Origin of the sequence: Chitinophaga pendula, from assembly GCF_020386615.1 — a bacterium.
Lineage (GTDB): Bacteria > Bacteroidota > Bacteroidia > Chitinophagales > Chitinophagaceae > Chitinophaga > Chitinophaga pendula.
Genome location: NZ_CP077769.1, coordinates 6,778,600 through 6,836,270, shown reverse-complemented (window position 1 = coordinate 6,836,270; position 57,671 = coordinate 6,778,600). Strand labels below are relative to the sequence as shown.

Annotated in this window: 50 protein-coding genes (2 of these 50 only partly in view); 20 read left to right on the top strand and 30 right to left on the bottom strand. The window is 47.3% G+C overall.

Going from position 1 to position 57,671, the window contains the following annotated elements; all coding sequences use genetic code 11:
• From creD to KTO58_RS25725, 3 genes are all read right to left on the bottom strand, one after another.
• Nucleotides 1-878, bottom strand: the 5' portion of a protein-coding gene (creD, locus tag KTO58_RS25735; protein ID WP_095836654.1) for a cell envelope integrity protein CreD. The gene continues 466 nt to the left of window position 1, outside the view; only the first 878 of its 1,344 coding nucleotides appear in the window; it begins with the start codon at nt 876-878; the stop codon falls past the left edge of the window.
• A 58-nt stretch (nt 879-936) separates the two neighbouring features.
• Nucleotides 937-1,233, bottom strand: coding sequence for a winged helix-turn-helix domain-containing protein (locus KTO58_RS25730; protein WP_095836655.1), 297 nt, complete (start codon nt 1,231-1,233; stop codon nt 937-939).
• 105 nt (nt 1,234-1,338) lie between these two features.
• Nucleotides 1,339-1,986: a hypothetical protein gene (locus tag KTO58_RS25725; protein ID WP_095836656.1), complete on the bottom strand. Its 648-nt coding sequence runs from the start codon at nt 1,984-1,986 to the stop codon at nt 1,339-1,341.
• Between the two features lie 549 nt (nt 1,987-2,535).
• On the opposite strand from KTO58_RS25725, the gene KTO58_RS25720 reads away from it, so the two are divergent.
• Complete coding sequence (locus tag KTO58_RS25720) at nt 2,536-5,025, top strand: DUF5686 family protein (protein ID WP_198315112.1); 2,490 nt, start codon at nt 2,536-2,538, stop codon at nt 5,023-5,025.
• A gap of 1 nt (nt 5,026) precedes the next feature.
• Here KTO58_RS25720 and KTO58_RS25715 read toward each other — a convergent pair whose 3' ends face one another.
• Complete coding sequence (locus KTO58_RS25715; protein WP_095836658.1) at nt 5,027-6,223, bottom strand: aspartate aminotransferase family protein; 1,197 nt, start codon at nt 6,221-6,223, stop codon at nt 5,027-5,029.
• Nucleotides 6,224-6,330: 107 nt separating this feature from the next.
• On the opposite strand from KTO58_RS25715, the gene KTO58_RS25710 reads away from it, so the two are divergent.
• From KTO58_RS25710 to KTO58_RS25700, 3 genes are all read left to right on the top strand, one after another.
• Nucleotides 6,331-6,843 carry a gamma carbonic anhydrase family protein gene (locus tag KTO58_RS25710; RefSeq protein ID WP_095836659.1) on the top strand — a complete coding sequence of 171 codons (513 nt, stop codon included), beginning with the start codon at nt 6,331-6,333 and terminating at the stop codon, nt 6,841-6,843.
• A gap of 104 nt (nt 6,844-6,947) precedes the next feature.
• Nucleotides 6,948-7,103 (top strand): hypothetical protein, encoded by a 156-nt coding sequence (locus KTO58_RS25705; protein WP_157752740.1) that lies wholly within the window; start codon nt 6,948-6,950, stop codon nt 7,101-7,103.
• Nucleotides 7,104-7,196: 93 nt separating this feature from the next.
• The gene (locus KTO58_RS25700; RefSeq protein ID WP_157752741.1) at nt 7,197-7,364 is read left to right on the top strand and encodes a hypothetical protein; all 168 of its coding nucleotides are present in this window, start codon (nt 7,197-7,199) and stop codon (nt 7,362-7,364) included.
• A gap of 20 nt (nt 7,365-7,384) precedes the next feature.
• Here the strand turns inward: KTO58_RS25700 and rsgA are convergent, their stop codons facing one another.
• From rsgA to KTO58_RS25675, 5 genes are all read right to left on the bottom strand, one after another.
• Nucleotides 7,385-8,314, bottom strand: a complete 930-nt coding sequence (gene rsgA / locus KTO58_RS25695; protein ID WP_095836660.1) for a ribosome small subunit-dependent GTPase A — start codon at nt 8,312-8,314, stop codon at nt 7,385-7,387.
• A 117-nt stretch (nt 8,315-8,431) separates the two neighbouring features.
• A complete protein-coding gene (locus KTO58_RS25690) occupies nt 8,432-9,442 on the bottom strand; it encodes a vWA domain-containing protein (RefSeq protein ID WP_095836661.1) in 1,011 nt (336 codons plus the stop codon).
• A gap of 37 nt (nt 9,443-9,479) precedes the next feature.
• Nucleotides 9,480-10,505 carry a cytochrome c-type biogenesis protein gene (locus KTO58_RS25685; protein WP_157752742.1) on the bottom strand — a complete coding sequence of 342 codons (1,026 nt, stop codon included), beginning with the start codon at nt 10,503-10,505 and terminating at the stop codon, nt 9,480-9,482.
• 23 nt (nt 10,506-10,528) lie between these two features.
• Nucleotides 10,529-11,395 (bottom strand): DUF58 domain-containing protein, encoded by an 867-nt coding sequence (locus tag KTO58_RS25680; RefSeq protein WP_095836663.1) that lies wholly within the window; start codon nt 11,393-11,395, stop codon nt 10,529-10,531.
• Nucleotides 11,396-11,452: 57 nt separating this feature from the next.
• Entirely contained in the window at nt 11,453-12,454 is a 1,002-nt protein-coding gene (locus tag KTO58_RS25675; RefSeq protein WP_095836664.1) for an AAA family ATPase, read from the bottom strand.
• A 277-nt stretch (nt 12,455-12,731) separates the two neighbouring features.
• On the opposite strand from KTO58_RS25675, the gene KTO58_RS25670 reads away from it, so the two are divergent.
• The 5 genes from KTO58_RS25670 (at nt 12,732) to KTO58_RS25650 (ending at nt 15,382) form a co-directional block, all read left to right on the top strand.
• Nucleotides 12,732-13,073 (top strand): hypothetical protein, encoded by a 342-nt coding sequence (locus KTO58_RS25670; protein WP_095836665.1) that lies wholly within the window; start codon nt 12,732-12,734, stop codon nt 13,071-13,073.
• Nucleotides 13,074-13,107: 34 nt separating this feature from the next.
• The gene (locus tag KTO58_RS25665; RefSeq protein ID WP_095836666.1) at nt 13,108-13,635 is read left to right on the top strand and encodes a GNAT family N-acetyltransferase; all 528 of its coding nucleotides are present in this window, start codon (nt 13,108-13,110) and stop codon (nt 13,633-13,635) included.
• Between the two features lie 48 nt (nt 13,636-13,683).
• The gene (locus KTO58_RS25660) at nt 13,684-14,340 is read left to right on the top strand and encodes a peptidylprolyl isomerase (RefSeq protein ID WP_095836667.1); all 657 of its coding nucleotides are present in this window, start codon (nt 13,684-13,686) and stop codon (nt 14,338-14,340) included.
• Nucleotides 14,341-14,465: 125 nt separating this feature from the next.
• Complete coding sequence (gcvH, locus tag KTO58_RS25655; protein WP_095836668.1) at nt 14,466-14,843, top strand: glycine cleavage system protein GcvH; 378 nt, start codon at nt 14,466-14,468, stop codon at nt 14,841-14,843.
• Between the two features lie 155 nt (nt 14,844-14,998).
• Nucleotides 14,999-15,382 carry a VanZ family protein gene (locus KTO58_RS25650; RefSeq protein WP_095836669.1) on the top strand — a complete coding sequence of 128 codons (384 nt, stop codon included), beginning with the start codon at nt 14,999-15,001 and terminating at the stop codon, nt 15,380-15,382.
• A 255-nt stretch (nt 15,383-15,637) separates the two neighbouring features.
• Here the strand turns inward: KTO58_RS25650 and KTO58_RS25645 are convergent, their stop codons facing one another.
• From KTO58_RS25645 to prfA, 3 genes are all read right to left on the bottom strand, one after another.
• The gene (locus KTO58_RS25645) at nt 15,638-16,315 is read right to left on the bottom strand and encodes a YiaD family glycine zipper/OmpA-like lipoprotein (protein WP_095841392.1); all 678 of its coding nucleotides are present in this window, start codon (nt 16,313-16,315) and stop codon (nt 15,638-15,640) included.
• A 222-nt stretch (nt 16,316-16,537) separates the two neighbouring features.
• Nucleotides 16,538-17,143 carry a hypothetical protein gene (locus KTO58_RS25640; RefSeq protein ID WP_095836670.1) on the bottom strand — a complete coding sequence of 202 codons (606 nt, stop codon included), beginning with the start codon at nt 17,141-17,143 and terminating at the stop codon, nt 16,538-16,540.
• A 212-nt stretch (nt 17,144-17,355) separates the two neighbouring features.
• Nucleotides 17,356-18,420, bottom strand: a complete 1,065-nt coding sequence (gene prfA / locus KTO58_RS25635) for a peptide chain release factor 1 (protein ID WP_095836671.1) — start codon at nt 18,418-18,420, stop codon at nt 17,356-17,358.
• A gap of 127 nt (nt 18,421-18,547) precedes the next feature.
• On the opposite strand from prfA, the gene KTO58_RS25630 reads away from it, so the two are divergent.
• Entirely contained in the window at nt 18,548-19,708 is a 1,161-nt protein-coding gene (locus KTO58_RS25630; protein WP_095836672.1) for an amidohydrolase family protein, read from the top strand.
• Nucleotides 19,705-20,814: a mechanosensitive ion channel family protein gene (locus tag KTO58_RS25625; protein WP_095836673.1), complete on the top strand. Its 1,110-nt coding sequence runs from the start codon at nt 19,705-19,707 to the stop codon at nt 20,812-20,814. Before KTO58_RS25630 ends, KTO58_RS25625 begins: the two co-directional genes overlap by 4 nt.
• 206 nt (nt 20,815-21,020) lie before the next feature.
• Here KTO58_RS25625 and KTO58_RS25620 read toward each other — a convergent pair whose 3' ends face one another.
• From KTO58_RS25620 to KTO58_RS25610, 3 genes are all read right to left on the bottom strand, one after another.
• Nucleotides 21,021-21,518, bottom strand: coding sequence for a thioredoxin family protein (locus KTO58_RS25620; protein WP_095836674.1), 498 nt, complete (start codon nt 21,516-21,518; stop codon nt 21,021-21,023).
• A 10-nt stretch (nt 21,519-21,528) separates the two neighbouring features.
• Entirely contained in the window at nt 21,529-22,104 is a 576-nt protein-coding gene (locus KTO58_RS25615) for a MerR family transcriptional regulator (protein WP_225859918.1), read from the bottom strand.
• A gap of 231 nt (nt 22,105-22,335) precedes the next feature.
• Nucleotides 22,336-23,307, bottom strand: coding sequence for a peptidoglycan DD-metalloendopeptidase family protein (locus KTO58_RS25610; RefSeq protein WP_095836675.1), 972 nt, complete (start codon nt 23,305-23,307; stop codon nt 22,336-22,338).
• A 373-nt stretch (nt 23,308-23,680) separates the two neighbouring features.
• Between KTO58_RS25610 and alaS the strand changes: the two genes are divergently transcribed.
• Together alaS and KTO58_RS25600 are read left to right on the top strand one after the other, a co-directional pair.
• Nucleotides 23,681-26,302: an alanine--tRNA ligase gene (gene alaS / locus KTO58_RS25605; protein ID WP_225859917.1), complete on the top strand. Its 2,622-nt coding sequence runs from the start codon at nt 23,681-23,683 to the stop codon at nt 26,300-26,302.
• A 190-nt stretch (nt 26,303-26,492) separates the two neighbouring features.
• Nucleotides 26,493-27,482: a PDZ domain-containing protein gene (locus KTO58_RS25600; RefSeq protein ID WP_095836677.1), complete on the top strand. Its 990-nt coding sequence runs from the start codon at nt 26,493-26,495 to the stop codon at nt 27,480-27,482.
• A gap of 68 nt (nt 27,483-27,550) precedes the next feature.
• Here KTO58_RS25600 and KTO58_RS25595 read toward each other — a convergent pair whose 3' ends face one another.
• Complete coding sequence (locus tag KTO58_RS25595; protein ID WP_095841394.1) at nt 27,551-28,921, bottom strand: aldehyde dehydrogenase; 1,371 nt, start codon at nt 28,919-28,921, stop codon at nt 27,551-27,553.
• 160 nt (nt 28,922-29,081) lie between these two features.
• Between KTO58_RS25595 and gatB the strand changes: the two genes are divergently transcribed.
• The 3 genes from gatB (at nt 29,082) to KTO58_RS25580 (ending at nt 32,237) form a co-directional block, all read left to right on the top strand.
• Nucleotides 29,082-30,539, top strand: coding sequence for an Asp-tRNA(Asn)/Glu-tRNA(Gln) amidotransferase subunit GatB (gene gatB, locus KTO58_RS25590; protein ID WP_095836678.1), 1,458 nt, complete (start codon nt 29,082-29,084; stop codon nt 30,537-30,539).
• Between the two features lie 144 nt (nt 30,540-30,683).
• Complete coding sequence (locus tag KTO58_RS25585; protein ID WP_095836679.1) at nt 30,684-31,853, top strand: TlpA disulfide reductase family protein; 1,170 nt, start codon at nt 30,684-30,686, stop codon at nt 31,851-31,853.
• Between the two features lie 237 nt (nt 31,854-32,090).
• Nucleotides 32,091-32,237, top strand: a complete 147-nt coding sequence (locus KTO58_RS25580; RefSeq protein WP_198315113.1) for an alpha/beta hydrolase family protein — start codon at nt 32,091-32,093, stop codon at nt 32,235-32,237.
• 146 nt (nt 32,238-32,383) lie between these two features.
• Here the strand turns inward: KTO58_RS25580 and KTO58_RS25575 are convergent, their stop codons facing one another.
• From KTO58_RS25575 to KTO58_RS25550, 6 genes are all read right to left on the bottom strand, one after another.
• Nucleotides 32,384-33,853 carry a RagB/SusD family nutrient uptake outer membrane protein gene (locus tag KTO58_RS25575; protein ID WP_198315114.1) on the bottom strand — a complete coding sequence of 490 codons (1,470 nt, stop codon included), beginning with the start codon at nt 33,851-33,853 and terminating at the stop codon, nt 32,384-32,386.
• Nucleotides 33,854-33,872: 19 nt separating this feature from the next.
• Nucleotides 33,873-36,923, bottom strand: coding sequence for a SusC/RagA family TonB-linked outer membrane protein (locus tag KTO58_RS25570; protein WP_095836681.1), 3,051 nt, complete (start codon nt 36,921-36,923; stop codon nt 33,873-33,875).
• A gap of 411 nt (nt 36,924-37,334) precedes the next feature.
• Nucleotides 37,335-38,789, bottom strand: coding sequence for a SusD/RagB family nutrient-binding outer membrane lipoprotein (locus KTO58_RS25565; RefSeq protein WP_095836682.1), 1,455 nt, complete (start codon nt 38,787-38,789; stop codon nt 37,335-37,337).
• 26 nt (nt 38,790-38,815) lie between these two features.
• Entirely contained in the window at nt 38,816-42,031 is a 3,216-nt protein-coding gene (locus KTO58_RS25560) for a SusC/RagA family TonB-linked outer membrane protein (protein ID WP_225859916.1), read from the bottom strand.
• A gap of 645 nt (nt 42,032-42,676) precedes the next feature.
• Nucleotides 42,677-43,375, bottom strand: coding sequence for a hypothetical protein (locus tag KTO58_RS25555; protein ID WP_095836684.1), 699 nt, complete (start codon nt 43,373-43,375; stop codon nt 42,677-42,679).
• A 352-nt stretch (nt 43,376-43,727) separates the two neighbouring features.
• Entirely contained in the window at nt 43,728-46,136 is a 2,409-nt protein-coding gene (locus KTO58_RS25550; protein ID WP_095836685.1) for an efflux RND transporter permease subunit, read from the bottom strand.
• 153 nt (nt 46,137-46,289) lie between these two features.
• Between KTO58_RS25550 and porZ the strand changes: the two genes are divergently transcribed.
• Both porZ and recO read left to right on the top strand, forming a co-directional pair.
• Nucleotides 46,290-48,566: a type IX secretion system anionic LPS delivery protein PorZ gene (gene porZ / locus KTO58_RS25545; RefSeq protein ID WP_095836686.1), complete on the top strand. Its 2,277-nt coding sequence runs from the start codon at nt 46,290-46,292 to the stop codon at nt 48,564-48,566.
• Between the two features lie 52 nt (nt 48,567-48,618).
• Nucleotides 48,619-49,356, top strand: coding sequence for a DNA repair protein RecO (gene recO, locus KTO58_RS25540; protein WP_095836687.1), 738 nt, complete (start codon nt 48,619-48,621; stop codon nt 49,354-49,356).
• 7 nt (nt 49,357-49,363) lie between these two features.
• Here the strand turns inward: recO and KTO58_RS25535 are convergent, their stop codons facing one another.
• The 5 genes from KTO58_RS25535 to rsfS all read right to left on the bottom strand — a co-directional run bounded on the left by KTO58_RS25535 (nt 49,364) and on the right by rsfS (nt 53,881).
• Nucleotides 49,364-50,158, bottom strand: coding sequence for a UDP-2,3-diacylglucosamine diphosphatase (locus tag KTO58_RS25535; protein WP_198315115.1), 795 nt, complete (start codon nt 50,156-50,158; stop codon nt 49,364-49,366).
• Between the two features lie 16 nt (nt 50,159-50,174).
• Nucleotides 50,175-50,633, bottom strand: coding sequence for a hypothetical protein (locus KTO58_RS25530; RefSeq protein WP_157752743.1), 459 nt, complete (start codon nt 50,631-50,633; stop codon nt 50,175-50,177).
• Between the two features lie 96 nt (nt 50,634-50,729).
• Entirely contained in the window at nt 50,730-51,365 is a 636-nt protein-coding gene (locus tag KTO58_RS25525; protein ID WP_095836689.1) for a LutC/YkgG family protein, read from the bottom strand.
• A gap of 6 nt (nt 51,366-51,371) precedes the next feature.
• Nucleotides 51,372-53,393 carry an ATP-dependent zinc metalloprotease FtsH gene (gene ftsH, locus KTO58_RS25520; protein WP_095836690.1) on the bottom strand — a complete coding sequence of 674 codons (2,022 nt, stop codon included), beginning with the start codon at nt 53,391-53,393 and terminating at the stop codon, nt 51,372-51,374.
• Between the two features lie 86 nt (nt 53,394-53,479).
• A complete protein-coding gene (rsfS, locus tag KTO58_RS25515; protein ID WP_095836691.1) occupies nt 53,480-53,881 on the bottom strand; it encodes a ribosome silencing factor in 402 nt (133 codons plus the stop codon).
• A gap of 162 nt (nt 53,882-54,043) precedes the next feature.
• Between rsfS and KTO58_RS25510 the strand changes: the two genes are divergently transcribed.
• Nucleotides 54,044-54,787: a biotin--[acetyl-CoA-carboxylase] ligase gene (locus tag KTO58_RS25510; RefSeq protein ID WP_095836692.1), complete on the top strand. Its 744-nt coding sequence runs from the start codon at nt 54,044-54,046 to the stop codon at nt 54,785-54,787.
• Between the two features lie 492 nt (nt 54,788-55,279).
• Nucleotides 55,280-56,272, top strand: a complete 993-nt coding sequence (locus KTO58_RS25505) for an aldo/keto reductase (RefSeq protein ID WP_095836693.1) — start codon at nt 55,280-55,282, stop codon at nt 56,270-56,272.
• A 95-nt stretch (nt 56,273-56,367) separates the two neighbouring features.
• Here KTO58_RS25505 and KTO58_RS25500 read toward each other — a convergent pair whose 3' ends face one another.
• The 3 genes in view from KTO58_RS25500 to nadC are tightly spaced (at most 51 nt apart) and all read right to left on the bottom strand, a layout consistent with a single transcriptional unit that may run on beyond the window.
• Nucleotides 56,368-56,703, bottom strand: coding sequence for a translation initiation factor (locus KTO58_RS25500; protein ID WP_095836694.1), 336 nt, complete (start codon nt 56,701-56,703; stop codon nt 56,368-56,370).
• 1 nt (nt 56,704) lies between these two features.
• Nucleotides 56,705-57,589, bottom strand: coding sequence for a diacylglycerol/lipid kinase family protein (locus KTO58_RS25495; protein WP_157752744.1), 885 nt, complete (start codon nt 57,587-57,589; stop codon nt 56,705-56,707).
• A 51-nt stretch (nt 57,590-57,640) separates the two neighbouring features.
• Nucleotides 57,641-57,671 carry the 3' end of a carboxylating nicotinate-nucleotide diphosphorylase gene (gene nadC / locus KTO58_RS25490; RefSeq protein ID WP_095836696.1) on the bottom strand. 818 nt of this gene lie beyond the right edge of the window, so 31 of the gene's 849 nt are visible here — the last part of the coding sequence; its start codon lies off the right edge, out of view; it ends in the stop codon at nt 57,641-57,643.

Sequence of the window (57,671 nt, the reverse complement as noted above, 5' to 3'; positions counted from 1 at the left end):
CCGAAGTCGGCGGAGTGGATATCGTATTTATCATTCAGTTGCCAGGATTGCGGGAAGCTGCGGTTCATGTTGGTGACGAGCCAGGAGGCGTTGAATCCTTTATCGTCGATCTGGTGTTTTTCCGGCAGGAAGGCGCCTGCGAAGCTGGGGCTGTTCCAGGAGGAGGCCATTTGCAGGCGGGTGGTTTTGCCGACGGGGGAGAAGGATATTTGTCCGGAGCCTTTGAGGGCGATATTCACGGAGAAGTGGACATTGCCGCTGTCGGTGACGGTTACGGGTACTTTGGCCTGTATGCCATTGGTGAAGAGGTTACCGCCGGCGGTGCCGGGGTTGAAGGCGAGAGGTTGTCCATTCCATTGCAGTTGTACCTGGTTACCGATACCTCTCATATCGGATACGCCGATGACGAGGTAGGCATCTTTGGTAATGAGGACTTCTGTCGGTATGGTTTGATCGGCGGAGGAGAGGGGTTTGAAGGAACCGGAGAGGCGGATGTTGGAGTTATAGACGGGCACCTGATAGATGCCCCGTTTTCTGATTTCGGGGAGGATGTTGCCGTTGATGTCCAGCGTTTCGGGCAGGAAATAGGCATAGCTGAGCCTATTTTCCTGCCGTACCGTGCTGTCAGCTACAGATACAGGTTTGATAATATAGGGAATGATCAGTACAGGACCGGTTATGGTTTGTTCTTTGGCCCAGCGGTCGCTTATTTCTGCGGCTGCTTCGTTGTGGCGGGATTCCCGTTCGTTGATGATTGCCATGATCATGACGGTGGGGATGAGTAGCATGAGGACGAGGACGCCTATGAGTACTGCTTTGACGGCGTAGCCGTATTTTTGGAAGAAGTTGTTTTTGCCTGGGAGTTGAGTGGTATCCATGTTTATGAATTTTATTTAAAAGCACTTTGTATTTCAAAGTATAGGGACAAAAAAAAATTTACTGCATGAATTTGAGCATTTCTTCGAGTGCGGCGAGGTGGCTTTTGAAGGCTTTTTCGCCGGCTTTGGTGATGGAGTAGGTGGTATTGGTCTTGCGTCCTATGAAACCTTTGTGCACTTTGAGGAAGCCATTTTCTTCCAGGGTGTTGAGGTGGGAGGCGAGATTGCCGTCGGTGACTTCCAGCATTTGTTTGAGGTCGTTGAAGTTGATCTCTTCATTGACCATGAGGATACTCATTACACCGAGGCGTATACGACTTTCGAATATTTTATTCAGATTACCTATCGGGTTCATGCCATATCAGTTACCGTCAAAAAAGCCCTAAGATAAGGGATGTATAAAACGCCGGCAAGTTAAAGCATCCTGCGGAAGGCCGGATGCATTTGCGGGATTGTTGTTTTAGTCTTTGGTGCCTGTCCGTTCATATTTCCACCACATGATGATCCCGTAGAGGATGTGGAGGACACCGAAGCCCAGTGTCCAGAAGTAGATACCTTTTCTCAGGAGGAACATGTTGAGGAGTCCCAGTATGATTTCGGCGATGCCGAGGTATTTAACATCGGAGAGGGTGTATTTGCTGGTATTGACCAGTGCGAGCCCATAGAACACCAGGCAGGTGGGCGCTACGAGGGGTTCGAGGTGATTATCGTTGTACAGGAGTGCGGCGATGAATGCGCCGCCGGTGGCGAGAGGGATGGCCATGTTGACCACTACTTTGCGGGCGGTGGCGTCCCAGATGGACAAGCCATTTTTACGGGCTCTGCGCCAGGTGAAGTACATGCCGCCGGCGAGTGCGATGACTAAGACGATACCAGCCAGGGAGATCAGGCGGAGGCGGAGGGAGTTGAAGGCCTGGAGGCTGAAGGCGCCGTTGGCATCCCATTGTGCGTAATAGTCGTGCATCCAGCTGTAGGCGATCACGGCACCTATAATGGCGGTAATTCCGGCGGATACGCCACTGAGGCCACTCAGGGAGATGAATCGGCTACTGCGTTCCATCATTTTCTTTATGTCGCTAAGTGTCTGCAGGTGTTCCCTTTGATCCATATTAAAAGCACTTTGTATTACAAAGCTATTTTATTTTGTGTAATCACCAAATAATTTTTTGACTTATTCGTCTTCATTGTAACACAAGGGGTAGTTGTGCGTTTTTACAATGCGAGGGACCCAGCGGGCATGGCCAACTGTAGTTATATGGTATTCAGCACATTATAAGATTGTTGTATAAGCATTGTATAGCCGTTGTATAAGCGTTGTATAAGCGACCTATAAGCGGGGTATACCCGTTGTATAGTGTTTGTATAAGCTTGTATATCGCCTGCTTATACAAACACTATACGAATGCTACAGGAGAAACGAAGGAATACTATAGGGGAAGAGGGGGAGAGCGGAGTAGAGGAGAGGGAGTGTAAGGGAGAAGGCGACGGGAAAGGGGAAGAGCAGGACGAGTAGGCGTGATGGAGCGCGCAACGGGGAAGGAATACTTTGCTGAAAAGATCAAATGTGTTATAACAGCGTCAGGTTTCGCATATGTCGGTCAACATTTACGTTAAATGGCATAATATTGTTCTCTGTATGGTAGGTTGGATAAGATTAATGATAACTGTCACAAGTATAATTGTTTGGTTTTCAAGTGAATTAAAAGCACAACAGTATAAGATCAGTGGACTCATCAGAGATGCGCATTCCCAGGAGGTGATCCCCTTTGCCACTTTACGTTTTGCGGGTACCAACACAGGTATGGTGAGTGATGCCGAAGGCAAATTCCTTTTTGAACTAAACAGTATACCATCGGATTCGTTGCAGGTAAGGGTCATGGGTTACCGGCTGACGAGCTTACCTGTGCGACGAAGTGAACGTGAGCAGGTGATCAATTTTGACATCAGCAGATCGGATGTGTCGTTAAAAGAGTATGAGATAAAGGCCAACGTGAATTTTGCTTTGCTGCTGTTAAAAAAGATCGTTGCTCATAAGCCAAAGAACGACTATAAGCAGTATGACAATTACAAGTACGAGGTGTACAACAAGCTGGAGTTGGATCTGCAACATCTCGACAAGGAAAAGTTGTCCAAGAATGTTTTCACCAAACCTTTTTCCTTTATCCTTAACAATATAGACAGCACTTCTGAGGACAAGCCGTTCCTGCCGGTGTTCCTGACGGAGTCGTTGTCGGATTATTATTATCAGCGTAGCCCTGAGAAGACGAAAGAGATCATTAAAGGCAGTCGTACTTCTGGTATTGACAATGCCAGTGTAAGCCGGTATCTGGGTGGGATGTATCAGAACATTAACATCTATGACAATTTCATACCGGTATTTAACAAACAGTTTGTGAGCCCGATACATTCCAATGGTGGTCTTTATTACCGGTATAAGATTGCGGATACACAGTATATCAGCGGGCAGCGGTATATTAAGCTGAACTTTGTGCCGAAACGTTCGGGGGAGAATGCGTTCATTGGTGATCTGTGGGTGGAAGATTCTACCTATGCGATACAGAAGACCACGTTGTCGGTACCGAGTGAGGCCAATGTGAACTTCGTACGTAGAGTCAGCCTGGTGCAGGAATTCCAGCGAATGCCTGACAGCAGCTGGTTCCTGTATAAAGATAAATTTGTAGCAGACTTCTGGGCTCCCAGTCCACGCCCCGGAAAGACCATTAATTTTGTTGGCCGCAAGACTACTTCCTACGATCATATCCTCATCAACGATACTACCGTTACCGATATATTCAGCAACAAATTATACTCTCAGCACATTGTGTTGCTGGATGGCGCTAACAAACAGCAAGACTCATTCTGGGCGCACGCGCGGCATGAGGGGTTGAGTAAAAATGAGCAAAGTATTTACAAGATGGTAGATACTTTGCAGAAGATACCCTTGTTCAGGAAGTACAGTAATACGCTGAAGTTTCTTGGTACGGGTTATAAACAATTCGGAGCGATAGAGTGGGGGCCTTATTATTATCTGTTGAGCCGTAACCGGCTGGAGGGTTTCCGTTTGCGACTGGACCTGGGGACGACGCCGCAGTTCAGCAAAGATGTATACCTGTATGGTTATCTCGCGTATGGCTTTGATGATAAGGTATTCAAGGGTAAGATGAGTGCTTTGTGGTTATTGAGCCGTCATCCGCGGTCTTATATCTATGCTGCCTATACGAGAGATCTTGATAATGGGGCGACCTATTACGATGAGGTGGGTACGGACAATATCTTTTCGTTGGCGATACGTAAAAATGATGTGCCGCAGAAGTTCATGATGATACGGGAGACGCGGCTGGAGCATTTCAAGGAGTATTACAGTGGGTTCTCCCATCATGTATCGCTGGTGCATAAGCAGTTCCGTCCGTTTGCGCCTTTGCCGCTGGAGACGATGTATCCACGTAAGGATAGTGATCATGATCCTTTTACGAACACGGAAGTGGCATTAAAGCTGCGGTATGCTTACCATGAGGAATTCCTGGAGGGCAACTATTACCGCTATAGCCTGGGGAGCCGTTATCCTATTGTGGAGTTGAAACTGGCGGCGGGTTTATCAGGAGTCATGCAAGGTGGTAATTCGTATCAGAAGCTATCGCTGAGTGTATCCGACAAGGTGAAGTTGCCTCCATTTGGTAGTTTTTATTATAATGTATTTGGCGGTAAGATATACGGTACGTTGCCTTATATGTTGCTGGAAGTGCATCCGGGTAACGAGATCTATTATTACAATAAGTATGCGTTTAATATGATGAACCGTTTTGAGTTCATCAGCGACCAGTATGCTGGTTTCAATGTAGAGCATACGATAGGGAATGGATTGTTCGGATACATTCCGCTTATCAAGAAGCTGAAGTGGCGTCAGTTCTGGACGGCCAAGGGTATTATCGGCAGCTTGTCGCCGGAGAATCAGCAATTGAACCTAAATCACGGTTATCCTTTCCGTACGCTGGCTGGCAATCCGTACCTCGAGGTGGGTACTGGTATAGAGAACATCTTTAAGTTCCTGCGGGTGGATTTTGTATGGCGGCTCGCGCCGGCTCCTTTACCGGAGGAGGGTGCCAACAGGCGTTTTGGTGTATTTGGCAGCTTCAAGTTGCAGTTCTAATCTATCTTTTTTTCCCAGCGAATTTATCTAAACCGGCGAGGATGGTGTCGCAGGCGACACGTATCTGTTCTTGCGTGATGATGAGCGGAGGCGCTATGCGTATGCATTCGGGCGCGAAGAGGAACCAGTCTGTGAGTACGCCATTTTCTATGCAATAGTCGATCACTTGTTTATTGAGAGTGAAATTTTCCAACTCTACGGCGAGGAGGAGGCCCATTCCCCGGACGCTTTTGATGGCGGGATGTTGGAGGTATTCGCGGAACCACTGTGATTTCTGGTGGACGGTATCGAGCAGGTTTTCGGCGAGGAGCGCCTGCATGCCGGCCATGCCTGCGGCGCAGTTGACCGGGTGGCCACCGAAGGTGGTGATATGGCCCAGTACGGGGTCTGAGGTGAGGCTCCACATGATGTTGCGATCGGCGATGAAAGCGCCGAGGGGCATGCCGCCACCCAATGCTTTACCCAGGATGAGTATATCGGGGATGATACCGAATTGTTCGAATGCCCATAATGAGCCATTGCGCCCCATGCCGCACTGTACTTCATCGAGTACGAGCAGTGCGCCTACTTCGGTACATTTTGCGCGCAGGGCTTGCAGCCATTCCTGTTGGGGGACTTTACCTCCCGCTTCTCCCTGCACGGTTTCTGCGATCACGCAGGCGGTGCGGGTGGTGATATGATCTATGGCCTCGAACTGATTATAATCGAGGTGTTGTATATCCGGGAGGAGGGGTCGGTAGGCATTGCGCCAGTATTCGTCGCCCAGGATGCTGAGGGCACCTTGTGTGGAGCCATGATAGCTATTTTTGAAAGCGATGATCTCTGTTCTGCCGGTGTAGCGTTTGGAGAGTTTCATGGCACCTTCTATTGCTTCAGCGCCGGAGTTGGTGAAATATACGCTGTTGAGCGATCCGGGGAGGTGATTGACTAACAGTTGTGCGTAGGCTACCTGCGGGGATTGTACCAGTTCGCCATATACCAGGAGGTGCATGTATTGGGCGGCCTGTGTCTGGATGGCATTCACTACAGCGGGGTGGCAATGGCCGACGTTACACACGCTTATGCCGGCGATGAGGTCCAGTATTTTTTTGCCATTTGCGTCCCACATGTACATTCCTTCTGCTTTGACGATTTCCAATGCGAGCGGGGCATCGGAGGTCTGCGCTACATTCCGCAGGAATATTTGCCTGTTGTTCATAAGGGTTCAAAGTTACGCAAGAAAAGGCTAATATGTTATTAGCTGAGGGCTTAGTAGTATTACGTACATTTGGGTAGCTATTGTGCTACCTGTAAAACTTAGATGACATGCCTGTTATATTACCAGTTAAGGGAGTTCTTCCGCAATTAGGCGAGAATTGTTTTGTAGCGCCGAATGCTACTATTGTCGGAGATGTTATCACGGGGAGTGATTGCAGTATCTGGTTCAACGCGGTGGTGCGTGGAGATGTGAATAGTATCCGCATGGGTGATAAGGTGAATGTACAGGATGGTGCGGTGATCCATTGCACGTATGAGAAGACGCAGACGGTGATCGGTAACAATGTATCTATTGGGCACAATGCGATCGTGCATGGTTGTACGGTGGAGGACAATGTGCTGATCGGTATGGGTGCGATCGTGATGGACAATGCTTATATCGAGCGCAATACGATCATAGCGGCGGGAGCGGTGATACTGGAAGGTACCCGGGTGGAGTCGGGGACGATATGGGCGGGTGTACCCGCCAAGAAGGTGAAAGAGATCAATAAGGAGGCGACGCATGGTGAGATAGACCGTATTGCGAATAACTACCTGATGTACAGTGAATGGTTTAAATAACCGGATGTCGGGGTGTGGGAGCGGGTTGGCGACTGGGCCCTGGCATTAATAAAAAAGACTATATTGCATTTCTAAAGCTATTTACAACTGTCAATATACCTCCTATGAAAAAGCTAGTGGCCCTATTACTGCTATGCACGATCCTTGGTACGGCCTGTGCCACCCAGGAAAAAGGCTGTTCCGCCAATAATTTTTACACAAAAGATATTAAGAAACAGAACCGTAAGTCGAGTCGTCAGATGAACGGCCGGGTATTCTGATGTTTGTTATCAGAAATCCTGTTGGAGGTGCGTTACATCAAGCGTACGGGTGCCGGGTGTAGCTATCTGGTATCCTTTTAACTGATCATATTTATGCGTACAATCATCATTTTACTGATCGCAGGTATTGTGGCCTTATCGTCGTGCCGGGTAGGCAAGGTGAAGACGGGGTGTCCGACGCCGCGTAAGAACTGGGGTGCTGAGAAGGTGCTGGATGATATGAGCAAGCCCAAGAAAAAGAAGTTCCTGGGCCTGTTTTAAGTCATTTATGGCGTTGCCGGTCAATATAATTCTTCCTGTATAGTATCGAGCATGGTAGCATAGCTAACATAGCGTTCTGCATCTATTTCGCCTTCTTGAACGGCTTTCTTTACAGCGCATCCCGGTTCATTAATATGCAGGCAGTTATTAAACTGGCATTGGGTGATGTAGGGTTGCATTTCGAGGAAGTAGTGGGATAGTTCTGTTTTGGGGATATCTACGATCCCGAACTCTCTTACGCCGGGGGTATCGATGAGGCGGCCACCACCTGGGAGGTCGAACATTTCGGCGAAGGTGGTGGTGTGGAGGCCTTTGCCGCTCCATCCGCTTACTTCTTTTGTTTTCAGTTGTAATTCGGGCAGGAGCCTGTTGATAATAGAGGATTTCCCGACGCCGGAGTGGCCGGACATGAGGGTGGTCCTGTTATGTAATTGTTCTTCGACAGCGGCCATGGAGGCGTCTTTTGCGGCGGATATGAGCAGTACTTTGTAGCCGATGTTGGTATACACTTCTTCCAGTTCTGCGTATTTTTCTATCTCTTTCTGTTTGAACAAGTCTTTTTTATTGAATACCAGGATGACTGGTATATGGTATGCGGCGGCGGTGACGAGGAACCGGTCGATGAATCCCTGTGAGGTACGGGGTTCTTTGACGGTGCAGATGAGCATGGCCTGGTCGAGGTTGGCGGCTACGATATGTTTTTTATGGCGGCCCTGTGGGGAGCTGCGCACGATATAGTTGCGACGGTCGCCGATGGCGGTGATCATAGCGGTACCTGCGTCTTTATCTTCCTCTACGATCTCTACCCTGTCGCCTACGGCGATAGGGTTGGTAGAGGTGATATCCTCATCTTTTTTGAACAGCCCTTTCATGCGGGCCTGGTAGCTAACGCCTTCGTCTGTTTTGGTGAGGTACCAGCTGCCGGTAGATTTGTATATAGTTGCCTGCAATAGATAATTGTTAATGGATCAGGTGTAAAGGTAGGTAATTTGGGATTTGGGCGTAAGGTGCCCGTCAAAAGGAGTATTTCTGACGGGCGGGTGCAATATGATGTTATGTATGTTTTGTTACGGTAAGCTTCTGAATACGGTATATCGCAGCAGTACTTCGAGCAGGAGGCAGGCAAGTGCCAGTATGGCGAAGGGGAAAAAGTGTTCTGCGAACCGTTTGTAGGAGGTGATCTCTACTTTGGTCTTTTCGAGTTTATCGATCTCGCTATAGATATTCTGTAATTCTCGGTTGCTGGTAGCGCGGAAGTATTTACCCCCGGTTTCGGTGGAGATCTTTTTCATGAGTGGCTCATCGATCTGTACGTCCTGCATTTGCATTTGGATGCTGCCATCGGGCATGGTCATGGGGAATGGCGCTTTGCCATAGGTGCCGACACCGATGGTATATACGCGTATCTTAAATGCTTTGCTGATTTCGAGGGCGGTGAGCGGATCGACGAGGCCGGTATTGTTGACACCATCGGTGAGGAGGATGATGACCTTACTTTTGGCTTTGCTGCTACGGAGCCGATCTACTGCGGTGGCGAGGCCCATCCCGATGGCGGTACCATCCTGGAGCATGCCGCTTTTGATCTGCATGACCTGGTTTTTGAGTACGGCGTGATCGGTGGTGATGGGGCATTGGGTGAAGCTTTCGCCGGAGAAGATGACGAGGCCGATACGGTCGCTGATGCGGCGGTCGACGAAGTCGAAGGCTACTTTTTTAGCTGCTTCCATCCTGTTGGGTTGGAGGTCTTCGGCGAGCATACTACCGGAGATGTCGATGCTGAGTACGATATCGATGCCTTCGCTATCGATATTTTCGGAGGTATTGGATGTTTGCGGGCGAGCCAGTGCCACTACCAGTGCTGTGAAGGCCAGGAGGCGCAGTACGAGCAGGAGGGGGCGGAACCGTACTTTCCAGGATACCGGCAATGCTTTCAATGCGTCGAGGGAGGAGATGCGCATGGCACCTTTTTTCTTTGCGCTGCGTTTGAGCTGCCAGTATACCATGAAGGGTATCAGCAGCAGGAGTGCGAAGAAGAAGGGGTGAGCGAACGCTATATTTTTCCAGATCGATAAATCCATCAGTCAGTTACAATTTACGCTTTACCATGTTCCCGTTTTATTGTGCTTCACCAGTGTTGCCGGTTGGGTTTGCCGGTGTGTTAGCATCTGTTGCGGGTGTGATCGTTTCAGCTTTGGGTTTGGTCCATTCTACTATTTCCAGTGATTTGTTCAGGCAGTCCTCATGTTCATCCGGGGAGGGTTGTAGTTTGGCGAATTTGGCCAGGTCGGCGATGGTGAGGATGGTCCTTAACTTATCGCGTTGCTGGCTGAGTATGGTAATTGGTTTTATGTTTTGCAGCAGTTCGGCGCTGGTTTGTTCGAGGGCAGCGATATTGAATTGCTGTTCGAAGTAGTTGCGCAGGATGTCTGTCATACGAGTATAGTATCCTTTGACATCGCCTTGCTGCCATAGTTTTTCTGACGCGAGCTGGTGGAGTTCCCTCAGGGCCAGTTCGTGCGGTGCTACTTTAGGTGCAGGCGGTGGTGGTGGTTTTACTTTATTCCGTTTGCGGAGGTAAAGCCATAATCCGATTGCGGCGATGATGAGAACTAGTCCGGCGGCGAACCATATCCAGTAATCCCAGAAGTTCCACGGTACGGAGCGTACGCTTTTGATCGGTTTAAAAGCTTTGGTGGTATCTACGGAGACGGTATTGACATCGATGGGGACCGGTTGTGTGAATACGGAGTCGTAGGAACCATCGGTGGTGGAGTATACTTCGAATTTGAGTGCGGGTATTTCCCAATGACCGGAGTCGAAGCTGGTGAGGGTAAAGGTCTGTTTAAAGAACTTTTCGCTTTCGTCGCCGGAGGTATCGAGGGGGCTTCGTTCTACCAGTTCGAAGTGACCGAATGAGTCGGGGATATTAGGGAATACGATCTTATAGGCGGCACCTTTCAGGACCTGCAATTGTACTTTGGCGGACAGTTGCAGCCGCACCTGTTCGCCGAGGCGTATTTTGTCTGTATCCGTTTTGGCCTGTATGTCGATATAGTGTTGTGCAACGGACCTGGCAGGACATAATACATAGCCTAACAGCATGCATATGATAAGGCTTCTGACTATGATGTGTTTGTTCATTATACTTTTGCTCCGCTTTAAACTTATGCTCTCTTGAGGAAAAAACCCTGTAATGCCTTGACGTAGTCTTCATCGGTTCTTACGCTGATGAGTTCTGCGCCACTTTTCATGAAGGCGTTGCGGCAGTACTGTACGTGTTGCTGGAATTGCTGTGTGTAGTACTGTCTTACTCTTTTATCTGCTGTATCTATCCATTGCTGTGTTCCTGTTTCGGCATCTGCCATCTGGATAAGGCCTACGGACGGCAGTTCTTTATCGCGCTGGTCGTAGACGTGGATGCCGACCATATCATGTCTTTTGGAGGCGATATTGAGGGCATCCTGATAGTTGCCGGAGAGGAAGTCGCTGAGTAGGAATACGATACTACGTTTTTTCGCTGCATTATTGAAGAACCGTAGTGTTTCGTTGATGTTGGTGCCTTTACGTTTTGGGGTAAAGGACAGTAGTTCACGAACGATGAAGAGGATATGCGATTTTCCTTTTTTGGGTGGGATATATTTTTCCACGCCATCGGAGAAAAATATCACGCCTACTTTGTCATTGTTTTTAATTGCGGAGAAGGCGAGTACTGCGCATAGTTCGGTGAGCAGGTTCCGTTTATTTTGTTTTACTGTACCGAAGACGGAGCTTTCGCTGACGTCGACGAGCAGCATTACGGTGAGTTCGCGTTCTTCTTCGAATATTTTTATGAAGGGGTGATTGAATCGGGCGGTCACATTCCAGTCGATGGCGCGTACGTCGTCGCCGAACTGGTATTCTCTTACTTCGCTGAATGACATACCTCTTCCTTTGAAGGCGCTGTGATATTCGCCTGCAAAAATATGGTTGGTAAGTCCTTTACTTTTTATTTCGATCTGTCTTACCTTTTTGAGTATTTCTGCTGTATCCACGTGTGGGCGATTTGGTGATCAAATGAGAGCGACGGTATGGGTGTAGGAGGAGTGAGATCAAGGCACTTCTACTACGTTAAGGATTTCGCTCAGGATGTTTTCGCTGGTCACGTTTTCAGCTTCGGCTTCGTAGGTGAGGCCGACGCGGTGTCTCATTACATCGAAGCAGATGCTGCGTACATCTTCGGGGATGACGTATCCACGGCGTTTGGTGAAGGCATATGCTTTGGCGGCCAGTGCGAGGTTGATGCTGGCTCTGGGGGATCCGCCGTACGCGATGAGCGGTTTTAGTTTCTGCAGTTTATATTCTTCCGGGTTACGGGTAGCGAATACGATATCGATGATATAGCGTTCGATCTTTTCGTCCATGTATACTTCGCGAACGAGTTTACGGGCGTTGAGAATATCGGCAGGCTGGATGACTGGTTGAATAGCGGTGGCGCCTTCCGGATTGAGGTTCTGGCGGATGATATGTCTTTCTTCTTCTTTGGTCGGGTATCCTATTACCACTTTAAGCATGAAGCGGTCTACCTGAGCTTCGGGCAGGGTGTAGGTACCTTCCTGTTCTATCGGGTTCTGGGTGGCCAGTACGAGGAAGGGTTCTTCGAGTTTGAAGGTGGTATCACCGATGGTGATCTGTTTTTCCTGCATGGCTTCCAGGAGGGCGCTTTGCACTTTTGCCGGGGCGCGGTTGATCTCATCTGCCAGGATGAAGTTGGCGAAGATGGGGCCGCGGCGTACGACGAATTCGTTGCGTTGCTGGTTGTATATCATGGTACCTACCACGTCAGCAGGGAGTAGATCGGGTGTGAACTGGATACGGCTGAATTTGGCATTGATAGCGGATGACAGGGACTTGATGGAAAGTGTTTTAGCCAATCCGGGTACCCCTTCCAGGAGGACGTGCCCCTGGGCGAGGAGGCCGATGAGCAGTCTTTCAACCATATAACGCTGGCCGACGATGACTTTGCCCAGTTCGAGGTTGAGCAGGTCTACGAAAGCGCTGGCCTGGTGGATCTTTTCATTCAGTTGACGGATATCGTACGAAGTATTTTCCATGCAAATAATTTTTCAAGTTCGCTAAAATAAACATTCTGCCCTAGAAACGCGGCCACCAATAGGGATCTCGCCGTTAAAATGCTGTTAAACTTGCTACGGTGGCTGATTTAGATCTTTTTGGCCGACCTGAACAAGAAGGCGACAAGTTAATAAAGCTGCTGCATATTTATATCATCTTTTTTTATCACGTACATTTGTAGGTGTATCCGGGGGCAGTAGCATTCCGGGGAAGGAATAAGTAAAAAATTAACTAACAAATCATTTAATCGGATAAATCATGCAGGAAGACTTTGCGCGGCGCTGGAATAAGGTAGAGGCGATGTTGACGGAGCGATTCGGGAAGAAGCCCAATATGGAAGCTATACTTTTCCTGATCGGCATACAGGAATTGGGAAATGTGAAGAAGAAGTTCACCAAGGAGCAGAAGCAGGATCTGATGCACGTGGCTACGTGTACGCTTTTGAGCCAGAGTGGATATTTTGAGCGGCAGGGTGTTGACAAGGAGGGATGGCCTCATTTCAGGGAGGTATCTCCGGTGCCTAAGATGGACATGCCTACACAGGAGCATTTCCTGAAAGAACATATCATTGCTTATTTTGACCTGGAGGACGAGACTTGAGGGCCGGTGTCGGCCACATCATTTTATAATTCAGATGACGGATATCAGGATCATACCTTTTCAGCTTTCTTTACTGGATACGCTTGTAACATTGGAGCGTACTACTTTCCAGGAGACATTTCCCGGCCTTTATACGGAGCAGGACCTACATGCTTTTCTGGAGGAGAAAAAGAGTGCGGCGGCATTACAACGGGAGGCGGCCCATCCGGATACGCGATATTACCTGTTGTATTACGGGGAAGAGGTAGCCGGCTATCTGAAGCTGAACCTTTACCAGCAGCCATATGACGGGACGAAACTGTCCGGGCCGGTGATGCAACTGGAAAAGATATACGTATTGCATGCTTTTCACGGGCACAAACTGGGAAAGGCGTTGATGCAAAAGGCATATGAGGTGGCGGCAGCGTATGGCATACAATCTATATGGCTGAGTGTGTGGGAGAACAATTTGAAGGCGCAGGGGTTCTATACGAAGGAAGGCTTCAGCAAGTTCGGGGATTACAATTTTCCCGTGGGCCAGCATATAGATCATGACTGGCTGTTGCAGAAAAGCATGGCTTAATAGTTTATCATTTCAACAGTTTATCATTTCAACACGCTATCATTCAATATGAAAAAATTGTTACTCTTTTCAGCCCTGTTGGTATTGACGGTGACGGCTATGGCTACACGTAAGGTGAAGGTGATCACCCCTTATGGTACGATGGTGATCCGGTTGTATGACCAGACGCCTTTGCACCGGGATAATTTCATTAAGTTGGTGAAGGCGCATTTTTATGACAGCCTGTTGTTTCACCGGGTGATCGATTCTTTTATGATACAGGGAGGTGATCCGGATTCCAAGCATGCGAAAGCGGGGCAGGAGTTGGGCAATGGCGATGTGGGGTATACGATCCCTGCGGAGTTCCAGCTGGACCTCTTTCACCGGAAGGGGGTGCTGGCAGCGGCACGGGAGGACAATCCGGCGAAGGCCTCCTCGGGAGCGCAGTTTTATATTGTGATGGGAAAGCGATATACAGATGCGCAGTTGGACAAGATAGAGCAGACGCGCTTGGGTGGGCGTAAGATCCCGCTGGATCAGCGGGAGATATATAAAACGGAGGGAGGTACTCCTTTCCTGGATCAGAACTATACGGTATTCGGGCAGGTGATCAAGGGGTTGGATGTGATCGATAAGATTGCGGCGGTGAAGCGGGATAAGAACAATCGTCCGTTGGTGGATGTGCCCATGAAAATCCGGTTGAAGCGTAGATTTTTGTTTTTTTAGCGGACCACTGTGGGAGCGATATTTATGTCTAAAAGGTTCATCTAAAATTGTTTATACCTAAAGGGGCGTTTTATTTTTTAGAATATCTTATTTGTGTACATTTACGGCACTAAACCAAAATAACTATGAATTTTCCAGATAATCTGCGATACACTAAAGACCACGAATGGGTTTTATTAGAAGGCAATACTGCCACAATTGGTATTACGGAGTTTGCACAACGCGAACTGGGTGATATCGTATTCGTAGATATTCCTACTGTAGGTAAGAAATTAGAAGCTGAAGATGTATTCGGTACCGTTGAAGCTGTTAAGACAGTGTCTGACCTGTTTCTGCCAGTAGCGGCCACTATCACTGCGGTGAATGAGGAACTGAATGACGAGCCTGAACTGGTAAACACGGATCCTTATGGTGACGGATGGATGGTGAAAGTAACGGTTGTTAATCCTAAGGATGTAGATGCGTTATTGAGTGCTGCAGATTATGCGAAACTGATTTCGTAGTCAATTGTTTTGAAATTTCCGGCAAGCTTCTTGCCTAATGATATTGCCAATGTAAGACAGGCCTGTATTATCCATGCGATGATACCGGCCTGTTGTTTTTAACTAATGTGGAGTGCCGGCATCTGTCCGGGTATTACATTTACTAATAGCGCGTCATGAGGATTCTTAGATATTATATGCCAGCGATCATTTGGGTTATCATTGTTCTGGTATTGTGTATATTGCCTGGGAAGGATATTCCTCATTCTCCTTTGTTTGAGAAGGTGCATATGGATAAGATCGTACACTTCACTTTATTTGCGGGAAGTGTACTGTTTATCAGCCTGGGATATTACTGGCATAAGAAGCGCATATCTGAGTTAACCTTTCTGACTATTGTATTGGTTGCTTCTTTTTATGGGTTAGCGATCGAGTTTATCCAGAAGTATTTTACCTCCAGCCGTAGTTTTGATATGAATGATGTTGCGGCAGATGTGCTGGGAGCTGTAGCTGGTATCTGGCTATTTAAGCTGGTTAAACGCTGGTTTATAGATAAGTAATAATCTCTCTTCTATTCCTGTTATTCGTTCTTGTTGTTGCTTGTCTGTGGGGCAGGCATTTTCTATTTATGTTTATTGCTATTCTTTTTTGTCTTTTACCACGATGTGGTGGTAAGGAGTGGATATACTATTAGAGAAACCGGGGATGTGAGTTAGCGGGTAGATATGAATAAGAAAATCCCTCCGGAAAACCGGAGGGAATGTATATCTGCTTATGAGAAATAAGTATATGTAATTATGAATTTTGCTTGTTGATTACTGGCCGGATTCTTTTTTCGCGTCGCTCTTCATCTTTTCGTTAGCGAAGATGGAGAATTCTACACGACGGTTTTGTGCGCGACCTTCTTCTGTATCGTTAGACGCTTTAGGTTGTCTTTTACCATACCAGAAAGCCTGTATACGATTAGCGGCTACGCCCTGATTGCGGAGGTAGTTAGCTACTGCGTTGGCGCGTCTTTCGGATAGGCCATAGTTGTATTCATCTGTACCTCTGCCATCGGTGTGACCTTCTACCCGTACGTAAGTATCAGGGTATTTGTTGAGGATCTGTGCCAGCTGCTGGATGTTTGACTGCGCTGCGGAGGTGAGGTCAGATTTATCGAATCCGAACAGTACGCCGGAGTCGAAGGTTACGTTAATACCTTCTCCCACGCGTTCTACTGTCGCGTTAGGGACTTCCTGTTTGATCTCCTGGGCTTGTTTGTCCATTTTCTTGCCGATGAGGACACCAGCGCCGCCGCCTACTACTGCGCCTATGATAGCACCGAGGGCGGTATTACCGGCAGCTTTACCAATTACTGCACCTACTGCTGCGCCACCACCTGTACCTATTGCGGCACCTTTTTTAGTATTATCCAGTCCTTGCCAGGTTTTACAACCGAATAACATGGTCATTGAGAGGACTATAGCTACTATCGCGTTCAAATTTTTCATTTTCGTCATTGTTTTGAGTTGCTTTTTTGGAGGAGTCAAAGTTAGTTAAAAGAAGGTATTCAAATACTTTGCCAATTTTACTTTTTGGGCACAACAGCCTGTTTCATAGGAAATAACAGGCATAAAAAAAATCGCAGATATGGTTTTTATCTAAATATTAACAATACGAATGGACAGTCCGGTGTTGGGTATTGGACACCGGACTGTGGACATTTTTCTTTATTAGTTGAAGAGGCCTTTGAGGAGGCCGCCCAGGCCGCCATCATTTTGTTGTTGCCCCTGTTGTTGTTGTTGCTGTTGTTGTGCGCCATTAGTGAGAGCGCTCATGATATCTTTGAGATCGACGTCGCCATCGCCATCTTTATCGAGGCCACCATTGGTGAGGCGTCCGAGTATGCCGGAGAGGTTGACGCCTTGTGCGCTACCACCGGTGAGGGAGTTGAGTATTCCTTCGAGGCTGAAGCTGCTGTTGCCGGGGTCATTGGTCTTTTTGACCAGGGAGCCCAGGACGGTGGGGATGAGGGTGGCGGCTAATTTGGTAGCTGTGCCCTTGTCGAGATTGAACTTTTGCAGTAGTGTTTCGACGAAGTTGCCCGATATCCTGTTTACCAATGGGTTTTGTTCGTTGACGGTGTTATTGTCTCTGCTTCCGAAGAGGCTGAGGAGTTGCGCGCCATTGCCGTTGGCCAGTTCCTGTTGGAGGCTGGTGGCAATAGACTGGGTAGCTGCGCCGATTACCGCTTCGTTTTGCTCATTGGGCACAGCGGGATTGTTCACTACAGGCTCTTGTGCCTGTTCGCGGACAAGTTGTAATAATTGATCCAGCATAATTATACATTTTAAGGTTGTGGTTCAAGAGAGACGATGGTGCTAAGCTTATCTGATCCAATGAGCGTGGATCAGCCCCATATGCTCATCATTGTTCAATGATATTTTCGACATGACTAAGGGGCAGTTAAAAGTAAGGGAATTCACCGGATTAAAAAAAAGACCATGGCGGTGGGCCATGGTCTTTTATCTGGGAGGGAGTCTATAAAGTATTATTGACCTTGTTTCATTTTCTCGGCATTTTCTGCGAACTGGAGAGCCTGGAGCATTTCTTGGATATCGCCGTTCATGAAGGCGTCGAGGTTGTAGATGGTCATACCGATGCGATGGTCGGTGATACGTCCCTGGGGATAGTTATAGGTGCGTATTTTTGCGGAGCGGTCGCCGGTGGACACCAAACTTTTACGTTGGGAGGCGATGGCATCTTCATGTTTTCTTACGGCTGCTTCATAGATGCGGGTACGTAACATTTTCATGGCGATATCGCGGTTAGAGTGTTGGCTGCGGCCTTCCTGGCATTCCACCACTACGCCGGTGGGGATGTGGGTAAGGCGGACGGCGGACTCGGTTTTGTTTACGTGCTGGCCACCTGCACCGGAGGAGCGGAAGGTATCCATTTTGATATCGGCTTCCCGTACGTCTACATCGACTTCTTCTGCTTCGGGGAGTACGGCTACGGTAGCGGCGGAGGTGTGTACCCTACCGGAAGCTTCTGTAGCGGGGACGCGTTGTACGCGGTGAACGCCGGATTCGAATTTGAGTATACCGTACACGTCGTCGCCGTTCACTTCTACTACTACCTCTTTATAACCGCCGACGGAGCCGGGCGTTTCGCTCATGATGCTGGCGCTCCAGCCTTTGTTTTCAAAGTAGCGGAGGTACATACGTAGGAGGTCTCCGGCGAAGAGGCTTGCTTCGTCGCCACCGGTACCACCGCGGATCTCGAGGATGGCGTTCTTTTCGTCCTGTGGATCTTTTGGTATCAGCAGGTTGCGGATCGCTTCTTCCTGTATGTCTTTTTGCTCGAGCAGTCCTTCTGTTTCTTCTTTGGCCAGTTCTCTCATTTCTTCGTCACCGCTCTCCAGCACTTCTTTATTGAAAGCAATTGCATCCAGTAGTTTCGTGTAGGCATCGTACGCCTTCACGATCTTTTCCAGCTGCCGGTACTCTTTACTCAGCTTGCTGAATTGTTTGTTGTCGCTTACCACTTCGGGGTTAGTAAGAGACATGGATACCTGTTCAAATCGGCCTTTTATAGCCTCGAGTTTGTCTATCATATATATCTTTGATGGTCAGATTATTCTATGGCACTTTTCTTATACAATTGATAATCATTCAACTAAAAGAAATGCCATGCCCTGACGGGATGCAAAATTAACACCAATTAAGATAAATACCGACAGTATGCCTGCCTGGATAAAATTAAAAGGGGATGACCTGTTTGACGGCTACCGGTTTCACGGTTCGGACCGGGTGCTGATATTAGACGAAAACGGGGTGGTATCGGATATTGTGTCCGTCGATATGGCGGGGGATGGGATACGCCGTTTTAGTGGTATTTTAAGTCCGGGGATGGTCAATACACACTGTCACCTGGAGCTGTCGCATATGCGGGGTATGATAGCGGAGGGGACGGGGTTACCGTCATTTCTTACGCAGGTGATGGAAGGCAGGGGTAGCACGACGGTATCTCCCGGGGTGGTGATGGCTAAGGCGGCGGCGGCCATGTGGGAATCGGGTATTGTGGCAGTAGGTGATATCAGCAATACAGCGGTGACCGTGGAGTTGAAGCAGCAAGGGCCTATGTACTACCATACCTTTGTGGAGAGCATGGGGTTTATACCCGGGGTGGCGGCGCAACGGCTGGCTCAATCGCAGGCCGTGTTCGAACAGTTTACTGCTATTAACGGGCCTTTACACAATACATCGCTGGTACCGCATGCTCCCTATTCGGTAAGTGCTCCTTTATTTGACCTGATCGGCCAGTTGCCGGACAATACGCCTATTAGTATCCACAACCAGGAATCTGCGGCGGAAAATGAGCTTTACCTGCATAAGACGGGGGCTTTCCTCGATTTTTATCAGCATTTCGGGATGGACATCAGTGGATTTGCTGCCCGTGGGCAAAATAGTTTGCCTGTTTATTTGCCGGCACTAGGGGGGAGTCCGTTGATATTAGTACATAATACGTATACGGATGTGTCGGATATACAATTTGCAAGGGAGCGGGAGCAGGCGACTTACTGGTGTTTATGTCCCGGTGCGAACCTGTATATAGAAGGGCGTTTGCCCGATATTTCCCTGCTTTACCGGGAGGGATGTGTCATTACACTTGGTACGGACAGCCTGGCGTCCAATCACCAATTGTCGATCTGGGAAGAGATCAGGTTGTTACGGCAGCATTTCCCGGCCATTCCTTTTGCCTCGGTATTGCAATGGGCTACGCTTAACGGTGCACGGGCACTGGGCATTGCAGACCAGTATGGAAGTTTTGAGAAGGGCAAACGGCCAGGGGCTGTGTTATTGCAGGAAAACAGTAAAATGATAGATATTTTTGCATTATGAACGATTTTTTAGCCCAGGCATTTTTAGGCAACCCGGTAAAGGACTACCTGTTGCTGATCGGCGTATTACTATTTGTTTTCCTTATTAAACGATTTTTGTCGAGGGGGGTTGCCTCTATCATTTTTGCCCTGGTCAAACACTGGTCGCCCGGACTGGAGCGTAAGGACCTGGTGAACCTGTTATTGCGGCCGGTGGAGTATTTTCTTTTGCTGATCACCTTTATGCTGACGATCAACCGGTTCCGGTTTCCACAACAGCTGAATGTTATCCTGTATAAACGCCAGCAGCATACTTTTACCCTGCAGCAGCTGACAGACGGGATATTGGAGATCATATTCAGCCTGTGTGTGATCTGGATACTATTACGGCTGATAGATTTTGTGACGCTGATACTGGAGAAGAAGGCAGATCTGACGGAGGATCAGACGGATAACCAGTTTATTGTTTTTTTCCGGGATTTCTTCAAGGCCATCATATTTATACTAGGGGTGATGGTAGTGGTCCGTATCATTTTTGGTGCGGGTCTGGTGGAGAAACTGGTAGCCGGTCTTGGTATTGGTGCGGCAGCCCTGGCATTGGCGGCCAAAGAGAGTATAGAGAACCTGATCGGTTCGTTCATTATCTTTTTTGACAAGCCTTTCCGGGTGGGAGATACGGTGCGGGTGGATGCTTTCCTAGGTACGGTGGAGAAGATAGGGTTGCGCAGTACACGTATCCGCACGTTGGAGAAGACATATGTAACGGTACCTAACAAAAAAATGGTGGACAGCATACTGGATAACCTGAGCCTGCGTACGCAGCAACGGGTGTCTATGCGGCTGGAGCTGGCGGCGGAAACGCCTGCGGCTAATGTAACGTTGTTCTTACGGGATGTGCAGGGTTTATTGAAGAACAATCCTAGTATACTGAAGGATTTTACGGTGAATCTCCATGATTTTACTAAGGATACCTATGTGATACAAATCATTTATATGACCTATATCCTGGAGGGTGGTCGTTATAATGCGCTCCGGGAGGAGGTGAACCTGGCTATTATTAAGGCCATGGAGCAACATGATATTAAACTGCCCAGTACCAAGGTGGAGATCATAGAGAACAAGCCCTAACGGTATACTTTGCCTATACGAATGATACAGGAGAATTAAAGGAAAGGTGGACCGATACTATACTTTACTTATACGAATGATATAGGAGAATTAAAGGAAAGGTGGACGGGAGATATAGGAAAGGGGGTATGGGGTATTGCCGAAAAAGGACAGGCTGACCTGCGGAAGGGGTACTTCTACAGATCAGCCTGTGATTTTTATAATAACTATTCTTTGTCTTTCTTATTCATTTTCAGGAGGATACGTGCCAGATCGCTTTCGACAGTTTCGGTTACATCGCCGGAGATGCGACCTTGTTCTTTACCATCTTTCATTACGATGAAGGTGGGTACTTTTTTGATCTTATAGTCGATGGGAGCGCCTGTATCCAGTTTATTATCTGCGCCGAAGAGGAGCACTTGCTGCTCGGGATTGCCGGCGAGGATCATTACTTTATAGAGTTGAGGGAGAAGCTTGCGGCTGCTTTCGTCGGTGGTGTTTACCACGGCTACTATGTTAAATCCGGTTCTGTTGGATTTGATATAGTTAACCATGGCGTCATTGGGTTGGTATTTATTCACCCCTGTATAAAACCAGGCGTAAGCGTTGTCGCTCATCAGTGTTTTCAATTCTATTTTGCCTTTGAGTTCTTTGGCGCCATCCTGGGCCCAGGCAAAAGAAGAAAACAGCAAACCTCCGCCGAGTAATAATGTCTTTAAACGCATAAACTTTGTTTTATAATTGATCTTTCAGTTCTGTCAAAAATCCTCTTACTTTTAGCAAAGCCTGTACCATTTCGAAATTACGGGCGGCTAATTTGCGATCTTCTTTGAGTTTTTGCTTTGCCCCTTCGATGGTATACTTTCTTTCTCTAAGGAGGTGATAAATCAATTTCAGGTGGTGTATATCTTCCTGCCGGAACAATCGGTCTCCTTTCCTGTTCTTTTTGGGTTGGAGGATATCGAATTCGTTTTCCCAGTAGCGGATGAGTGATGTATTCACTCTGAACATGGCAGCTACTTCACTGATCGAGTAATATTGTTTATCCAATGTCATGTTATCCAGGTCTTTGATCACGTGCGGATCATCTCCCAGTTCTTTTAATGATTTACGGCCTCTTTTTTTTCTATCGGAGGCATGTGGTGTTATTGTTTCTTCCTCTTCTTTTACCGGCTGCGGTGTGTCCTGTTCCTTCTCCTCATGCACTTCCGGTCCTTTTGATTTAGGATGTATCACTGTCACCTGCTGCGTTTGCGTAGTAGGTTGGTGTGATCTATCGGGAGTTGAAAAAAGGTCCAGTTGTTGATGCATATGGCAAATCAATTATGGATTCAGTGGATAAAGTTAGGTAAAATTACACCACAGACCATCTATTAGTCCGCCGGGAGGGGGGAGGGGTTCCGGGCGGGTTGGTGACGGCTGTTATGATTACTGTATGCCGGGGGTTATGTTCTCCCGGTATTCTTATAACGATATCTTGTTGTCCTTATTGAGTGGGCCATAGCGAAGGCGCCATGGGAGCGGGTGTTAAGGCAATGGACCTTAGTCGAATGACTGGTTGCCAGAGCGGGCGATCTTGAGCATGCGATCGAATTCTTCCGGAGTGAGGTCATTGAAGAAGAAGTAGACGGGGTCTACTTTTTCACCATTTTTCATCACTTCGTAGTGGCAGTGCGGGCCAGTGGATTTACCGGTGCTACCTACCCATCCCAGTACATCTCCTCTTTTTACGGCCTGGCCGGTGCGAACCTTGGTACGGAGCATATGGCCATATAGTGTTTTATATCCGTATCCATGGCGGATCACGACGTGGTTACCATAGCCTACGTCGCTCAGGCTGGCTTCTTCTACGGTACCGTCGCCGGTGGCGTAGATGGGTGTACCGCTAGGGGCAGAGAAGTCGAGGCCGGCATGGAATTTTACGGTTTTGTATACCGGATCGATACGATATCCGAACCCTGAGGCGATACGGTTCAGGTCTTTGTTGGCCACGGGTTGGATAGCCGGGATGGAGGCCAACATTTTCTGTTTATTTTTTACCAGGTCGTCGATCTCTTCATAGGATCTTTCCTGGGAGCGGATACGAGCCGTAATATCTTTGAGCAGGGAGGCAGTGCTGGCGATGATCTCGCTGCTGGGGAACGACTGTAACTGATTGAGTTCGGCATCCCTTTCTTTTTTGCCCAGGCGGGCGCTATCGGGGATGGGGGATGCTTCGAAGATGACCCGGTATATCTGGTTATCTCTTTCTTCGAGATCTGCGAGCTGGGCATTGACTTCGGCCATTCTGCCTTTAAGTCCCTCGTATTTTTCCTTCATATTATCCAGCTCCTGGCGGAGGGATTTCTCCTTAGGGGAGTCGAGGAAGCGGTAGGCGACGGAGAGGAAGAGAATACCCGTAACGATGGCAGCGGACAGGAATCCCAGTATACGCAGGACCTTGACCCGTACTGACACTACGAGTTTCTCATATTTGAGGGTTTGGGTATTGTAGAAATATTTGACCTTCTTCATGAACCAGGTTTATGCTTTGTCGGGACGCAAGTCCTAACGTCATTCCTTCAGTTTTATTTCCGGCTGGGGGCAAACGCATGGAAGAACGGGGATTGTCCGGATAGCTGTGACAGCCATGTAAGCAAGTATAGCCGCTATTTCCTTTGCTATTTTGAATAATCCTACAGGTTTCGATATTTTTGCACTCCCTGACCTGAAAGCACCTGCCTGGAAAGCAGGTGTGCAAACCTACTAGAAATAGCCTGAACAGGCAACCTTTTGAATGTCAATTTTATAAAGACTTCAACTGGTTTAAAATACAAATTAAAAGCAAAATCAGGTCCGGCAAAATTATAATAATTTCATATACATATTAACTCGCTTCTATTATTTTATGACTGCATCCGAGATCCGACAGCAATTCCTGGAATTTTTTGCTTCGAAGGGACATCATATTGTGCCTTCGGCTCCTATTGTCCTGAAGAATGATCCTACGCTACTTTTTACCAATGCGGGGATGAACCAGTTTAAGGACTATTTCCTGGGGAACCGAGCGCCGGCGTATACCCGGGTGGTGGATACGCAGAAGTGTCTGCGTGTGAGCGGTAAACACAATGACCTGGAAGAGGTGGGTATCGATACTTACCATCATACTATGTTTGAGATGCTGGGTAACTGGAGTTTCGGGGATTATTTCAAGAAGGAAGCGATCGCCTGGAGTTGGGAGCTGTTGACAGAGGTGTACAAGATCCCGCAGGACAGGTTGTATGTAACTGTATTTGAAGGAGATAGCAAAGAGAACCTGGAAAAAGATACGGAAGCGCATGATCTATGGAAGCAGCATATAGCGGAGGACCGTATCCTGATGGGTAATAAAAAGGATAATTTCTGGGAGATGGGAGACACGGGTCCTTGTGGTCCTTGTTCGGAGATACATGTGGACTGCCGGCCGGATGCGGAGCGGGCGGTGGTAGCAGGTCATACATTGGTGAATGCGGATCACCCCCAGGTAATAGAGATCTGGAACAATGTATTTATGCAGTTCAACCGGCTGAAGGATAAGAGCCTGCAGCCGCTGCCTGCGAAACATGTGGATACGGGTATGGGCTTTGAGCGCCTGGTGAGGGTATTGCAGGGTAAGAGTTCCAACTACGATACGGATGTATTTTCCGGTACGATTGCCGCTACAGAGCAATTGACCGGAAAAAAATACGGTGGTACTGACAATAAAGCGGATGTGGCTTTCCGTGTGATAGCGGATCATATCCGGGCGATCTGTTTTACGATCGCAGACGGGCAACTGCCATCCAACACCGGAGCCGGCTATGTGGTACGTCGTATCCTGCGCAGGGCGGTACGTTATTATTTTTCATTCCTGGATCAGAAGAGTCCTTTGTTGCATGAGCTGGTGCCGGTACTGGCAGTACAGTTTGCCAAAGTATTTTCCGAGTTGCAACAGCAGCAGGATTTTGTGAAGAAGGTGGTTTTTGAAGAGGAGCAGAACTTCCTCCGTACGTTGGATTCTGGTCTGGGCAAGCTGGAAGTTATTACTACTGATAAAGACAATGCTAAAAAAGAGATAGGCGGCAGTATCGCATTTGAGCTGTATGACACCTATGGTTTCCCTTTGGATCTGACTATGCTGATCGCTTCAGAAAAAGGATATACCGTGGATGGAAAGGGGTTTGAAGCAGAGATGCAGCAGCAGAAGGACCGTTCCCGTGCCGCTACGGTGCTGGATATGGGAGACTGGACGGTGCTGGATGAGAGCCAGGGTTCTGTATTTGTGGGATATGAAATGTTGGAGCTGACGACCCAGGTGAACAAATACCGTAAGATAAAGGCGAAAGGCAAAGAGCAATACCAGCTGGTATTAGGGCAGACCCCTTTCTATGCTGAGAGCGGCGGACAGGTAGGAGACACCGGTGTGTTGGTGTTTGGCGATGAAAAGATCGTGGTGACCGATACTAAAAAAGAGAATGACCTGATCGTTCATTTTACCAATCAGCTGCCGGCCAACATACAACAGCCGGTGAAAGCGCTGGTAGAGAAAGGAACGCGGAAGGATACTGCACGTCATCACTCTGCTACGCACTTATTACATGCGGCTTTGCGGCAGGTGCTAGGTACACACGTAGCGCAGAAGGGCTCGCTGGTGAATGCCGACTACCTGCGTTTTGACTTCTCTCACTTTTCCAAGGTGACTGATGAAGAGCTGGCACAGATAGAATCTATCGTTAACGAGAAGATACAGGAGAATATTCCGGTGGTGATCAAAGAGCTTCCTAAGGAGGAAGCATTGCAGTTGGGGGCGATGGCCTTGTTTGGCGAGAAATATGGGGATGTGGTACGTGTGGTGATCATGGACCCTGCCTATTCTGTAGAGCTTTGCGGTGGTACGCATGTGGCCAATACCGGAGAGTTGGGGCTGTTCAAATTCCAGTCAGAAGGTGCGGTGGCTGCCGGTGTACGTCGGGTAGAAGCGTTAACGGGGCAGAAAGCGATCGCGTTTGTCAATGAGCAGTTACAACAGCTAAAAGATATCAAGGCTACATTGAAGAATGCGAAGGAACCTGCCAAGGCCATTGAGAGCCTGGTACAGGAGAAAGCGGCGCTGGAGAAGCAGCTGGAGGTGCTGGAGCAGGAGAAACTGCGTCAATTGGCCAGCGAGTTGCGTCAGCAAGTGCAGGTGATCAATGGCATTAACTTCATTGGTCAGCAGGTAACTGTATCCAGTGCAGATGCGTTGAAGCAACTTTGTTTCAACCTGAAGGGGCAAGTTGACAATCATGTGTTTGTATTTGTGGCTAATATCAGCGGCAAAGCTGCTGTAGCTGTTATGCTTTCTGAGCACCTGGTAGCGGAGAAAGGCTGGCAGGCACCTAAGATCATTAAAGAACACATTGCGCCGCTGATCAAAGGTGGTGGTGGCGGACAACCCTCTTTTGCTACGGCAGGAGGACAGGATATAAGCCAATTGTCTGCGGTGGTACCGGCAGTACAGGCATTGCTGTAAGAAAAATACTGAATACGGTGGGGAGTTGTTCCTGGTCATTTACCAGGGATGGCTCTCCACCTTTACTTTTTCACATTTCTTTAACCCCGAAAGACCGGCCGTATTGTCTTTTAACTTTTTCTTTGCCCTCACTGCCCCTAAATTTGCCCTGCGCATTTATACATCATTCTAAAAACTCAAATAATAAATTATGAGCAAGTTATTGCAACTTCTTGCATTGGCCGGCTTAACCAGTTTTACCCTATCCACTACGCAAGCGCAGGATATTAAAAAGGATAAGCTAGGGGAATATGACGAGATCGTTATTAAGTCGCCATCAGACAAGGGAGGTAAGGTAACCGTTGAGGTAAAGGACGGAGAGGTATTGATCGACGGTAAAAAGATCAATGAATACAAGGACGGTAATCTGTCTGTTTTTTTGCGGAAGGTAAAGCCTGTGGATGGGAATACGCATCCGTTTAACCAATCACAGGAGGGAGGAATGGATCTTTTCGGCGACAATGACGAACTATCTCCTGCTGTTCCGGTGAATAAGGCAATGCTGGGTGTGATCACGGAGAAACAGGAAGCTGCGGGCGTTACGGTGAAAGAGGTAGCGAAGGGCACACCAGCTGATAAGGCAGGTATTAAAGCAGGAGATGTGATCACGCAGATAGATGCCGACAAGATCAATGAGCCGAAGGAGTTGTACGAGAAGATTGGTACGAAAGAGCCGGGAGATAAGGTAACGGTTACTTATGTACGCGATAAAAAAGAATCACGAACAACAGCGACGTTAGAGGAGCGTAAGGTAGTGAGTGCTCCGCGGGAGTTGTATCCTCGTGGTGGCAATGACAATGTGTTCCGTTTTCCGATCCCGCGTGGTAATGGCGGTGGTTTCCGAGGCTTCTTCAACAATGACGACACCCGCTTGGGACTGTCTGTACAGGATACGGAAGACAACAGTGGGGCGCAGGTGTTAAGCATTGCGCCGGGAAGTGCGGCGGAGAAGGCTGGGTTTAAGAAAGGAGACATTATTACTGCGTTGGCCGACAGCAAGGTGACCTCCTCAAGGGATGTGACTGCTACCTACCGGGATTATAAAGATAAAGGCCAGCTGAGTGCTACTGTGAAAAGGGATGGCAAGGCACAGACCTTACAGATCAAGGTACCTAAAAAGCTGAACAAAGCGGATCTCTAGCAGCAGCTTTAGAGAGATTCTGTCCTCCCGCATCTCCTGTCGAGACAGGATGTATGCGGGAGGATTTTTTATTTCATCATTTTTTTTAGGAGGCCTACTTTATTACCATAGGGCGGGTATTTCACGGGTACATCGAGCCATGTGGCTGTTTTCATCACGCCTTTGCGGTGGGTGAATGTTTCGAAGCTGTAGTAGCCATGGTAGCGGCCGATACCACTCAGGCCGGTACCACCGAAGGGGAGTTCCTGGTTGGTGAAATGGGTAAGCGCACTATTGACGCAGCCGCCCCCGAAGCGCACCTGTTCGAGCAGGGCTTTTTCCGTCTTGCTACGTTTGGTAAACACGTATAGTGACAATGGGTAAGGATATTGCCGGATGAGCTGTATGGCCTGTTCGATATTATCGAACGGGAGGATGGGCAGGATAGGGCCAAAGATCTCTTCCTGCATAAGAGGGGCGGACCACTGTACGTCTTCCATGAGGGTGGGTGCTATATAGAGGTCTTCTCTATTGGTATTTCCACCGGTGATCACACGTCCTTGCGAGAGGTAGGCAGCAAGAGCATCAAAGCGGTTGGCATTAATAATCCGGGCGTAGTCAGGGCTATCGGCAGGATTATCGCCGAAAAAGGAGGTAATAGCTTTCTGCATTGCTTTTACCAGATCGTCCCTGACGGCGCGGTGTACGAGTACGTAGTCAGGGGCGATGCATGTCTGTCCGGCATTCCAGCATTTTCCCCAAATGATACGTTTGGCGGCCACCTCTATGTTTACTTTGTCATCCACGACACAAGGGGATTTACCACCTAGTTCCAGGGTGACGGGGGTAAGGTGGGGGGCGGCCATTTCCATGATCTTTCTGCCTACGGTGGTGCTTCCTGTAAAGAAGACGTGATCGAAGCGGCACTGCATCATTGCTGGTATCACTTCGCTACCTTCTCCCTGGACGACGGCAATATATGCCGGGTCGAACGCTTCTTTTATGATCAGTTCCAGTACGGCAGCGGTATGGGGGGCCAATTCGGATGGCTTGAGGATGGCGCAGTTACCGCCAGCTATTGCGCCGACAAGGGGTGCGGCGAGCAACTGGAAAGGGTAGTTCCAGGGACCTATCAGTAGGGTGAGTCCCAGCGGTTCCTTATATATCCGGCTACGGCTGGGATATTGCAGGAAAGGGCTGGTTACTTCTTCGGGTTTCATCCAATGTTTGAGATTTTCTAGGGTATTATTGATCTCATCATAGATAATCCCTACTTCGCTGGCATAGGCCTCCATAGCGGGCTTACGCAGATCTGCATGAAGAGCCTGCATAATGGCGGCTTCATGATTATGTATGGCCTGTTTCAGTTTTTTCAGCTGTTGTTTGCGGAATGTATAGGAGCGGGTAACTCCGGAGGCGAAATAAGTTTGCTGATCTGTATATATACGGCGGAGGTCCATGTCCTGCATTTTAGGTGATCTATTATAAGCTGCTCTGCGTTATTCCTGAAGTTACTTATTTCTACTGAGCCAGGGCGACTGTATTATCTATGCAGCCGAATAGGGCGTTTAGACGGGAAAACTTTATTTAATATATTTGTGAGAATCAGTTTTTGGCAATATGAGTACGAGTATAGATTTCAATAAATATGAGGCGGTAATAGGGCTGGAAGTACATGCACAGTTACAGACCGACAGCAAGCTATTCTGCTCAGACAGTGCCGCCTTCGGAGGTGCGCCGAACACACATATCAGCCCTATTACGATGGGGCATCCGGGTACGTTGCCCAAGCTGAACGGCAAGGCGGTGGATTATGCGATTAAGTTGGGGATGGCCTGTCATTGTACCATTGAGCAAGAGAATTACTTTGCTCGCAAGAACTATTTTTACCCGGACCTGCCTAAAGGGTACCAGGTATCTCAGCATACGGCGCCTATTTGTACGGGAGGGTATGTGACCATACCGGTTGAGGGGGGAGAGCGATCTGTACAGCTGAACCGTATCCACATGGAGGAAGACGCCGGAAAATCGTTACATGACCAGGAGCCTGACTATACGATGGTGGACTATAACCGGGCGGGGGTACCGTTGGTAGAAATTGTTACCGAGCCGGATCTGCATAGTGGAGATGAAGCATATGCCTACCTTACTGTCTTAAGAAGGCTGGTACGTTACCTGGAGGTTTGCGACGGTAATATGGAAGAGGGCAGTATGCGTTGTGATGCCAATATCTCTGTTCGTTTGAAAGGGGAGCAGGGGCTGGGCACTAAAGTCGAGGTGAAAAATATGAACTCCATCCGGAATGTCAAGCGTGCTATTGAGAATGAGATCGTTCGCCAGATCACTTTGCTGGAAACCGGGGGTACTATTGTGCAGGAGACCCGCAGTTTTGATGCATCTAATGGCAGTTCTTTTTCGCTACGTTCCAAGGAAGAGGCTAACGACTACCGTTATTTCCCAGAGCCGGACCTGGCACCATTCCGTGTTTCGGAGGAATATATTACCCGCATACGTGCTACATTACCTGCACTTCCCGAAGAGCTGGTGGCACGTTATACGAAAGAATACGGCTTATCAGAATATGATGCTCATGTATTGACCGATGACAAGGCCACCTCAGATTATTTCAATCTGCTGACGGGGGCTAATGCTGCGTATAAAGCGGCGGCCAACTGGATGTTGGGGCCTGTTAAATCTTATCTGAATGAGCATTCGTTGTCAATCCAAGAATTTGCATTGCCGCCATCCGCATTAGCGGCATTAATACAGCTGGTAGAAGAAGGGAAGGTGAGCTTTTCCATTGCTTCGTCCCGTATCTTTCCGGAGCTGGTACTGAATCCGGGCAAAGCGCCTATCGACATCGCTACCAGTCTGAACCTGTTGCAGGATAATAATGCTGACAATATCAGTCCTATCATCGACCAGGTATTGGCAGCTTACCCCGATAAAGTGAAAGAGTTCAGAAGTGGAAAGAAAGGGTTAATGGGGTTGTTCGTCGGAGAGGTAATGAAATTGTCCAAAGGCAAAGCGGACCCCAAACTGACTAACCAGTTACTTGCCGAAAAGCTGAAAGGATAATTACAGCCAATAAAACGTGAAATTATATAGCCGGAGAAGGCAGCCCGCGATTGTTTCCTTACTTTTGACGATATTATACCTGGCGGACAGAGTAATGGAGCATTCCTGATTTTTCTGCCTTCGAATAAATAAATTGCTATAGACATGAAGAAATACTTACTATGGATTGCCGCCGCGATAACACTGGCCAGTTGCGGAGACCAGGCAGAAAAAGGAGATTTTAAGATCACCGGGCATCTGAATAATGCACCATTAGGACAGGTAGCACTGGAGGAACTGACATTGAAAGAAATAAAGACAGTAGACACAACCACATTGAAGGATGCCAGCGGTAAGTTTACTTTTAAAGGTATGGTACCTGAGCAGGGGCTGTATCGTATTCGTTTTGGTAATGGTAAGTATATCCTCCTGTCACTGGACGCAGGTGATATGAAGATAGATGGTGATTATGATAACCTGGAAAAGATCACGATACAGGGTTCTGAAGCATCTGTTGAACTGCAGCAGTTGCTGAATGACATTAATGACAAGAGCAAGCAGATGACCGAAGAGATGAGGAACGTGGACAGCCTGCGTAATCTGCATACTCCTGATAGTCTGCTGGAGCCTAAGATCGAACGTATCAAGGGTGCACAGAAGGCTTTCCAGCAACATATCCTGGATTTTACAGAAAAAACCAACTCCCCTGCCAACGCCGTATTTGCACTTAGCATGCTGGGCAGCGATCCTAGTATATTGTTAGAGAACAAGAAAGTACTGGATGGTGTAAAAAAGCGTTTCCCTAAAAACACCTTTGTAAAAAGCCTGACAGATAGGATCAGCGAAATAGAAACCGCATCCAAACAAACCGGTGGTGGTGCTGCTGGTGGTGGTGAAGAAGAGAGCATGACCGCCGTAAAAGTAGGCGACGTAGCTCCTGACTTTACGCTCCCTGACCTGACAGGTAAGACGGTAAGCCTGAGCTCATTCCGTGGCAAGTACCTGCTGGTTGACTTCTGGGCCAGCTGGTGCAGACCCTGCCGCATGGAAAATCCCAATGTAGTGCAGGCTTGGCAGCAATTCAAGGATAAGAACTTCGCCATATTGGGTGTATCTCTGGACAAGCAAAAAGGAGCCTGGGAAAAAGCGATAAAAGACGATGGACTCACCTGGAGCCATGTGAGTGACCTGAAATTCTGGGAATCTGCAGTAGTAGGCCTATATGGCATACAAGGTATTCCTACGAATTTCCTTCTGGACCCCCAAGGTAAAATCATCGCGACAAACCTACGTGGTGAAGGCCTGACCGCAAAGCTGAAAGAAGTACTCAAATAATAAATTATATTCCTCAAAGGAGGGCTGACTTAAGAGTAAATATACTTTTAAGTCAGCCCTTTTTCTTTGCGGCGCTCTACTCATGTGTCTTTACTTAAATTCACTGCTCAAATTGTATGCGTATGGCCTATTTCCAACAATTTACGTTTAAACAGATTGGCTATCTTCCTCTCCGGGAAGATCTACAGGAGCAATTGCAGGGCCAGGATATCCGCAATTTCATTAAGATCGCGTAAATTGGATGAAGCAGGCGTAAAGGTAACAGCGGTACGGTATAACGGTATGATCCACGATTGGGGACTGCTCAATGCGTTGGCGAATGAGGCAGCCACTAAGGCTTCTATACAACAGGCAGGTATAGCTATAAAAAATGCGCTACAATAAAACAGCGAATTACTAAAGTTGTCAATTTGACAATAAAAAACGGACTGTTATTTAAACAGTCCGTTTGATGTGCGTGAAATGTATAAAGGCAAGTAATATTTAGTAACAATAAGGGCCTCTCTGATCGAGAAGGTCCTATTTTTATTTTAGTACCCAGGATTTTGTTTAGTATTTGGGTTGGCATTAATTTCTTCCTGTGGTATTGGCAACTGGAATTTCGGGCTATTTGCCGGCAGTTGTTTGTTTGTAAACTGTCTACCGGAGCCGTCAAAAGCATCGCCGAAGTCAGGGCGGTTAATGGGTAAGTTCTTCCTTTTCAGGTCAAAGAAGCGGAAAGCTTCAAAAGCCAGTTCGCGCCGTCTTTCGTTTGCTATTTCTGCCTTAAGCGCATCGCCGGTACCTGTGTAAGGGGTATTACCTCTAATCCTGTTATCTCTTAATTTATTCAGGTCTGCCTGCGCAAGCGCATCCATTCCCAGCATGGCATAGGCTTCAGCTCTGTTCAACAATACTTCAGCTACCCGTAGATACTTAAAGTCTACAACATTGGCATTACCAGTAGCACGGCCTAAATATTTTGTAACGTAGTAAGAAGTGAGTGATGCAAAGGTTCCCCTTTTGAATGTTGAAGACGAATCAGGTGAGGAAGGATATTTTGCTCTTACGTCTTTTAGTGTATCATATAGCTGTGTCAATCCACGGTTAGCGACATACTCGGATCTAACACCCTGGCTGGAGGCCTGGCTATATAATACGCCAATGGCGATTTTGTCTTTGTCCAGCATTTTTATTTTAAATAATACGCCTACTTCTGTCTCATCTTTCCATATCTTCGGGAAGTCAGCCGTATCTGCAGGATTACCATTAATTTTAAGGGCTTCGGTGGAAGCATCAATAACCTTTAGCCATTCTTCACGATATAGGTATACCCTTGAGAGAAGACCATATACGGAAGCCTTGTTAAGTCTTCCTACTCCATTATTACTTGCAATAAGAGGTAAAGCATCTGTCAGGTCTTTTACGATCTTATCATAGACATCTCTTACTTTATCTCGTGAAGGCTGAAGATCAGCCCCGATGGAGGTCACATAAGAAACTCCCAAATCATCCGCTGTTGCAGACGTGTAGCTTTTCCCATATAGTTTCACTAGGTCAAAGTGTACCAACGCTCTCATAGCCAATGCTTCGCCCTGAATATTATTTTTTTCTGCGCCGGTAACTACTTTGTTCTCTATATTGGCCAATATACTATTTGACCTAAGAATGATATTGTATGCCTGCAGATACAGGTTCGATGTATTATTACTATTGTAGGACCAGCTTTGTAAGGTAATAAAGGTGTTTCTACCCACCGAGCAAGTGATAACGTCATCCGCCAGTATATCCCCTAACAGCAGCCATTCACCATCCGTGTATCTGGTGAGGGGAGTTCTGCTCGGAAATCCCAGGCCTGCTAGTCCAGAGTACATACCACGTACTGCATTTTGAAAATCAGAAGGCAGGTTAAAAGCGATATCATTGATAAGGCCGTCGTAGGGTAGCCTATCTAGTTTTTTTGTGCATCCAAAAAGGAGCAGTACACCAGCAATTCCAAATGTCAGTATATTCTTTTTCATGATTGATAGTCCGTTTTTGTTAGAAGGAAACATTCACCCCAAAAAGGATGGTCTTACTCTGCGGATAGCTGAACAATGCAGCTACACCATTGGTATTGGAGATACCGGTTGATTCAGCATTACCAATGCCAACTTCCGGATCACCATAAAATTTTGTACGTGTCCAGAGGTTTTGACCGGATACGTACACACGCAGCTGCTGTATCCTTGCTTTTTTAAGGATATCGGTAGGTACATTATATCCAATGGTTACGTTGCGCAAGCGTATATAGTCTCCTTTTTGCAGAAAGCGATCAGATACAAAGGTCGTTTGTGGGCCGAACGCAAGAGGTTTTGGATTTTCTAGGTTATCACCTGGTTTTTTCCAATAGTCTGCGGCTCTTACATCCATCTGAGATGTTACTCCAGCTCCATCACTAAAAAGGTTTTGTTTCATGTAGTTGAATACATAATTACCTCCAGAATAGTAAAATTGTAGTGCGAGGTCTATACCCTTAAACGACAATGATGTATTTATACTTCCATAGTATTTAGGTAATGGAGATTTTTTATCGATGAATACGGCATCTCCACCATTGTATTGGTTAGTAATCTTACCATCTTTTGTATACCACTGAGCATCCCCATTATCAGGATTTACGCCTTTCCAGCGATTCATATAGAAGTTGTACACAGGTCTACCAACTGCGAGGCGAGTCAAGCCATCTCCAGATGGTACATCTCTCTCACTATATAATTTGGTAATCTCGTTATTATTTGTGGTAATGTTAGCACTAATGTTCCACGTTAAGTTCTTTTTGCGTATAACATCATACCCTAGTGTTATTTCAAAACCCTTGTTCACCATTTCTCCAATATTTTCCCACCTTACTGCATATCCTGTCGCCGCAGGTTTTGGTACCTCGAACAACAGATCAGTCGTTTTTTTATGATAGTATTCGATATTACCAGTTAGCCTGTTATCAAACAAACCGAAATCAATTCCAACGTCATAATTCATATTCTTCTCCCAGGTCAGGTTGGGGTTAGCCAGCTGTTTGGGAGCAGACGACGGCTGTGCATTATAGCTGATGAACCTGTATAGGCCAAGCGGGAGGTAGTTATTGATACCATCCGAAGTAGGCAACCCGAATTCGGCATTACCGGATGTACCTATTGCTGCTCTTACTTTCAATTGGTTGAGTACAGGTATGTTCATGAACTTTTCTTTGGCGACGTCCCATCCTGCGCCAACCGCCCAGAAGGTACCATACTTTTTATTTGCGCCGAACCGAGATGATCCATCTCTACGAACAGAACTCTCCAGGAAGTATTTCTCGAGATAGTTGTATTTAACCCTACCAAAAAGGGAAAAGAGTGCCCAATCGTACTTAGTCGTATTTGTCGTCAAAGGTACAGCAGCATTAATCTGAGTATTTACAATTGGGGAGGGAAAACCTTTACTACCTATATTATAACCCCAGTAATTATTTTCTGTAAACTCAGTACCTGCGAGGATGTCAATGTTATGTTTTTCGTTAAAAGACTGTATCCAGTTCGCTGTATTGGTCCATATTTTATTGAATTCGCGATAGCCATTATCTGTTTTAGATCCTTGAGCTGTTTTGTCGCCCACAAATTGATCGAGGAAGGACCCCGGTATCACATAGTATTCTCTGGAATAGTCTATGAAATTCAAGCCCAGTGAGCTTCTTATTTTCAATCTTTTAAAGAAATTGAATTCTCCAAATATGGATCCGAGTCCCATGATCTTGCTGGAGAATTCGGGTTGGTTGATCGTTGCTTCTCCTATACTAAGGCCCTGATGTGTAAGATTCCAGGAGCCATCTTTATTGAACTCCGGCTCATAGGCATTATAACGATACATGGCGGTGTAGGCGCTCTGTACGTTAAATCTTTCGCGGGAGATATTTTCTTTTACGTAACCTACGTTGAGGGTATTTCCGATTTTAAACCATTCTTTGGCGTTGTATTCAATATTGAGGCGACCGCTTTTTCTATCGAAGAAGGAGCCACGTACGATACCATCTTCACTCCAGCTATTGAGGGTAAAGTAGTAACGTATTTTGTCGGAGCCGCCGGCAAGTGTCAATTCATGTGTACGGAAGGGGCCTTTATTGGTAAGTAGTTTTACCCAGTCTGTTTCATTTTCTGAAAGGCCATTCCATAGTCTCTGACGATCTGCGTCGGAGATATTGAACAGGGTAGCTGTATTTGCAAAACCATTTCCTCTCAGCCAGGGTATTACGTAAGAGTTGCTAAAGCCCAGGTCGTATTCATATTGTAGTTTCTCCCGGGCGTTCATCAGCTTGATATCATCCTTGGTTTTGGATTTGACACCATACTGGAAGCTATAGGTCAGTCTCGGACTGTTGACAGCTCCTCTTTTAGTACTAACGATGATTACGCCGTTGGAGCCTCTGGAGCCATATATGGATGAAGAAGCCGCATCTTTCAGGATAGATACATTTTCGATATCATTTGGATTCAACAAATTATAGTTATCCAGGCTTACGGGTACTCCATCTACTACGATGAGCGGTTCCGAGCTGGCGTTGATGGAGCTTGTACCTCTGATACGGATAAAGCCACGTTGTCCCGGGCGACCGTTACGTTGAGTGATCTGTACCCCAGTGGCTTTACCCTGGAGGATATTATCAAAGGATGCCATAGGTACCTGGTTGATCTCTGCGGATTTTACCGTAGCGATTGCACCTACCAGGCTTTTACGTTGGCTGGCGCCGTATCCTACTACTACATACTCTCCGAGGTCCTGGCTGCTGGTGGAGAGGGTAACATCGAGGTGATTGCCTGTGATATGGAGTTCACGGGTAGCATATCCTACAAAGGTGAACACCAGCAGGCCTGGTTTTTCGGGTACGTTAATTTTGTAGTTCCCATCTATTCCTGTAACGGTGCCGACTGTAGAACCTTTGAGCTGTACGGTAACACCAGGCAAAGCAGTACCACTTTGGGCATCTGTTACTTTCCCGGTCACGGTTCGTGTCTGGGCAAGTGCTTGTAAGGTGCTTACGGCGAAGATGAGCCATAAGAGTAAACCTCTTTTCATAAGCAAATTGGATTTAATATTGGATATAAAACATTGACAGTCATGGGCAAAACATTAACATAACTCAATAGGGTGCTGCCAATCGATGTTGTACAGGTGAGGTAGGGTTGCTGCTACAAATAAATGAGGCAATTAACAAATCATCAGCTACAATAGGTCCCCATATAGTCTAGCATAGAACTATTTCCCCCAATTTTCGGATAAACCCAGTGTCATTAGAATCTAGCGGTATTCTTTAGATTTCGGTCTTCTTCTCGTAATTAACAAAGAAACTGGCAATTCACTTGCACAAAATATGCATTTAGTGCCATACCGCCAACTACCACTTTAGTGGTATAGAGAAGATAAAGGGGTAAAAAAAGGGCGCTTTCTGTTCGAAAGCGCCCTTTATATATGGCAATTGCCTGGTTATTATTTAACATCCCACCATACACGGTCAGTGACGAGTTTCTGGCCAGGGAAGTTCGTGTTCCTGGTGATCTCAGAGTTAGGATAGAGTAATCTAACTGGGAATTGGGCACCGATGGTACTAGTTTCGCTCACTTTGAAGAAGTCAGGGAAACCGGTACGACGCCATTCCGTCCAGGCTTCGAAATTCTGCAGGCCGCACATTGCGAAGTATTTCTGGGTGATGATCGCTTTGATCTGCTGCGTTGCATCTGTAGGCCATTTACCAGCACCTGCGATGTAAGCAGGAGCGGCGGTAGCCAGGTTAGTTGCAGTAAAGCTGGCGGTGATACCTTGTGTATACAGATCACTGGCGCTACCGACACCATTGGACCAACCTCTCTGTACTGCTTCGGCTTGCAGGAAGTAGCTTTCTGCAGCGGTGATGAACTTAACCGGAGCTACAGAGGCAGTAGAAGCCAGGTCAGCCAGTGGGTTCGCACCAACCAGTGCATTCGGGAAGGAGGTCTCGATGTTAGGCTTCAGGAAGCTTCCTTGCGGGATGCTCACATATTTGCCTTGTTTAGTGGTATCGTAGTAGAATCTGATACGAGGATCGGCATTAGCTACGAACTGGTCCATTGCAGTGGAGCTAGCTACCAGGTTCGGTGTTCTGCTCAAACCCACCATTTCTTCGTACAGGGGGTTAGAGTTACCACCAGTAGAAACGTATTGGATCTGTGCATCTTTAGCCAGGAATACAGCGTTTGCTTTGTAGAGCTCTTCTGCTTTAGCTTTTGCGACAGCAGGTGCTATTTCAGACAAACGAAGCGCAGCACGCAGTTTCAACGTGTTAGCGAAAGCTTTCCAGTCGTTGATATTTCCTTTGAAGATCAGGTCTTCTGTACCAGGTTTAACCGGTGCATTTGCGTTGAGTAGTGCAGCACCCTGATCTATCATGCTGAAGATGGCATCATATACATCTTTCTGGCTATCGTATTTCGGGTTACTGTTGGCAGTACCTTGGTTCGCTTCTTTTACCGGAATATCACCAAAGGCATCTGTAGCCAATTGTGCATCATATGCTTTCAGGATGAGTGCGATAGCGGCGTGCTGGCTGAACTGAGGATCTGCTTTTTGAGAGATGATCAGGTCCAGGTCAGCCCATGCATCACTGTAGATTACTCTCCAGGGACGATCGAAGTCACCATTGGACAGTTGATAACGATCTACGCTTCTATACTGGGAGCTGTTTCTGTTCTGCGTCCAGTACTGGCTGTAGAAGCCACCATATATCTGGAAAAAGTTACCAGTTACCTGTCCCAAGGCAGCTTGGGTAGAAGGCAATACGAGTCTTGGGTTGGCATTTTCCGGGTTGTTAGGGTTTTGGTTAACATCCAGGAACTTTTTACAACCGCCCAATGTCGTTGCTCCGATAATTAATGCCGTGAGGGCTATTGTGATTTTGTTTTTTCTCATGTTGGAACGATTTAACCTTGTAAGCACTAGAAGCTAACTTTTACGTTAACACCAAAATTTCTCAAAGAAGGCTGAGCGGTGAAGTCGAAACCTTGCAGGTTACCAGCACCGGCAGAGTTTACCTCAGGGTCAGCAAACTTGTTTTCTTTAGCAGCCCACAGGAACAGGTTATTACCAAATATACCCACTGTGATATCTCCGAAAGGAGTTCTGTTTAACGTGTGCTTAGGCAGTCTGTAAGACAGGCTGGCTTCACGCAGTTTCACATAAGATGCATCTACAACGTTCTGGCCATCAGGCAGTGCATTGTAGTAAGCTTGCGGGCTAAAGTTTTTATCCGTATTCACTACGATCTTTCCGCTAGCATCTTTGTAAACAGAGTTAGGGAATATTTGCGGATCACGGTTGCCGCCAGTAATAGCAGAAGTACCGTTAAACGCGGTGATGTTTTTAGTACGGGAGAAGAACTTACCACCTTGTTTAGTATCGAATAATACATTCAAGCTCCATCCTTTATAAGTGATGTTAGTACCCCAGGAAGCCTGGTATTTAGGGTTGTAAGAACCCAGGAATACACCGGAAGAGGTTTTGAGTGGCAGACCGCTGTTAGGATCTACGATCACACGGCCTTGGTCATCACGTTGTACATCTGTAGAGAAGAAGCTACCATAAGGCTGTCCAACTGCTGCTACTGACATAGTGGTCAGACCACCGAGTGATATCTGAGAGATACCGTCCAGCAGTGACAGTACTTTGTTCACGTTGCGGGTATAAGTACCATACACTTCGATGTTAAGACCGTAAGAAGTACGTACGGGAACACCGCGCAATGCCAGTTCGACACCTTTATTCTGGATTGTACCAGCGTTTACCACTTTGCTGGTGAAACCAGATGCTTCTGCGATAGGAATTGCCAGGATCTGGTTTTTAGACTTGTTCTCGTAGTAAGAGAAGTCTACGGAGATTCTGTTATCCAGGAAGTTCAATTCGGTACCTACTTCGAAGGCAGTAGTGATCTCTGGTTTGAGGTCAGGGTTACCGATAGTACCACCCAGTGTCAGACCTGGTACGCCATTGAAGGGGAATGTGGTGTTACCGAAACCGCTCTGAATGATTGTTCTGTTGAAGGTGGTAGTCAGCAGATAAGGATCAGCGTCTGCACCCACTTGTGCCCAGCTGGCGCGAACTTTACCGAAGTTCAGTACGTTGGCGAAGCTGGTACCCTGGAACAGTTCAGAGAATACGAATGAAGCGTTTACGCTAGGGTAGAAGAAGGAGTTATTCGCTTTAGGCAGAGTGGAAGACCAGTCATTACGGGCGCTCACACCTAAGAACAGCATGCTCTTATAATCCACGTTCAATTCTGAGTACAAACCTACCAATCTACGGATGGTGTAGTTGTTGGTGCTGTTTACAGGACCATTACTGTTTGCCAGGTTATACCATTCAGGTACAACGAGACCGCCAGTAGCGTTGGTAGCACTGTTCAGGCTTGTAGTCTGACGTTGACGGATGTTATTACCTACCATTAAGCTGGCGTGGAAATCTTTACCGAAGTCTTTTTTCGCGGTGATCATCAGGTCGTGTACGATCTCGCTCACGTTGAAGTTATTTTCTTCGTAGCTACCTACCTGGTTACGTTGGTTACTTACCTGGCTGTAGTTACCACTGGTTTCATCAGCAGGTGACAGGTTGAATTTAGGATATTTGAAACGACGGCGATCTGCGTATACGTCAGCACCTACTCTTTCTACTACATTCAACCATTTCAGCGGATCGTAGGTGAGGGTAAAGTTACCGAACACCCTATCCACATCATTCAGGTTCTTATAGTTTTGCAGGATATAGTACGGGCTGGTAGTGTAAGCACCATAGTATCCATATCTATTGTTACGGAGAATACCGTTTTTGTCTACATAGCTACCGTAGCTATAAAACTTGTTATTCAGGTCGCCCATTTGGTCGATAGGAATATCGCGGGGAGTCTGTAACAGGTTATTATAAACGGAACCAGGACCTTGACCGCCCTGCACCATGTTGGAGTTGATCTTGTTATAGTTGATGGATACGGCTGTCTTGAAGTTGTTGCTCAGTTCAGCGCTACCATTGAAGCGGATACCGTATTTGTTGTAGGTATCGGAGCTACCGGGCATTACTCCATCGGAGTTGAGAGAGCTCAATGCGAGGAAGTAGGTAGTTTTTTCGCCACCACCGGAAACGGAAACGTTATTGTTAAACGCGCGGCCCAGTTCGAAGAACTTTCTGATGTTATTCTTTTGAGCGCTATAGGGTTTAGTCAGACGTTCGCCATCAATTTCCTGGCCCCAAGGTTTGGTTTGGCCATCGAATTTCGGGCCCCAGCTGAAGTTTTCTTTAGGATCGTAGTCCCCATCAGAACCTTGACCATATTCATTCTGGAAGTCAGGCAGTTTGAGGATGTTAGAGAAAGTAGCTGTAGAGTTTACAGTGATCTCGCTCTTTTTAGCCCCTTTTTTACCGGATTTGGTTGTGATGATCACCGCACCATTTGACGCACGGGAACCGTACAATGCGGCAGCAGCGGGTCCTTTCAGTACCGTCATAGATTCGATATCATCAGGGTTGATATCGTTACCGCGGTTACCGAAGTCAATGCTGCTCAGGTTGTTGGGACCACCTGTAACACTGGAGTTGTCAACAGGGATACCATCCACTACTATCAGTGCCTGGTTGCTACCTGCTACGGAAGAACCACCACGCAATACGATCCTGGAAGAACTTCCCGGAGCACCAGCAGTGTTAGTAATGTTCACACCGGCTACTTTACCAGTCAGTGCACTTAATGCGCTGGTGGCACGACCTTGTGTGATCTCTTCTGCTTTCACAGTAGGTGCTGCATAACCAAGGGAGCTTTTATCCCTGCGGATGGCATTAGCAGTAATTACTTGTTCATTCAGTTTAGTTACATCCAGGTACATAACAACGTTCAGCGTGTTGGAGTTCCCTACTTTCGCTTCCAGTTCTTTTAAACCTACGGATTTGAATACCAGTACAGCAGCACTGCCATCTGGCAATTTGATGGAGTAAGCACCATCCGGGTTAGTTACAGCACCTGTGCTTGTTCCTTTTACGATCACCGTTGCACCGATAACGGGCTGTCCATCGTCAGCAGACGTAACTCTACCATTGATGGTCCGGCTTTGTGCAAGTACTTGTCCTACCAGGAACAGGGCAGACAGCAGGAGAAATAGACCTTTCCTCATAAGCATGTGTTGTTTCCGATTTTGATTCTGATTAATGAAGTTGTTTACTAAAGTGATTGAATTACAAGCAGGGCCAGGCCCCCTATTTTACGTCCTAACAATAAAATGCGTTCTAACAATTGAAATCTACATACAGGATCTGTTCTGGAGAAAAACAACCATCTACATGGCGAGAATGTTACTCACTTATCAGGTATAAGTAGCGAGTAACTATTACAATGGCCGTCCTCATAAGCAATTCCATGTCGATTTTGTGTGTTTAACTTAAAATTAACGTTCAAATATATGTTTTTTAACAAACTCTTTAGCTTAAATAACACTTAAATAACACGTTTTGAAAAACCGTTTAACTGTTTTTTAACGTATGAATTTATTTATTGTTACAATTTTTTTAAAATAATATTTGGGAGGAATATATTTAGCGTATGATAATCAAATTAATTGGGCAAACATTACGGGCTAAGCAAAAAAAAGCAAGCGGCAGGAATACCGCTTGCGCTCATCAACCAAAATCTAAATCCAGATTAAAAGGTTAACCTGACTAGTTTAATTTTAATATCACTGGCTTCAACTTTAACACTAAAGTACCCTTTCCGGTAGGGACATACTAGTCCTCTCCCGGCTGTTTGGACGCAGCCATGTCTCTTAGTCCAAATGGAGCGGGAATGTCTTCAGTAGTTGCAGTAGTGCCGGAAACATCTCTTCATTCCGGTGGTTATACCGGAATTCACATTCTTTTAGATGTAAATAAGCGGTGTTACGATTCAGCCCTTTAAATTTGGCCAACCGGTGTTTCGTCAATGCCCAAAAAGCATCCAATTCATCCGATTGCTGCCTGGCTGTTAGAGAAAGTTCCTGTGTGCCGCTATGCAGGCGATACAGGCGATTCTGTCCCAGATCAACCACTCCGCTGAATAAGCGGATCTGCTCGGCAGCTCCCAAAGTTTCCAACACAGAACGTCCACGCGTCAGTGTCAGTATCATAGCCCGGCTTACATCCGGCAGGATTTCCGCGTGCAGGCGGCCACCAGATTGATAGATACCAAAAATAACCGGCTTGGTGATACGTTCCACTTCCGTTTTAGTCGTAACGGCTGTGTCAGGATGGTGAGCATGCTCGTGCCGGTGGTGACCGGACGGCTTGACATAAATATCCGGTTGCAAAGATTCGCAATACCGGGCTATCTGTTGTCTGATCTTCTTCAGATAGCTGTTAATAGTGACCCGGCTTACACCGCTGATGCTAGCAATTTGCGTGGCCGTGAGGTCGTCGGAGAACAATTGCAGTATCTCCTTAAATTTGCGCTCGGACAAATGAGCTCCCTTTAAGTACTTGTTTTTCATGAACTAGAGGTTAAGAATGGCATTATAAACCTCTTACTTTTTCATGGGTATATCATATCCTTTTATACAAACGGCTAAATGACTGGGATGAATGCTGGGCACTAGATTATTTTACTCAGCGGCTCATTCCGCCTACCTGACACAATACAGTGCTGGTTATCAAACTATTAAAAACCCTAAATGGGTACGTTGACCGGGCTTTTTTTACTTAGGGTACCATTCACACAATTCCGCCGATTTTCCCTGCTTTTACCTCATTATTTTTATCTTGACAGCCTCCGCTGCCGCTTAAAACAAGAAAGGGCGCTGTCACTGCAGCGCCCTTTCTTTAGCATCATATATACAGGATCTTTTACTTATCCGTATCGTTCAGTCCGATTTGTTTCATTTCCATATCCTTCTCGTCATCCAATGTATTCCACAGTTCTTTCTTTTTGGCCTTTTTCATCAGCGCCTTTTCCATCCATAGCAGAAATGCCGGTAATACTGTCAGGTTGGTGATCATCGCCATGATCAAGGTCAGGGAAGTAAGCCACCCCAGCGCTTTGGTACCACCAAACTCAGAGAAACTAAAGATCATGAAACCAGCGAAAAGTATCAGGGACGTATAGATAATGCTCAATCCCGTCTCGTTAATGGTCTGTTTTACCGTAGCAGAGATATCCAGGTTATGATGCGGTAACTCCTGTTTGAAGTTGACCAGGAACCTGATGGTCACGTCAATGGCTATACCGAGGGCAATGCTGAAGACCAGTACAGTCGATGGCTTCAATGCGATTCCCATCCACCCCATTACACCGGCGGTAACGGCCAGCGGAATAACGTTGGGCACCAGCGAGATAATAAGCATACGCCAGCTGCGGAACAGGTAAAGCATACAGAAGATGATCAACACAAATGCCAGTAAAATGCTTTCTGTCAATCCATTGATGATAAACCGGCTACCTTCCAGGAAGATGATACTGGTTCCGGTGAATGTTACCGTATAGTGCGCCGTATCAAAGATTTGGTTCACATGAGGTCGCAGGGAATCTAGTAGCATAGGTAACCGACGGGAACCAACATCTGCCATGTTCACGCTCACCCGAGCGATCTGCCGGGTGCTGTCCATAAAGGAGGAAACCAGCTTTGTAAAGGTAGAAGCACTATTATTACCGCTGCCTTTCATCCGGAGATAGGGTGCCAGGAAGCCGATATCAAATTGATTGGGTACACTATAGTTGGTGCTGTCGCCATTGTAATAGGCTTGCCGGGCAAACTTAATCCCTTCTGCCACCGAAAGCGGACGGGCGAAATCCGGTTGCGATACGATCAACTGTGTCAGTTCATCCAGTTTATTCAGCGTTTGCAGCCCGACCACACCGTTCTTTTTCTTCGTGTCGACAGCGATCTCCAGTGGCATCACTCCCCTGAAATGATGCTCGAAAAACTTCAGATCCGTATACAGGCGATCGCTTTTAGGAATATCGTCCAGCATATAACCCTCCGGCTTCAATCTCAACATCCCCAGTATTGCCATTATCACCATCGCTGTTGTAACAATGTAGATCCAAGGGCGGTATTTGAATACCAGCGTGTTCAGTAATTCCAGTAACGCACGGAACAATTTATTATCCAGGTAGCTGGTATGTTTGGTCTTCGGAGGAGGCAGATAGCTGAGTACCGCCGGCAGGAAGATGAATGATATCAAGAAGATGAACATGATATTCAGTCCAGCTACGATACCAAACTCTTTCAGTATAGCGCTTTTTGTAAAATAAAATACTCCAAACCCGATTGCAGCGGTGATGTTGGTGAACAGTGTCACGATACCCATACGCTGGATCATACGCACCAGCGCTTCTGTCTTGTTACCATGTTTGGCGTATTCGGTATGGTACTTATTCAGGAAGTATACGCAGTTCGGAATGCCGATCACTACGATCAGCGGGGGAATCAACCCGGTGAGCAAGGTGATCTTGAAACCGCAAATGGTGATCGTCGCTACTGACCAGATCACTCCGATCGCCACCACGATCATCGACATCAATACCCCGCTGAAGGAACGGAAAAAGGCAAATAATATCAGCGCGGTAAGTACGAACGATATCTTCAGGAACAACTTCAGTTCATCGGCTACTTTGGTCGCCATGATAGTGCGTATCAATGGCAATCCGCTCATTCTCACCTGGGTATTGTGTTTAGCACCGAATGCATCCCCCAGCTCCATGATACTTTGTACTACTTCTATACGTTTGGCGGAGTTCATCACTTCTTTGTTGATGCGTACTGCCATCAGATAGGCATTGGTCTGCGGATTGTATAGCAGTCCCTGGTAGAAGGGGAGGGAACGGAATACGCTGGCTAAGCTATCCAGGGTAGCCTGGTTATTGATCGGGGCCTGGAAAAGGGGCGCAGCGGCTAGTTTTTTTGTACTATCGTTTTTGGTGAGATTCACGGCTACCGGTACACTAAGTATATTCTCTACCGCCGCAATCTTTTTGATATCAGCGTTGAGTTGTACATAGTCATTGAAAAAAGTAGTGGTGAAAAAGCGGTCCGTTTCCACGCCGATCACCATCATATTACCATCCTCGCCAAACATAGATTTGAATGCCTGGTATTCCCGGAATTTGGGATTGTCTTTAGGGATGGCATTCGTGAATTCATATGACAGCTGTACCTTGCTTCCAAAATACCCCATCACGGCGGTGCCCGCCAGCAGTAAAATCAGTAATGGTAAACGGAATTTTAATACAAAACCGGCTAAGCGTTGCCACATAAGGAGCTTTCAATTTAGTAAATGGCGTAAAGGTAATCAAAGTTGCCCATAATCAGATTTGCGAATTCCAACATATGTACGCACCCAAATGTTTGCGATCACCGGGTTATAAGCGTGTTAACAGACTATATTAAAAAGAGTATTTTTGACTCTATGCGCCGGATTTCCCTATTCATCTTTTGCTGCCTTTTGCTGCGTGTTTCCTATGCACAATTACCTGTCGGACAATGGCGTACTCACTTTTCCTATGGACAAGCCCGGGGGCTGGCGATCACTGCCAGCCGACTCTATTGTGCTACCGCTTCAGGACTTTTTTCGGTAGACCGGTCAGATCTCAGCATCAATCGCTATGGAAAGCAGGATGGCTGGAAAGACACAGATATCAGCGCCATCGCGCTCGACGAAAGTGCGGACCTGTTGCTGGTAGCTTACCGCAGTGGCAGTATTGATCTGCTAAAAGGCAAACAACTTTACCACTTGCCGGAAATCCAGCAGCAGCCCGTTCCTGCCGATAAGACCATTTACAGTATTTATCTGCGAAATGGATATGCATATATCAGCACTGGCTTCGGGATCGTGGTCATTAATCTCACGAAAATAGAAATTGCGGATACCTATATTATCGGAGAAGGAGGGGCTTACACCCCATGTTATACCGTCAGCAGTGACGACACTTATCTCTATACTGCCACTGCGCAGGGTATACGACGGGCACCATTACAAGGTGTGAATCTTGCCAACTATCAGCATTGGAATACCCTGGCTACCGGCTTGGCGCCAGGAGCGGCACAACAGGTGATACGTGCGGGCACACAGCTGTTCTGCCGCCAGGGACGGTCGCTCTTCCGGCTACAAGGTGCACAATGGACCTCCTGGTATACGGGCAGTACTTTGCTGGGTAATGTGTTTGCTGACAAAAGCCGGCTGCTCGTCTGTCAACCTGCCGCCCAACGGATACAGGTATTATCAGCAGACGGACAGGTCCAATTCACGCTACAGGATACACGCTTGCTCAAAACACCGGTACAGGCCTGTTTTGCAGATGAGGATATCTGGATCGCCGATGCTCAAAGTGGTCTGCTCCGGTATCAACAAGGTACGGTGGCCTCATTTAGCCCTAATGGCCCTGGCGGACCTGTTTCGGGTGCTTTGTATTTCGCCGGCCCAACACTATGGGCCAGCGCAGGCGCTGTAACAGACAACTGGCGGGCGACGGCTACTCCCGCAGCATACTACCGGTTTGAAGCGGAGCAGTGGACAACCTTCGACTCCATTACCCGGCCGGCCCTCAAAGAAGTAAAAGACCTGATCTCGCTGGCTTACGATCCTTTATCTTCCCGCTTATATACCGGCTCCTTTAGCGACGGCCTGCTGGCATTCGCACCAGACGGCACATCCACACTTTATCAGCAAGGATATATCCCACCTGCCCAATTACCGGCAACAGGCTATCGCGTAAGCGGTATCACCGTAGATGCAGCCGGCCATCTCTGGATGACCAGCTACGGGGCAGCCACCCCATTGGGGGTAAAGACAAAAGATCAGCGATGGCTGACTTTTCGCCCTCCCTTTCTGCTGAACAACAATGCCGTCAGCCAATTGCTGGTGGACGATTTCGACCAGAAATGGATTGCCTCCCCTGGTAATGGGCTCCTGCTCCTGCATCATGGCAATAGCCTGGAGAATAGTGCTGATGACCGCTGGAAACAATACGGCCTCGGCATGGCACAGGGTGGATTACCGGCTAATGATGTGTATTGTATCGCTAAAGATAAATATGGCTGGATATGGGCCGGCACGGGCCGGGGTATTGCTATTATGCCTTGTGCGCAGGATGCCTTCAACAGCAAAGGCTGCAGCGCCTACCTGCCGATCGTACAGCAAGACGCTTTCGCGGGCTACCTCTTACAAAATGAAACGGTCCTGTCTATCGCCGTCGATGGCGCAAATCGCAAGTGGGCAGGTACCCGCAATGGAATATGGCTCATCAGCCAGGATGGAGATAAGATACTGGAACACTTTACGACAGATAACAGCCCACTACCGCACAACCGGGTATCCGGCATTGCTATAGATCCGGTGAGCGGAGAAGTGTTTGTTGCCACCGACGGGGGCCTGGTATCGTATCGTGGGACAGCTACCGAAGGAAGCGATACTGCAGGTGTACAACCAGTAATGGTATTTCCTAACCCTGTGCCTTCACAATATGGAGGTACCATCGCGATCAAGGGCCTGGTAGACAATGCACAGGTAAAAATTACCGACATCAGCGGGAAGCTGGTTTTTCAGACAAGGGCCTTAGGTGGCCAGGCTGTCTGGAATGGGCTGGATTATACCGGTCATCGTCCGCAAAGCGGCGTATACCTGGTATTGGCAGCCAACAACAGCGGACAGGAACGCATCGTTACCAAAATAGTGTTCATCCGGTAAAATAGCTGTTTCTTTGCAGGTGCGTTACAAACGGTAAAGCACCTCCCAGGGCATGTTACATAAAACACACGGTATAGTATTAAGGGTCGTAAAATATGGCGAAACCAGCGTTATCGCAGCTGTCTTTACCGAACTATTCGGCATGCAGTCCTATATCGTGAATGGTGCTCGCTCCTCCAAACCGAAGGCTGCCAAAGGCAATCTGCTACAGCCAGGTAATATCCTGGATATGGTGGTCTATCACCAGGAACAAAAGAACCTGCAACGTATCTCAGAGTACAAACTGGCTTATATCTATACCAACCTGCATTTTAATATCATCAAGAACACCGTAGCGATGTTCCTGATAGAGCTACTACAGAAATGTCTGAAACAACCGGAGCAACAGCTACCGCTTTATTACTTCGCCGAGCAGACCCTGCAGATGCTGGATCAGGCGGATGCACCTACCGCCGCCAATATTCCGCTTTTCTTCACGCTGCGACTAGCCGATCACCTGGGTTTCCGGCTGAATGGTCACTTTTCGGAATATACCCCCTTTCTTGATCTGCAGGAAGGCATGTTCACCGATCTTCCTCCTCACCATACTAATTACCTGGATGCTACCAATAGTGAGTTGACAGATCGTATCTCCCAATGCACACAGCTATCCCATCTGGGTAGTATTGGGATGAATAAAGACCAGCGCAGAAAGTTATTATATGCTTACCTGGAGTTCTTCCGGCTGCATATGCCGGATTTCGCAGAGTTACATTCCCCACCTATCCTGCATGAAATATTAGATGCTTAAATGGTGATCAGCGTTGTATCACCCCTTTGGGACCATTCTCAATGTTATATAGCAGCTGTATATCATTGCCGTCATATACGGCATAGGAGAAGTAATTCATCCAATCGCCCAGGTTAATATAGCGACTCTGCGGACCTACTGGCAGGTCCAGCGGCAGATGACGGTGTCCGAACACAAAATAATCGTAATGGGTCTGTTGCAAGATCTCTTTGCTGTAGATAGCCAGCCATTCATTCTCTTCACCCAGGAATTTTTCCAGCTCCATGCCTGTTGCAGCACGGCTCTTATTACTGAAATAGTTGGCCAATGCCATACCCCAGGAAGGGTGTATGATGCTAAATAGAAAACGGCATACCGGATTACGGAACACCTTTTTCAGGAACTTATATCCATGGTCACCGGGACCTAACCCATCCCCATGGCCTATGTAGAACAGTTTATCACCGATGCGGTAGGATTGGGGTTCGTAATATACCGGGATATCCAGCTCCGCTTCAAAATAGCCATCCATCCACATATCATGATTGCCGATAAATACGGAGATACCTATACCACGATCGCGGAGATCAGCCAGTTTTCCAAACAAGCGGGTATATCCTTTGGGTACAACATGTTTGTATTCGAACCAGAAATCGAATATGTCCCCAACCAGGAAAATGTGTTGTGCATCTTCGGCGACCTTATCCAGCCATTTAACAATGGTCTGTTCCCGTTGCCTGCTGGCAGCGGGATTAGGAGCACCCAAGTGAAAATCTGAAGCAAAATATATTTTCTTACCGGTGGGAAGTGCGATATCCAGCATCGGGCAAAAGTAACTATTATTGAATAATTCCGTTTTTCATCTCCTGGTAGCCCGCTTCAATATCGGTCAGATTAGCTTTTATCGGATCATTTTTGCCATCGAACAGGAATATCTCCCAGGCATATTTGGGACGATTCAGGTTGATGTCGAGCGTAGTGCCGTTACTTTTGACAAAGTGCAGTTGATACTGGCTGGTCTCCAGTATTTTCATGCCTTGCTGACGCAGGTACTGACGCGCCTGTTGCAGGGCGGCTGCATTGGCAGCTGACAGCTCTTTAAAATCCTTTCCGAAGGACTGTTGCAGTTCATTCATTTTGCCGGCGCCTGGGATATAGACCACTGCACAGGCTCCTTTTACTTCCAGTATCCCTTCTACAGGCGCATTGGATTGCGCGGCACCTTGCTGTCCGGCAGGAGAGGTGCCACAAGCAGCCAGCAGTATACACATTACAGGGATGACAAAAAACCGTATCATATGTATTAGCAGTCGTTAATATTAAAAGAACAGCGCATGAGTTTCTCACGCGCTGTTTGCAAATTAGTTATTCTTTTTTCAAACCTACCGGAACGTTTACTCGTCGATCAGGAATACATACACTTCTTTGGGTCCATGTATCCCTACCACCAGTGTTTTTTCAATGTCGGCGGTACGGCTGGGGCCACTTGCAAAAGAAATGGCAGATGGCAGTACGCCGTTATATTTTTCCTTCAGTTTGTTGATAGCATCTTTAAGATCGAACACCAGCTGATGCGTATAGGCGATCACCAAGTGTACGGGTGTATATACAGGCAACGTACGACCGGAAGGCTGGGCCGCACTCAGTACAATGGTACCAGTACGGGCGACCAGGAGTTCGCAATCGGTGATGGCAGCATCCGCATCGTGCATATCTCCCTGGTTCAGAAATCCGAACTTCCCGGATTGCAATACAGCGAGCAGCGCAGGAGTTTGGCAATGTATGTTATGCCAGTCCTTATGTGCAGCCAGCGCCTGTATATTTTCCAGCAATTCTGCTTTGCCGGTGCAGAATATGAACTTTCCCTGTAACCTGGCAAATTCTTCCGCAAACTTCATCTCCAGCCCTTCGTTCTCCGTCTTAAAAACGGAATTGTTGCCCTCCGAATTCGGGAAGGGCAACTGTACCGATTGGCTTAATGCATTTCGTACTCTCTTAAGAATATTTTCCTTGGCAGGAGAAACGTTCATATCCTATTAAGCATTAGCTGGTGTAGGTAACGGATTGATGATATCTGTAGGATGTACTCCATCAGTACTCATACCTTCCCTGTTGAGCACATGCTCTTTATGCGTATCGTAAGGCCGTTTACCGATCAGTCTTTCCAGGTCCGCCTGATAAAGAACTTCTTTTTTCAGCAGTTCCTGTGCCAGGGCTTTCACCTGTTCGATCCTTTCGGTCAGCAGCTTTTTGGTCCTGACGTAAGCTCTGTCTATCAGAAGGCGCACCTCTTCATCGATCAGTTTAGCCGTCTCTTCGGAGTATGGTTTGGTAAATGCCTGATCGCTGTTAGGATCGTAGAAAGACACATTACCTACTTTTTCGTTCATACCGTATACGGTCACCATGGCATACGCCATACGGGTGATCACCTGCAGGTCATTCTGGGCGCCGGTAGAGATCTTACCAAATACCAGGTCTTCTACAGCACGACCGCCGAGGGTCATACAAATATCGTCCATCAACTGTTCGGTATTGTACAGGTACTGTTCTTTAGGCAGGTACTGCGCATATCCGAGGGCAGCCACACCACGCGGTACGATGGTCACTTTCACCAATGGGTTGGCGTGTTCCAGGTACCATCCGCATATAGCGTGACCTGCTTCATGGTAAGCTATTACTTCTTTCTCTTCAGGAGAGATGATCTTGTTTTTCTTTTCGAGACCACCGATCACGCGATCGATCGCGTCGTTGAAGTCTTCCATTTCCACCTGGGTCTTGCCTTTACGGGCAGCGATAAGGGCAGCTTCGTTACACACGTTGGCGATATCTGCACCTGCGAAACCAGGCGTCATAGAGGCCAGCTTTTTGATATCCAAATTAGGACTGGTCTTGATCGGCTTCAGGTGAACGTCGAAGATGTGTTCGCGGCCAGCCAGATCCGGTTTGTCGATGGATATCTGACGGTCGAAACGACCGGGACGCAGCAGTGCGCTATCCAGTACGTCAGGACGGTTGGTAGCAGCCAGAATGATGATACCACTATCGGTGCCAAAACCATCCATCTCCACGAGCAGCTGGTTGAGGGTATTTTCGCGCTCATCATTGCTCATCATCACGTTTTTACCCCTGGCGCGACCGATAGCATCGATCTCATCGATGAAGATGATACAAGGAGCTTTCTCCCGTGCCTGTTTGAACAGGTCCCTTACACGGCTGGCACCTACCCCTACGAACAGCTCCACGAAGTCAGAACCGGACATAGAGAAGAAAGGCACCTGCGCTTCCCCAGCCATCGCTTTAGCCAGAAGGGTCTTACCAGTACCCGGAGGGCCTACCAGTAACGCACCTTTTGGTATTTTACCACCCAGAGAGGTGTATTTCTTTGGATTTTTCAGGAAGTCTACGATCTCCATCACTTCTACCTTAGCTTCATCAAGACCGGCTACATCATTGAATGTGATGTTCACACGGGTACCTTTGTCGAAGAGGGTAGCTTTGGATTTACCGATGTTGAATATACCACCGGGACCACCACTGCCACCGGCAGGACCACCCATCTTACGCATGAGCAGTATCCAGAGGCCCACGATCAGGATGATCGGGAGCAACAGTTGTATAAATGGCTCAAACCAGCTTTGCCGGTCCTGATATAATACGTTTACACGATCCTCAGCGCCCAGTGCTGCCTGTGCTTTGTCCAGATCAGCGCGGAAACCTTCTTCGCTACCAATGTTGAATACAAAGTGAGGGCCCGGATTGGTACCAAAGCGCCCTTTGGACACCTTGTCATACTTAGGATCGTTCAACCGGTCTTTTTTAATATAAACCTCAACGTATTTCTTGTTAACTACTATGAGCTTGTCCACATCTTTGGTGGGCAGCAAGTCCATCTGGAAATCTTTGAAACTGATCTCTTTAGGCTGGGAACGGAAATCAAAAAAGTTCATAGCTAACAGGGCAATGCCTATAAAGGCATACACCCAGTATATGTTGAACTTTGGTCCTTTCTTAGGCGATTTTTCTGATCCCCTATTATTGTTTATGCCTCTTTCCATAATCTTTCACTCCTTTACGGATGATTTATTGCAATCGGAATATTGATTTAAAACTAGGGCCGTTGCGTTTTTGTTGGTCTGTAGTCCTATTCGTGGTGATCCATACGGCCAGCATCACTCCACATTTCTTCTAAATTGTAAAATTGTCTCGTCTCTGGCTGAAAAGCATGTACCACCACATTCACATAATCTACCAGTATCCAATGCTGGGCAGTATACCCTTCATGCTTGTAGGGTTCCTCCCCGGTGTGTTTATACACTTCCTCTTCCACATAGTCAGCTATCGCTTTTACCTGCGTAGTGGAATTGGCCTCACAAATGATAAAGAAATCGGCCACGGCTTCCGGAATATGGCGTAAATCCAGGGAAACGACATTTTCCCCCTTTTTCTCCTGAATGGCCTTTATGATGGTGGTAAAAATCTCACTTTCTCTACTTAAGCGTGTCTCCGCTTTTTTGCGTGTGCTCAGAACGGTTAAGGGTGCCAATAAGAATATCGTTTTTGTTAAAAATAAACTTTAATTATCAAAATTACTAAACAAGCAGGAATTATAACCAGGTTAAATGCCTGACTGTGTGTGCCCAAATGTTAAGAAAACAATAAAATACGTAATTTTCCCGCCTGGAAAAGCGCTTAAACAGGAATTCTTGTGATTGGACACCCGTTTTATATATTAGACAAAGTAGACAGCACCAATAACTATGCCATGGAACAGGTCTCTTCAGGGCAGGTGACACCTGGTACGACATGGTTTGCGATGGAGCAAACAGCCGGCAAAGGACAACGCGGTAAACAATGGCTGTCTCCGCCCGGCGAAAATATCATGCTCACAACCGCCCTGCAACCCAACCAGTTGCCACTTTCCCGCCAATTTATGCTCAGCGTTAACGTCGCCCTCGCTGCCTACGATTTCTTCACGCAATTTGCCGGCGACGAAACCTGCATCAAATGGAGCAATGATATTTACTGGCGTGACAGAAAGGCAGGTGGTATTCTCATCGAGAATGTGCTGAGAGGTAGCATATGGCAATATGCCATTGTCGGTATTGGGATCAATATCAACCAAACCCAATTCCCCGAACACCTCCCTAACCCCGTCTCCCTTCGACAAATCACCGGCAAATCCTGGGATAGCGTTACCCTCGCACAACAGCTGTGCAAGACACTGCAACAACGCATGCGATTATTGCATCCTTCCAACTACAACGCTCTCCTTGACGAATATAAAAGCCACCTCTTCCGCATCGATCAACCCGCACTCTACAAACAAAATGGCCAATACTTCCAGGGTACTATTGTAGACGTATTAGCCGATGGAAAATTGTGCATACGCGAAAATCAAACCGTAAAAGAATTCTCCTTCGGCGAAATAGAGTTCGTTATCAGTCGATAATACACAAAAAAAATTACGAACTACTAATCATCTGTTGATACTGATCATCAATAATTCGTAATAAAATGTAATCTTGTATTCGCTTATAAAGACAGGCAAGTCAATGACTCATAAGCGGTTGACAAGGTGTTTCTGAATAGTAGATTTTGGTTGATAAAAGACGTTAACAATTTGTGAAATCTTTCTTAAAGTATCAAAAATAAAAATGCAACAAAGATTCATTTATACATTTTAGACAGGCCGCATCCCCTCCCTGTCGGTGCATTCACCCTAATTGCCGATTTTCCGTTTTTCCGACCGTTTATCCTAGCGTGCTTGCCTACTCTTTGATATTAGCAACAATTTGTTTGCTTTTTGCAATCTGCAATAACTCATCTCCCTTTAATTTTGCGCATACATGATCACTCCGAATGACGGGATGACTGCCACCCTTCCCCTCTCCTAAAAATGGTCCCACGATATCCTGTCATTCTCATCTAAAACCAAACAATTATGCAATACAGAACGCTAGGAAAAACCGCCGCACAAGTATCTGCCATCGGCCTGGGATGCATGGGAATGTCTTTTGCATACGGTAGTACCGAAGATCGCAACGACGAGGAATCAATTGCGACATTGGAATATGCACTGGAACTGGGTATCAATTTTTGGGATACCGCGGATATGTACGGTAATGGCGCCAATGAAACCCTACTCTCCAAAGTATTAGCCGCCAAAAGAGATAAAGTGTTCCTGGCCACTAAATTCGGGTTCCGCTACCGGGAAGACAATAGTACTTACTTCGATGGTTCTCCCGCTTACCTGAAACAGGCTTGTGAAGCCAGTCTCAAAAGATTAAAGGTAGATGTGATAGACCTCTACTACGCGCATAGAGTAGATGCCAATGTACCGGTAGAAGAAATGGTAGGCGCCATGGCCGCACTGGTGAAAGAAGGCAAAGTGCGTTACCTGGGATTGTCTGAAGCATCGGCAGCTTCTATCAGAAAAGCGCATGCCGTACATCCAATTACGGCTTTACAAAGCGAGTATTCTTTCTTTACCCGTGATGTAGAAGCAGCCATCTTACCAACCATCCGCGAACTGGGCATTTCGCTGGTGGCCTACAGCCCGCTGGGAAGAGGTTTAAATACTGGTACCATCAAAGGCACAGCGACATTGGATGCTACTGATTTTCGCCGCAACCTCCCCCGTTTCCAGGAAGGTAATATTGAGCAGAACCTGGAGATCACACAACAACTGGAAGCTTTCGCCCGGCAAAAAGGTTGTACCCCTGCCCAGCTCTCCCTAGCCTGGTTGCTGGCACAGGGCGATGATATCATCCCCATCCCCGGCACCAAACGCCGTAAGTACCTGCAGGAAAATGCCGGCGCAGTAAACGTATCGTTATCTGCCGGTGACCTGCAGCAAATCGGTCAACTTTTACAGCAAAATGCCGTAGCCGGCCCTCGTTACCACCAGGGAGCCATGCAGCTGGTAAACAGATAGCTGCACACTCGCACTAGTCTACATAAAAAGAAACATCCGGACTGCTTACGTGATATATCGTAAGACATGTCCGGATGTTCCTTCTTTAAGGACGGTTATTTAGCTTTATATCCCCAATCCTGCAACCACTTCAATATTTTCTCCCGGTAATCTCCCTGGATCAATACCTGCCCATCTTTTACACTACCGCCGGTACCACATTTAGTCTTCAGTTCCTTACCCAGTTTTTCCAGGTCTTCTTCTTTTCCCACAAATCCATTTACCAGGGTCACCACTTTGCCTGCACGCTGTTTTTTGTCCAGCACCACCTTTAGTTGCTGCTGCGCAGGAGGGAGGGTTGCTACTGCTTCCTCTTCTTCGTGTTGCGGTACAAAGTCAGGGTTGGTAGAATATACGATGCCACCGCCGGAATGTTGTTTTTTCTTTGTCATATCAGTTATTATTTACGATCACCTGCAAAGCGCCCGGGCGGATACGAAAGGTAACATACCCTTCTTCACCAGCGGGAACGGCATCGCCATCCACCTGCAAGTATTTCAATGCTTCACTACGTACGGTGATATCCCGTCCATTATATAGTTGAAGATAACGTGTCTTATCGATATTACCACTCAGGGAGTACAGGCTTACGGGCAGCAGTCCCAACAAACCGACCGGCGGCATTACGCAAAGGTCCAGCATACCGTCGTAGACGCTGGCATTGGGCGCCAGCTTGAATTCATAGCCAAACTGGTTGCCGTTAGCGACTGTCAGCAGGAAGGCATCCTTTTGCATAGTACTGCCATCTACCGCTATCTCATAACGGGCTGGCTGGTACTTACGAAAGCTGCTCAGCACCAGGCGTGCATAGCCCCATAACCCTCTTTTTTTAGTATGTCGGAAACGGTCGGCGATCAATGCATCAAAGCCGACACCAGCATTGCTTAAGAACAGGTGTTCATTCGCATAACCCACATCTATGGGCTTACGTTTGTTGGCAACGATCAATGCCAGTGCACGGGATACGTTCAACGGTATCTTCAACGCCCTCGCCAGCCCATTGCCACTACCCAACGGGATAATCGCCAATGCGGTATCACTTCCGATCAATCCTTGGGCAATCTCATTGATAGAGCCGTCGCCGCCTACCGCCACCACCGTGTCTACGCCGTCGGCTACCGCCTCTCTGGCCAGGTCGGCGCCATGTCCCAGATACGCCAGGTGGGTAATACTGACCGTATACTGATCTGCCGGCAGATGTTTGCGGATCACATCTTCCAGGCGTTTCTCACGATCTGTTCCCGCCTTGCGGTTTATGACAATCAATACCTTTCTCAAAATATAGTGATGATGTTAACAAGCACAAAAAATATGACCTCCTCCGGGCCTTCACTGGATGGCCTTCAGGCTCAGATCCAAG

What these genes read in the sequence shown, in the direction of transcription:
- KTO58_RS25730 (WP_095836655.1), bottom strand. Translation starts at nt 1,233, where the DNA reads ATGAACCCGATAGGTAATCTGAATAAAATATTCGAAAGTCGTATACGC.
- KTO58_RS25725 (WP_095836656.1), bottom strand. Translation starts at nt 1,986, where the DNA reads ATGGATCAAAGGGAACACCTGCAGACACTTAGCGACATAAAGAAAATG.
- KTO58_RS25720 (WP_198315112.1), top strand. Translation starts at nt 2,536, where the DNA reads ATGATAACTGTCACAAGTATAATTGTTTGGTTTTCAAGTGAATTAAAA.
- KTO58_RS25715 (WP_095836658.1), bottom strand. Translation starts at nt 6,223, where the DNA reads ATGAACAACAGGCAAATATTCCTGCGGAATGTAGCGCAGACCTCCGAT.
- KTO58_RS25710 (WP_095836659.1), top strand. Translation starts at nt 6,331, where the DNA reads ATGCCTGTTATATTACCAGTTAAGGGAGTTCTTCCGCAATTAGGCGAG.
- KTO58_RS25705 (WP_157752740.1), top strand. Translation starts at nt 6,948, where the DNA reads ATGAAAAAGCTAGTGGCCCTATTACTGCTATGCACGATCCTTGGTACG.
- KTO58_RS25700 (WP_157752741.1), top strand. Translation starts at nt 7,197, where the DNA reads ATGCGTACAATCATCATTTTACTGATCGCAGGTATTGTGGCCTTATCG.
- KTO58_RS25690 (WP_095836661.1), bottom strand. Translation starts at nt 9,442, where the DNA reads ATGGATTTATCGATCTGGAAAAATATAGCGTTCGCTCACCCCTTCTTC.
- KTO58_RS25685 (WP_157752742.1), bottom strand. Translation starts at nt 10,505, where the DNA reads ATGAACAAACACATCATAGTCAGAAGCCTTATCATATGCATGCTGTTA.
- KTO58_RS25675 (WP_095836664.1), bottom strand. Translation starts at nt 12,454, where the DNA reads ATGGAAAATACTTCGTACGATATCCGTCAACTGAATGAAAAGATCCAC.
- KTO58_RS25670 (WP_095836665.1), top strand. Translation starts at nt 12,732, where the DNA reads ATGCAGGAAGACTTTGCGCGGCGCTGGAATAAGGTAGAGGCGATGTTG.
- KTO58_RS25665 (WP_095836666.1), top strand. Translation starts at nt 13,108, where the DNA reads ATGACGGATATCAGGATCATACCTTTTCAGCTTTCTTTACTGGATACG.
- KTO58_RS25660 (WP_095836667.1), top strand. Translation starts at nt 13,684, where the DNA reads ATGAAAAAATTGTTACTCTTTTCAGCCCTGTTGGTATTGACGGTGACG.
- gcvH (WP_095836668.1), top strand. Translation starts at nt 14,466, where the DNA reads ATGAATTTTCCAGATAATCTGCGATACACTAAAGACCACGAATGGGTT.
- KTO58_RS25650 (WP_095836669.1), top strand. Translation starts at nt 14,999, where the DNA reads ATGAGGATTCTTAGATATTATATGCCAGCGATCATTTGGGTTATCATT.
- KTO58_RS25645 (WP_095841392.1), bottom strand. Translation starts at nt 16,315, where the DNA reads ATGAAAAATTTGAACGCGATAGTAGCTATAGTCCTCTCAATGACCATG.
- KTO58_RS25640 (WP_095836670.1), bottom strand. Translation starts at nt 17,143, where the DNA reads ATGCTGGATCAATTATTACAACTTGTCCGCGAACAGGCACAAGAGCCT.
- prfA (WP_095836671.1), bottom strand. Translation starts at nt 18,420, where the DNA reads ATGATAGACAAACTCGAGGCTATAAAAGGCCGATTTGAACAGGTATCC.
- KTO58_RS25630 (WP_095836672.1), top strand. Translation starts at nt 18,548, where the DNA reads ATGCCTGCCTGGATAAAATTAAAAGGGGATGACCTGTTTGACGGCTAC.
- KTO58_RS25625 (WP_095836673.1), top strand. Translation starts at nt 19,705, where the DNA reads ATGAACGATTTTTTAGCCCAGGCATTTTTAGGCAACCCGGTAAAGGAC.
- KTO58_RS25620 (WP_095836674.1), bottom strand. Translation starts at nt 21,518, where the DNA reads ATGCGTTTAAAGACATTATTACTCGGCGGAGGTTTGCTGTTTTCTTCT.
- KTO58_RS25615 (WP_225859918.1), bottom strand. Translation starts at nt 22,104, where the DNA reads ATGCATCAACAACTGGACCTTTTTTCAACTCCCGATAGATCACACCAA.
- KTO58_RS25610 (WP_095836675.1), bottom strand. Translation starts at nt 23,307, where the DNA reads ATGAAGAAGGTCAAATATTTCTACAATACCCAAACCCTCAAATATGAG.
- alaS (WP_225859917.1), top strand. Translation starts at nt 23,681, where the DNA reads ATGACTGCATCCGAGATCCGACAGCAATTCCTGGAATTTTTTGCTTCG.
- KTO58_RS25600 (WP_095836677.1), top strand. Translation starts at nt 26,493, where the DNA reads ATGAGCAAGTTATTGCAACTTCTTGCATTGGCCGGCTTAACCAGTTTT.
- KTO58_RS25595 (WP_095841394.1), bottom strand. Translation starts at nt 28,921, where the DNA reads ATGGACCTCCGCCGTATATATACAGATCAGCAAACTTATTTCGCCTCC.
- gatB (WP_095836678.1), top strand. Translation starts at nt 29,082, where the DNA reads ATGAGTACGAGTATAGATTTCAATAAATATGAGGCGGTAATAGGGCTG.
- KTO58_RS25585 (WP_095836679.1), top strand. Translation starts at nt 30,684, where the DNA reads ATGAAGAAATACTTACTATGGATTGCCGCCGCGATAACACTGGCCAGT.
- KTO58_RS25575 (WP_198315114.1), bottom strand. Translation starts at nt 33,853, where the DNA reads ATGAAAAAGAATATACTGACATTTGGAATTGCTGGTGTACTGCTCCTT.
- KTO58_RS25570 (WP_095836681.1), bottom strand. Translation starts at nt 36,923, where the DNA reads ATGAAAAGAGGTTTACTCTTATGGCTCATCTTCGCCGTAAGCACCTTA.
- KTO58_RS25565 (WP_095836682.1), bottom strand. Translation starts at nt 38,789, where the DNA reads ATGAGAAAAAACAAAATCACAATAGCCCTCACGGCATTAATTATCGGA.
- KTO58_RS25560 (WP_225859916.1), bottom strand. Translation starts at nt 42,031, where the DNA reads ATGAGGAAAGGTCTATTTCTCCTGCTGTCTGCCCTGTTCCTGGTAGGA.
- KTO58_RS25555 (WP_095836684.1), bottom strand. Translation starts at nt 43,375, where the DNA reads ATGAAAAACAAGTACTTAAAGGGAGCTCATTTGTCCGAGCGCAAATTT.
- KTO58_RS25550 (WP_095836685.1), bottom strand. Translation starts at nt 46,136, where the DNA reads ATGTGGCAACGCTTAGCCGGTTTTGTATTAAAATTCCGTTTACCATTA.
- porZ (WP_095836686.1), top strand. Translation starts at nt 46,290, where the DNA reads ATGCGCCGGATTTCCCTATTCATCTTTTGCTGCCTTTTGCTGCGTGTT.
- recO (WP_095836687.1), top strand. Translation starts at nt 48,619, where the DNA reads ATGTTACATAAAACACACGGTATAGTATTAAGGGTCGTAAAATATGGC.
- KTO58_RS25535 (WP_198315115.1), bottom strand. Translation starts at nt 50,158, where the DNA reads ATGCTGGATATCGCACTTCCCACCGGTAAGAAAATATATTTTGCTTCA.
- KTO58_RS25530 (WP_157752743.1), bottom strand. Translation starts at nt 50,633, where the DNA reads ATGATACGGTTTTTTGTCATCCCTGTAATGTGTATACTGCTGGCTGCT.
- KTO58_RS25525 (WP_095836689.1), bottom strand. Translation starts at nt 51,365, where the DNA reads ATGAACGTTTCTCCTGCCAAGGAAAATATTCTTAAGAGAGTACGAAAT.
- ftsH (WP_095836690.1), bottom strand. Translation starts at nt 53,393, where the DNA reads ATGGAAAGAGGCATAAACAATAATAGGGGATCAGAAAAATCGCCTAAG.
- KTO58_RS25505 (WP_095836693.1), top strand. Translation starts at nt 55,280, where the DNA reads ATGCAATACAGAACGCTAGGAAAAACCGCCGCACAAGTATCTGCCATC.
- KTO58_RS25500 (WP_095836694.1), bottom strand. Translation starts at nt 56,703, where the DNA reads ATGACAAAGAAAAAACAACATTCCGGCGGTGGCATCGTATATTCTACC.